The organism is Streptomyces sp. NPDC050625 (genome assembly GCF_040654755.1).
Classification (GTDB): Bacteria; Actinomycetota; Actinomycetes; order Streptomycetales; family Streptomycetaceae; genus Streptomyces.
The window spans coordinates 371023-427091 of record NZ_JBFAIQ010000001.1 but is presented as its reverse complement, the minus strand read 5'-3'; the positions used below and the strand labels follow the sequence as shown (position 1 = coordinate 427091).

Below are 56069 nucleotides of genomic sequence, written 5' to 3'. Positions count from 1 at the left end.
AGGCGACCATGCGGGCGACCGGTGAGGCGGTGCGCAGGCCGACCAGATGGCGCAGGAAGCGGAAGCCCTCCTGGGCGGTCGACTTGGACTCGCCGGCGAACCGGTCCTGGAAGACGAACGGCACCTCGGCGACCGCCCGCGGCCGGCTCCGCACGGCGAGCTCCAGCAGGATCTTGTAGCCCAGCGGCCTGAGCACCTCCGCCGTGACCGCGCTGCGCCGGATGGCGAAGAAGCCGCTCATCGGGTCGCTGATGCCGTGCAGCCTGCGCGGGAAGAGCGACTTGGTCAGCCAGGTCGCCCCGCGAGAGACGGCCACCCGGTAGCTGCCGGCGAGCCCGGCCCGGCTGCCGCCCTTGATGTACCGGGAGGCGACGACGAGCCCGGCGTTGGTCCGCTCGCCGGTGGCGACCAGCTCCGGTACCAGGGACGGCGGATGCTGGCAGTCGCCGTCCATCACGACGATCCACTCCGAGCCGGCCGCCTTCAGCCCCTCGACCACCGCCCCGCCGAGTCCGCCCACCGCCTCCTCGCGGTGCAGCACGGTCACCGGGAACGGGCAGTCCTGCGCGGCCTGCCGGATGACCTCGGGCGTGTCGTCGGTGGAGTCGTCCACGAAGACGACCTCGCAGGGCAGCCGGGCGGGCACCGACTCGGTGATCCGGTGCAGCAGCTGCCGGATGTTCGCGGACTCGTTGAAGGTCGGTACGACGATGGTGACGGCACCGGGCTCGGGCACCTCCGCGGCCCGCACCGCCGGATCACCCAGCTCACCGGGGACGGTGTACTCATGGCTGCTCATCGCGCGCCTCCCGCGGCTGCCGTCCGGATCTTCCGGATCTCGATGCGGTCGGGTCCGGTGCCGAAGGTGGCGACCGGGGTGGAGTGCCGGATGGCGGCCTTGACGTTGGGCAGGTCGCGGGCGTCGCGCCGGACCGTCGGCGAGGCGACCACGTAGTCGATGTCCTTCCAGCCGTGCGGCATGGTCTTGGTGACGGCCGGGTCGAGGTCGGCCTTGTAGAACCAGATGGCGCCGAGCCCCGGCTGGTAGCCGTGGTGGACCAGGTCCAGCCACAGCGCGTCGTCGACGAGGACCCGGGTGTGCCCCGGGTCGTGCACCTCGCTGCCGAGCCACTGGGAGGCCTGCCGGTAGGGGGCGTTGGCGTCGGCGGTGACGGCGGTGCGGTCGCCGTCGTACCAGTGCGGTACGACATAGGCGCCGGCGGCGACGGCGAGGACGGCGGCGAGCGCGTACCGGCCGGAGGTGACGTACCGGTTCTCGTTCTCGGAGCGCCGTCTGCGCAGCACGGCGTGAGCGACGGAGGCGGTGCCTCCGGCGAGGACCAGTGCGAGGAAGGGCAGGGCGCCGATGACGTACATGGCGGGCAGATAGCCGTTGGGCCGCATCGCCACCAGCGCCAGGATCGCCACGGTCAGCGCCGGTCCGGCGAGGGCTCGGGCGGTGACCGACCAGCGCCAGGTGACGAGGAGCAGCAGCGCCCCGGCCAGGCCGCCGAGCGGCAGCACACGGTCGTAGTACAGCCAGGAGTGCAGCACTCCGTACGAGCCGGAAGACGTGTCGAGGATGAAGCCCGAACCCGGCCTGGACATCTGGTACTTGATGCCGTCCCAGAGGGACACGTGTCCGCTGCCCGGCAGCAGCTCGCCCTTCAGGAGGGCGAACAGGGGATACGAGAAGCCGGCCAGGACACAGGCGGTGACCGCTCCGGTGAGGGCGAACTTACGGGTGTCGCGGTGGCTGTGGCGCCACATGGTGAGCAGCAGGGCGGGCAGGACGACGAGCATCGTCTCCTTGGTGAGCACACCCGCGGCGGCCGCGAGTCCCGCGCCGAAGTGGTGCCACAGGTGTCGGCTGGGCGAGGCGGCGAGGCAGAACGCCAGCAGCAGCCACATCACGGCGATGTTGTCGAGGAAGATCTCCCGCTGGAGCACGACGGCCAGCGGCGAGAGCCCGAAGAGCACCATGCCGAGCCCGGCGGCCCAGCGGGGCAGGGACAGCCGCCGCCCGAGGACGTAGACGAGGACCGCGCTGACGGCGCTGATCACCAGCATCGCGATGCGCATGCTGCCGACGGTCATCGAGCCCGGGCTGAGCGCGGACGGGATCCAGGTGAGCAGCGCTATCTGGATCCAGCCCAGCGGCGGATGGTCGTACCAGTACGTGTAGTGGGCCAGGCCCTTGCCCTGCTGCACCGCCCAGGCCTGGGCGAGATAGGTGCCCTCGTCGTCGCTGAGGGTCGGGTAGTCGGCGATGTTCCAGCCCTGGACGACGAGGATCGCCACCAGGAGCACACCGCACAGGAGCAGGTCGGAACGGGAGGAGCGGAGCCGGGCCGGCGGCGATGTCCGGCCGGTGCTCGAACGCTCCTTGGGCACAGGTCGGCGCTGCGCGGGGACCTTCGGGGCGGTCACCGCGGGAAGGGTGGAGGTCACGCAGGAACGTCCTCTCGGATCGTCTCGGCCGCGGTGAGGTGCGCGCCGACATGGCTGGTCAGCTCCCAGTCGTTACGGCCGCGCTGCTCACGCCAGACGGCGCGGATCGCGGCCCCCGCGAGGAGGACCTGGTAGAAGGGGCCGCCCACGATCAGCTTCACGTAGTGGACGAGGCGGACACGCAGTCCGTACTGCTTGCCGAAGTCGTGCAGCCCGACCACCTCGAAGACGAAGGTGACGGCGGCGGTGACCAGGGGCAGGAAGGTCAGGAAGGCGATCCCGACGGGGACGTCGAGGAAGAGCGCCACGGCGGCGTTGAGCGGGATGACGACTCCGGAGAACGCCTGCAGGAACGGCGTCATCAGCGTGTACCGGGCGAGCAACCGCTGCCCGAATCCCGGGAGTTGCTGCCAGTCCTTCTTCCGGTAGACCTGCAGGAAGCCCTGGTTCCAGCGGGTGCGCTGCTTCAGCAGCGACATCAGCGAGCCGGGGGTCTCCTCGCGGGTGACCATGTCGGAGTCGTAGGCGACGACGACCTTCTTGCCGACGCTGGACAGGCGGACGCCCAGGTCGCAGTCCTCGGCCAGGCAGTTGGGGTCCCAGCCGTCGGCCTCCCTGAGCACGTCCGTGCGGACGAAGACGGTGTTGCCGCCGAGCGGGATGAACCCCTTCTGCGCGTGCAGATGCAGCCGGGAGCGGAACCAGAAGAAGTACTCCAGGCAGTTGCGCAGGCTGTACCAGCTGGAGTGGAAGTTGATGAGCTGGACGCCGCCCTGGACGACATCGGCTCCCGTCGTCCGGAAGGCGTGGTCGACATGGGCCAGGAGCTCCGGGTGGACCTGGTCCTCGGCGTCGAAGACCCCGACGACGTCGCCGCGGCAGTGCGGCAGCGCCGTGTTCATGGCCTTGGGCTTGTTCTTCTTCTCGTGCGTGTCGACGACGACACGGACGCGCGGGTCGCGCTCGGCGGCCGCGTCGGCCACCGCCGTGGTCTCGGGGTCGTCGTGCCCCACGATCACGATGATCTCGAAGTCGGTGTGCGTGGACTCCAGCAGCCGCTGGATGGTGTGGTCGAGCACGGCCTGTTCGTGCCGCGCCGGCAGCAGCAACGAGAACGACACATGTTCGTCCCCGTCCGGTCTGCTGAACCGGGTGGAGGCGAGCACTTCGGGCGTACGCCACGCGTGCATCTGCCACCACAACGTGAAGGCCGCCATCCAGAACAGCGCGAGCGAGACGGCAGCAATGAAGACAGACGTGAGCAAAAAGATCCCCCCAGATCCCCAAAACCCCCCGGCGCGACATGGCACCCCCGCCCGTCGCGTCACGATGGAGAGATTATGTGTGATCTGTGAAGCGCGTGGGCCTTTTCAGTGAAGAGCGTGTTTCCTCACCATGCACGTCCTCGATGAGCAATTCGAACGCTAGTTACGTTTACGACGGTTGCCCTCATGCCGTTTCAGCTGTTCAACGCCGTGCGCAGCCGCTCCGGATCGGTCGTCGGGGCGTCGCAGGCGAAGTTACGGCAGACATACGCGGCCGGCGCGCCGCCGATCAGCGGACGGTCGGCGAGGAGCGGGAACTCGTCGCTCTCCGGTGCACCGAACGCGACCACCGCGCCGGGCGCGGTACCCAGAAGTGCCGTACGGTGCAGGGCCCTTGCCGCCTCGTCGTCGAGCGCCGGTCCCACGACCGCGATCTCCCGCGGGCCGTCGAGCAGTGCCTCGGCGACGGCGAGCCCCCAGCCGATGAACCGCGGCACGCGCGGCCCGAGCGCCTTCACCACGCCCAACGCCCTTTCCGCCGCGGTGCGATGGGGCTCGGAACCCGTCTGGGCGGCATAGCTCAGCAGGGCGCCCGCGGCGGCGGTCCAGCCGGAGGGGGTGGCGTTGTCGGTGGGGTCCTGCGGCCGGCGGATGAGCCGCTCGGCATCGGCGGCGGTGTCGTACAGGGCGCCGCTGTCCGGGTCGGTGAAGCGGGTGAGGACCTGGTCGAGGAGCAGTCCGGCGAACTCCAGCCACACCCCTTCCCCGGTCACCGCTGCCAGCGCGAGGAAGCCCTCGGCGACGTCGGCGTAGTCCTCCAGCACACCGGAGTTGGCACCGGCCCGGCCGTCCTTGCTGGTACGGACCAGCCGGGCATGGTCGTCCAGGTGCAGCCGTACGAGGAGATCGGCGGCGCCGACCGCGGCCTCGACCAGGTCGGGGCGGTCGAAGTAGGCGCCGGTCTCGGCGAGCGCGGCGACGGCCAGCCCGTTCCAGGCGGCCACGACCTTGTCGTCACGGCCGGGGGCGGGGCGCTCGGCGCGCGCCGCGAGCAGCCGCTCCCTGATGGACTCGATCTTCGCCGCGTCGAACATCCCCTCGTCCTGCGGGAGTTGCAGCACGGACTGCCCCTCCTCGAAGGTGCCCTCCTGCGTCACCCCGAAGTGGTGGGCGGCGAGTTCGGCGTCGTCCCCGAGGACCTCGCGGAGCTGGTCCGGCGTCCAGGCGTAGTACGCGCCCTCGACGTGCCTGCCCGTGCCGTCGTCGCTGTCGGCGTCCAGCGCCGAGGCGAACCCGCCCTCGCTCGTGCGCAGTTCGCGGACCATGAAGTCGGCGGTCTCCAGGGCGACACGGCGGGCGAGATCGGAGCCGGTGGACCGCCACAGATGGGCGTACACGCGGCACAGGAGCGCATTGTCATAGAGCATCTTCTCGAAGTGCGGCACCACCCAGTCGCGGTCGACGGAGTACCGTGCGAACCCGCCACCGAGCTGGTCGTAGATGCCACCGCGCGCCATCCGCTCGCAGGTGTCCTGCGCCATCTGCAACGCGCCCTCGGAGCCGGTCCGCGCATGGTGGCGCAGCAGGAACTCGACGACCATGGACGGCGGGAACTTCGGCGCGCCGCCGAATCCGCCGCGCTGCGGGTCGTACTCACGGGTGAGCCCGAGGAGCGCCTGAGCGAGCTCCCCCTCGCCGGGGACCTGCGCGGCCTGGTACTCGATCTCGCGTCCGGCCAGGTCCCGCACGATCTTCCCGGCAACCTCGGTGACCTCGTCACGCCGCTCGTCCCAGGCCTGCCGGACCCCCTCCAGCACCTGCCGGAAGGAGGGCATGCCATGGCGGGGAGCGGGCGGGAAATACGTGCCGAAGTAAAAGGGCTCGGCGTCCGGCGTGAGGAACACGGTCATGGGCCAGCCACCCTGCCCGGTGGCGGCCTGGACGGCCTCCATATAGACGGCGTCGACGTCGGGACGCTCCTCACGATCGACCTTGACGCTGACGAAGTGCTCGTTCATGAAGGCGGCGGTGACGTCGTCCTCGAAGCTTTCACTGGCGAGGACATGGCACCAGTGACAACTCGAATAGCCGACGCTGAGCAGCACCGGTACCTCGCGCTGCCGTGCCTCCTCGAATGCCTCTTCCGACCAAGGCCACCAGTCGACCGGATTGTCAGCGTGCTGGAGCAGGTACGGGGACGTTTCATGAGCCAATCGGTTCGGCATACCCCCCATCCTGCCCCACATGGTCCAGACCGTCGCAAGAAAGGCCGTCCATCAGCCGATCGCCGCGGTCGATGGGCTGTGATCCGGGAGACGCCAGAGGGGCTCTACTCGCGAGTAGTCCCAGGCGTGGTTCCCCTTCACGCCCGGTCGAACGACACAGCAGGTGATGATGGACGCGATATTCCTTCGCTTCTCATCCAGACCTGCCTCCCCGGACTGCCAGCGTCGGCGCACGGATTCCGGCAGGCGCAGGCCCGGCGGGGCTTCGGAGAACAGGATCCTTTCGAGGGCCTCATCGGCGAGCGGCCCGCTGATGCTGCAGTGTGCGCAGGAACCGCACGTGTAGACATAGGGGCTCTTCCTGCTTCTCCCCTTCTGAGCGCACAGCGCTCCACGACACGGCGTGCCGTCGGAGCGGGTGGCCCCACACCTGAGGAAGCCGCTGCCGAGATGACGCGGTGAGGCCCTTTGTCCGGTGAGTCTTGGCGTGCCACTGCCTCTGTGCAGATACAGGCTGCCTGGCGAGAAGGTCGCACACACCGCCTTCCACCGGTCCGGCGTCACAATGGGTTCCCACTGGCCCAGCACCGGCTGTCCCGTCTCCGGCATCAGCAGGAGAGCGCCCCTGTTCGCTCGATAGCCGCAGACCCTGGGTGCAGTCATGATCTGGGTGACCGTTTGGGCATTGGGTCTGCTGCCACGAGTCCCGGTGACGCCGGCATCACACCACTCGCGCGCGATGGCGCGGACAGCCTTTCCACCGATGCGATCATTGATCGCCTGCTCGGCCAGCGTCGACTCTTCGGGATGCAGCGTAATCCTGTCCCCGAGCCAGCCGAACGGGCGCGGTCCGCTGTGCGGCACCCCTTCCACTGCTCGAGCCCAGTGCCAGTTCGACACCCGCTGACTCCTGACCCGCGTTTCCGTCACCGCCGCCTCCAGCGATCGCACGGCCTCCAAGAGCCCTTCCTGCGAGTAGGGATCCCGGACGCCTCGCTGATCGACGTAGACACGTCCGGGCCGACTGGTCAGCGCGGCGAAGAATCGGGCGAGATCCTCAGGGCGCCGATACAGGCGGTCGTCCGCGACGCAGACGACCCCATCGAGCGCCTGCCCGTCCGCCTCATGGCCGCGCGTCAGGTCACCGAGGAGGCGGTCGAACCCAGGTCTGGCCACTCCCGGCTTCGAGGCGGTGCATCCGTTGTCGGTGTACACGGCGACCACCCGGCAGCCGTACTCATGAGCGATTCGTTCATTGATCCGCAACTGATGACGGACCCCGTGCCCGTCCCGCTGGCGGAAATCCTCCGACGTACGGGCATAGGACGCCACGCGAATCACTCCAGGTCCACACTGCGCCACAAGATCGTCCACAAGACCCCCATTCGACAACCAGAGCGACACCGACAAGAACGATCGAGTGGACTCAGGGTCACGGAAGTGGAGTCAGTGATCGTCGCCCTCTCGCGCTCCCGCCTCCCCCGAAGGACACTCGTAGGCAAAGGAGTTGCCGCCGGAGGGGGACGTGAGATGCGGGACAGCCATCGGACGGAGGCCGAGCGGCTGGTGGTGCGGGCCGTGGAGGAGGAGGTACGGCGCTCGGGCGGGCGCGTGGACGGGCAGGTGCTGCTGTCACGGGCGCGCGGTGCCCTGGACGACATGGCCCGGACCGCCGTGGAGGAGTACGAGGCCTATACCCGCGGCCTGGACGAGGCGGACGCCGGACGGCAGACCTTCGGACAGCGCTACGCCCGCGAGGGTGCCGGAACTCCCCTGCTGATAGCGGCCGTTGCCGCAGTCGCCGCCACCGTGGCCGACCTCGCCCTCGGCACCGGCGCGGGCACGGCGGTGGGCGCGGGCGTGGCCGTGGGCGTCGTCGGCGCGGCGGCCACCGTCGTGAAGGTGGCGGGCTCCCATCTGCCCGCCGCCCACCACCGCGCCGGAGCCGTCGGACAGCCGGGCGGCCCCGAGCAGCTGCGCCTGCAGTGGCTGACGGCGCTGGAGGTGCGCGGTATCCGCCCGTTCCTCGACCAGCAGCGGGTGCTCAGCGCCTCCACCGGCCCGAAGAAGACGGGCCCGCAGCTGCGCGGCTCGGACAAGAGCGCGGCGGCCCGCAGGCGTACGGTGCTGGAGCAGTCGTTCGGGCAACTCCCCGAACCGGCAGGGCCGTTCGCGGGACGGCGGCAGGAGCTGGCCCGGATCCGGCAGTGGGTGCGGGCGGCCAGGGCGGCCACGGAGACCCGGCCGACGGTGGTCGTGCTGCACGGGACGCCCGGCTCCGGCCGCACCACGCTCGCCGTCCGCGCCACGCACGACCTCAGGGACCACTTCCGCGGCGCCGTCGTCGTCGATCTGCGCGGCGACAGCCGCGAGGAGCCGCCGCTGCCCACCCGCGACGCCCTGCTGCATCTGCTCAACCGGTTCGGCGCGCCCCGCGAACAGCTCCTGTTCCGTGAGCGCTCCTCCCCTGACCAGCAGGTCAAGCGCCTGAGCGAGCTGTACCACCAGCATCTGACGGGCCTCGCGGTGACGATCGTGCTGGACGACGCCTCGGACCCCGAGCAGGTGTGCACCCTCGTCCCCGAACGCTCCGACAGCCTGGTCCTGGTCACCGCCCGGCAACCCCTCGACCTGCCCGCGGACCTCGCGGCCTGGGTGCACCACCTCCCGGTCGACTCGCTGGACGCGGTCGGCTCCGAGGAACTGCTGGGCGCGGCCGCCCAGGACATGTCGGGGCCCTACGACGCCGAATCGGCCGACCGGATCAGGGAGTTGTGCGGCGGGCTGCCGCTCGCGCTGCGCATCGCCGGTTCGTCCCTCGGCCCGCGCTCACCGCGCCGGCTGGCCACGGACCTGGCGGCCTACGGACCGGTGGAACCGGTCGAGCGCGCACTGTGGCTGCGCTACAGCGACCAGTCCGAGTCCGGGCGCCGGCTGCTGAGAAGACTCGCCCTCGCCGGTCGCGCCTCGCTCGGCGCGGCGGCGGCCGCCGCGCTGCTCGGCACGGACCAGGCGGAGGCGACCCGCCATCTGGTGGCGCTCGCGCAGGCGGGCCTGATCGACCATGTCCGCGGCAGCCGCTACCGGCTGCACGATCTGGTCCGCGTCTTCGCCCAGGCCCGTCTCCTGGACGAGGAGGATCCGGCCGAGCGCACTGCCGCGCAGGAGCGTCTGATCGTGAACTACGGGGAGCTCGCCGACTCCGTGCTCCGTCTGGTCGACGGCAATATGTCCACCCGCTCGGACCGCTTCGGCCCGCACGGCTTCACCTCCCTCGACGAGGCGCTGCGCTGGCTGGACGACGAGTCGAGCTTCATCACGGCGGCCCTGCGCCATGCGGAGGGCGTGAACCAGGCGGCCGTACTGAACCTGCTCGGCGCGCTGTGCGACTACTGCCTGCTGCGCGGCGACCTCTATCGCCTCGGCGAGATCAGCGAGCTGGCGCAGGCCGTCGACCAGGGCCTGCTGGTGCGCTCGGTGCAGTGGCGCACCGGCATCGCGGCCCGCCAGCTGGGCGAGCTGGACAAGGCCCGTGCCACCCTGGCCTCCGTCGTCGATCTCTACATGGAGGCGCATCACGACGCGGGCGCCGCCCGTGCCCTGTGTTCGCTCGGCATCACGCTGCACCACCAGGGCCAGCTCACGGAGGCGGCGGCGAAGCTGCAGGAGGCCCTGGATCTGCAGGCGCCGCCCGAGCTGGCGACGGACCGCGCCTGGACTATGCATGCGCTGGCCGCGGTCCAGCGCGACCGCGGCCGGCTGCCGGAGGCGCTGGACCTGCTCGGCAGGTCGCTGGTCCTGCACGGCGAGGGCGGATCCGTGCACGGCGAGGCATGGGCGCACTTCCAGCTGGGCCAGCTGGGGCTGCGGATGGGGGACGTGCCGCGCGCGGAGGAGGAACTGCGGGCCGCCCTCGAACGCTACGGCCGCACGCGCGACGCCCGCGGCGAGGCCTGGGCGCTCACCCAGCTGGCCCGCGCCCGGCTGGTGGCCGGCGACCCGTCCCCGGCGGTGGACGAGCTGCGCCGGGCGGCCGCCCGGCACCGCGACAACGAGGACGTGCGCGGTGAGGCCTGGACGGTCTACTACCTCGGCCAGGCCCTGGAGGAGACGGGCAACCTGGATCTGTCGGTCCGCGAGCTGGAACGCTCCCGCACGATGTTCTCCCGGATGCGCGACGTGTACGGCCTGGCCTGCGCCCGCCACCACTCGGCCCGGGTGACCCGGGACCAGCGCGCCGCCCAGACGGGCTCGCTGAGGAACTCGGGTTTCGCCAGGCAGCTGCTCGTCGACGCCCGTGCCGACTTCCAGCGCATCGGCGTGGCCCACGGCGAGGCCTGGACCTGTCTGGAGCTGGCCGTCGTGGACGCGGGCAACACCCGCACCCAGCAGGCCCTCGCCCTGTGCGACGAGGCGATCGGCCTGTTCACCGCGTACGGCGACCGGCGCGGCGAGGACTGGGCCCGCTTCCTGCGCTGCACCCTGCTGCCCTATGCCGCGCCCGGCGGTGTGGAGGTCGGTACGGCCGTCGCCCAGGAGGAGCTGGCCCAGCTCTCCCGCACCGGGCACCCGGCCCGCGACGGGAAGCTGGACGAGTACACCGCCGCGTACGCGCTGCTGCTGGAGCGCGGAGTGAACCTGGAGGCGGGCTGGCAGGCATGGCGGCTCGGCATGGTGCCGGACCGGCATGCCCGGGAGGTCATGGGGGTCCCGGCGCCGGCCAGGCAGTGACCCAGGCCGGCCCCGCGTCTCCGGCCGGCCTCGCGCCTGGGGTCAGCCCCGCGCCTCGGGTCAGCCCCGCTGCGCCTTCGGGTCGGCCACGGATGTCCCGGACTCCGCCTTCGGGTCCTGGGCCTCCTTGAAGTCGACCTTCCCCATGTGCTTGTTCATGGACTTCATCAGGCCCCACACGGCCACGGCCATCACCGCGAAGACGATGAAGCCGAGGACGCCGGGGGTGACCTTGTTCTCGTCGACCTCCTTGGCCAGGGGGACGAGGTGTGTCAGTGCCAGGCTCGCGCTCATGTCAGGCATTGTCGCGGATGCCCGCAAAGAGATCGCCCTCGGGGAGGGAGGTATCGACGAGAGACTTCGCGAGCTCGTACTCCTCGGTCGGCCAGACCTCCTTCTGGAGCTCCATCGGAACCCGGAACCAGCCGCCGTCGGGGTCGATCTGCGTGGCGTGGGCGATCAGCGCCTTGTCGCGGATCTCGAAGAAGTCGGCGCAGGGCACGTGCGTGGTGAGCGTGCGCTCCTTGCGCTCGAACTCCGCCCAGCGCTTGAGCCACTCCCCGTAGGGCGACTCCATGCCGCGGTCGAGCAGCGCGTTGTGCAGCGCCTCGGTGCGGGGGCGGTTGAAGCCCTGGTTGTAGTAGAGCTTGAGCGGCTGGTAGGCGGGGCCGAACTCGGACTCCGGGTACTTCTCGGTGTCCGCCGCGCCCTCGAACGCCACCATGGTGATCTTGTGGGTCATGATGTGGTCGGGGTGCGGGTAGCCGCCGTTCTCGTCGTAGGTGGTGACCACCTGGGGACGGAACGTGCGGATCTGCTTGACCAGCTCACCGGCCGCCTTGTCCACGTCCTCCAGGGCGAAGCAGCCCTCGGGCAGCGGGGGCAGCGGGTCGCCCTCGGGCAGGCCGGAGTCGACGAATCCGAGCCACTCCTGCCTGACGCCGAGGATCTCGCGGGCCTCGTCCATCTCCCTCTTGCGTACCTCGTGGATGTGCTCCTCGATGTACTTGTCGCCCTGCAGCTTGGGATTGAGGATGGAGCCGCGCTCCCCGCCCGTGCAGGTCACCACCAGCACGTCCACCCCCTCGGACACGTACTTCGCCATGGTGGCCGCGCCCTTGCTCGACTCGTCGTCGGGGTGCGCGTGAACGGCCATCAGTCGCAGCTGGTCAGTCAAGACTCAATCCTCAGTAAATTGGCGCCCGGTGTCTTCGGGTGCGGTCGGCGCTCCTATAGTGACCGAATCGGGGGGCGAATAATTCCGGGGTCCAGCCTCGGAGACCCCTTTCGGGGTGTATGTCCCGACCCGGCGAGAGGACGATCATGAGTACGGCGAGCACGCGGCTGCCCGAGGGCCGCTACGGCCGTCCCTCTGACGAGCGCTCCGACCGCCGCCTGAAGATCGCCGGGATCGCCCTCGGCGCGGCCCTGCTGGCGCTGGTCGGCTACTTCGCCTACCACTACGTCGCGCAGAACGAGATCAGCGCGCAGGTGATCGCCTTCAAGGCCTCGGACAGCGCGGTCGAGGTGCATCTGGAGGTCCACAAGGACGCCGGCGCCGACGGCTACTGCACCCTGCGCTCCCAGAGCGAGAACGGCACGGAGGTCGGCCGGGCGGACTTCCGCTTCACCGGTTCGGCCACAAGCATCGACAAGGTCGTGACGCTCCGTACAACGGCCCGGGGCACGACGGCCGAGCTGGTCGGCTGCCACGCCGGGTGACTTCAACCCGGCACATGGCCAGTGACCTGCGTTGATGTAATTCTGATGGCTTATGTCCTCCCCCTTCAGCCGTTGAATTGTTAGGCTCGTGGTTTCGCCCATCCGTGAAGGAACATTCTTCTGGGTAGGGCGATGCTTTGTATTCCCAGTACCTACGAGGAGCACCTGTGACCCAGACCAGCGAGAACGTCACCTGGCTGACCCAGGAGGCGTACAACCAGCTCAAGGCCGAGCTGGAGTACCTGTCTGGTCCTGCGCGCACGGAGATCGCCGCCAAGATCGCGGCCGCGCGCGAGGAGGGCGACCTGCGCGAGAACGGCGGGTACCACGCGGCCAAGGAGGAGCAGGGCAAGCAGGAGCTCCGTGTGCGCCAGCTGACCCAGCTTCTGGAGAACGCCAAGGTCGGCGAGGCTCCGAACTCCGCGGACGGTGCCGTGGCCCCCGGCATGGTCGTGACCATCGCCTTCGACGGCGACGAGGACGACACGATGACGTTCCTGCTCGCTTCGCGCGAGTACGCGAGCGCCGACATCGAGACGTACTCACCGCAGTCCCCGCTGGGTTCCGGCGTGATCGGCCACAAGGTCGGCGAGGACGCGGAGTACGAGCTGCCGAACGGCAAGCGGGCCTCGGTGCGGATCCTCAAGGCCGAGGCCTACTCGGGCTGATCCCGGCTGCCGGTTTCCCGGTGGGCCCCCGGCGTCCGCAAGGCGCCGGGGGCCTCGTCATGCGGTGGCCGAGCGGTACTTGCGGACCGCCAGGGTGCGGAAGACGACGATGATCAGGATCGAGTAGATCAGCGAGGCCCACACCGGGTGCTGCATGGGCCAGGCGTCCGAGTGGGACTGACCGGGGTTGGCGAACAGCACACGGCACGCCTGGACCGTGGCGCTGAACGGGTTCCACTCCGCGACATGGCGCAGCCACGGGGTCATGTTGCTGGTGTCCACGAACGCGTTGGATATGAAGGTCACCGGGAAGAGCCAGATCAGTCCGCCGGAGGTGGCCGCCTCCGGGGTGCGGACGGTCAGGCCGATCAGTGCGCCGATCCAGGTGAACGCGTACCCGAGCAGAAGCAGCAGCCCGAAGGCGCCGAGGATCCTCGCGACGTTGGTGTCCCCGAACGTGCTCGTGCGCCAGCCGACCAGCACGGCGACGACGGCGAGGACGAGCAGGGTCAGCGCCGTCTGGACCAGGTCGGCGAGCGTGCGCCCGGTCAATACCGCGCCGCGTGCCATGGGCAGGGAGCGGAAGCGGTCGATGAGGCCCTTGTGCATGTCGTCGGCGATGCCCGCGCCGGAGCTGGCGGTGGCGAACGTGACGGTCTGCGCGAAGATGCCCGCCATCAGGAAGTTCTTGTAGTCGACCGCGCTGGTGCTGGTGCCGATCTTCATGGATCCGCCGAACACATAGGTGAACAGCACCACGAACATGATCGGCTGTATGAGCCCGAAGATCACCATCTCCGGGATCCTGGACATGCGGATCAGATTGCGCTGGGCGACGATGAGCGAGTCCCGAAGGGACCTGCTGAACGGGTTGCCGGGGGCCGCGACCGGCGTCGCGTCGGTTACGGCACTCACTTCGCGGTCTCCTTGTTCTTCTTGCGGTCGCCGGGCTTCTTCGAGGCGCCGTTGCCCTCGTCGTTCTCCTCCGCCACATGTCCCGTCAGGGACAGGAAGACGTCGTCGAGGGTGGGGCGGCGCAGTCCGATGTCGTCTATCTCGATGCCGCGTGTGTCCAGCTCCCGGATGACCTCGGCGAGCAGCTTGGCGCCGCCGGTGACGGGGACGGTCAGCTTGCGCGTGTGCTCCTCGACCGTGGTCTCGCCCTTGCCGAAGCCGCCCAGGACCTCGGTGGCCGTCGCGATGTCCTCGCGGTCGTGCACGACGACCTCGACGCGCTCGCCGCCGGTGCGGGCCTTGAGCTGGTCGGAGGTGCCCTTGGCGATGACGCGGCCGTGGTCGACCACGGCGATGTCGTGGGCCAGGTGGTCGGCCTCTTCCAGATACTGGGTGGTGAGCAGCAGCGTCGTACCGCCGGAGACCAGCTGCTTGATGACCTCCCACAGCTGCTGGCGGTTGCGCGGGTCGAGGCCGGTGGTCGGCTCGTCCATGAACATGACGGGCGGCGACACCACGAGCGCGGCCGCGAGGTCGAGGCGGCGGCGCATGCCTCCGGAGTAGGTCTTGGCGGGGCGGTCGGCGGCGTCCGTGAGGTTGAACTGCTCCAGCAGTTCAACCGCGCGGGCCTTCGACGCCTTCGCGCCCATCTGGTACAGCCTGCCGACCATCTGCAGGTTCTCGCGGCCGGTGAGGTACTCGTCGACCGCAGCGAACTGGCCGGACAGGCCTATGGAGCGGCGGACGGCGTCGGGGTGCTTGAGGACGTCCACACCCGCGACCACGGCCTTGCCGCTGTCGGGGCGGAGCAGGGTCGTCAGACAGCGGACGGCCGTCGTCTTGCCAGCGCCGTTCGGCCCGAGCAGACCGAGGACCGTGCCCTCGGGCACATCGAGGTCGACGCCGTCCAGTGCCCTTACGTCGCCGAAGGTTTTCACCAGGCCTTCGGCGTAGATGGCGCCTGGCATATGAATCTCCACGTCTTTGGGGATGGGGCGAAAGAATGCGAGGTGACTGCGCAACAGACCATAACGCGATGTATCGCGTCACTCAATGGAATTTTCTCGTCATTGCCCGAACGGGTGACGGGCTCGACGTTGCCCGAGCAAGGTGAAGGATGAGTGTCGGCGAGGTCTCCGACCTCAATCGATGACCGTGTATCCCGCCTCGCGCAGGGCCTGGCCGACCTCGGCGCAGTGCGCCGGGCCCTTTGTCTCCAGGTGCAGCTCCACCTCCGCCTCGGTGAGCCCGAGCCGTGGATCGGTCCGTACATGACTCACGTCGAGGACGTTAGCGTCCACCACTGACAACACCCCGAGAAGCGTGGCGAGGGCGCCCGGCCGGTCCGTCAGCCGCAGCCGAACGGCCAGGTAGCGGCCCTGCGCGGCCATGCCGTGGCGCAGCACCCGCTGGAGCAGCACCGGATCGACGTTCCCGCCGGAGAGCACCGCGACCACCGGACCCGGGAAGGCGCCGGGGTCCGCCAGCAGCGCGGCGACCGGACTCGCGCCGGCCGGTTCGACGACCAGCTTGGCCCGCTCCAGGCACAGCAGCAGCGCGGCCGACAACTGGTCCTCGGTGACCGTGCGGACCTCGTCCACCAGCTCGGCGATGATCCCGAACGGCACCTCGCCCGGACACCCCACCTTGATCCCGTCGGCCATCGTCGCCGGGTTGTCGATCACCACCGGCCGCCCGGCCGCGAGCGAGGGCGGGTACGCGGCCGCGCCCGCCGCCTGCACGCCGACGATCCGCACGTCCGGCCGCAGCGTCTTCACCGCGACGGCGATGCCGGCCGCGAGCCCGCCGCCGCCGATGCCGACGACGATCGTGCCCACCTCCGGGCACTGCTCCAGGATCTCCAGGCCGACCGTGCCCTGCCCCGCGATGATGTCGGGATGATCGAAGGGGTGGATGAAGACGGCGCCCGTCTGCTCCGCGTACTCCCGCGCCGCGGCCAGCGTCTCGTCGACCACCTGACCGTACAGGCGCACCTCGGCGCCGTAGTCCCGGGTCGCGCTGATCTTCGGCAGCGGGGCGCCCCTCGGCATGAACACGGTGGCGTGCACGCCGAGCAGCGCGGAGGCCAGCGCCACACCCTGCGCGTGGTTCCCGGCGCTCGCGGCCACGACACCGGCGGCGCGCTCCTCGGGCAGCAGGCCGGCGATACGGACGTAGGCGCCCCTCAGCTTGAAGGAACCCGTCCGCTGGAGGTTCTCGCACTTGAGGTGGACCGGCGCGCCCACCAGCTGCGACAGATGCCTGCTGCCCTCCATCGCGGTCACCCGCGCCACGCCCGTGAGCATCTTCTGGGCGCCGCGCACGTCGTCGAGGGTGACGGGCCGCAAGGAGTCAGCCGTGCTGTAGCTCATGACACAAGTCTCGCAGTTCACAGCCGGGCGCAGCGGGTGTGACCAAGCTCCGAGACCGGTTTGCGCAGCCCCGGTACGACCCGCCCCCTGGCCGCGTACCCTGTCCCCCAACCCAGCACTCTTCATGAAGCGAGCCCCCGGCCATGCCCACAACACCTGAAATGTCGATGGACATGACGACCGTCGGTGACACCGGTCTCCTCGACACGCTGCAGCACGAGGTGGCGGTCTTCGCCCGGCGTGCCGAACAGACCCGGCTCGGCGGCGTCGGACAGGTGCGCAACTCCATGGACCGCGCCGCGTATCTGCTGCTGAACCGCCTCGACAAGGAAGGACCGATGGGGGTCAAGGCCCTCGCCGCGAGCATGGGGATCGACTCGTCGACGGTCACCCGGCAGGTGGCTCCCCTGGTCGACACCGGGCTCGTCAAGCGGACCTCGCACCCCGAGGACGGTCGGGCGGTGGTGCTGCAGCTGTCCCCGCGCGGGCTGTCCCGGCTGGAGGAAGTTCGTTCGTCCAGGCGTCAGTTGATGGCCGAGCTGACACACGACTGGGCGCCGGAGGAGCGCGAGACGTTCTGCACGCTCCTCACACGCTTCAACACCGCGCTCTCCGCGCGGATGGCGGTCCCGGGCGTGCCCGCGCCGGAGACTCCGTCGGCCTCCTGAGTCCCGGACTCTTGACCCCGGGCCGCCGCTGGCCTCATATGAGACCGGGTCCTGGTCGCACGCGGCTGCGCGTTCCGTACCGGCAGGGCCCCCTCAGGCGGGAGGCGCGGTGCGAGAACGGCAGGCGTCCCAAAGCGCCCGCCGGGCCCGGGAGTTCGAGGCATTCGTCGCGGGCGCGGCAGGGCGGCTGCTGCATGCCGCCACACTGCTGACCGCGGAGGCGCCGGACGACAACCCGCGCGCGCGGCGGCTGCTCACCCTGGCCCTCGCGCACACGTACGCGTGCTGGGACCGGCTGCGCGGCGAGGACCCTTACGACCGCGCCCGCCAGCACCTCGCCACGCGCTTCGCGCGCGGGGCCTGGCACCAGTACGGCGGTCTCGGCCGCGGCCGCCCGCATCCCGGAAGCACCCTGGCCGTCCTCAGCCCCCAGGAGCGTCTGATCCTCGTCCTGCGGTTGTACGAGGGGGTCGCCGAGGAGCAGGTGGCGGCGCTGCTCGGACTCCCGCCGGAACGGGTCCACGCGATCTGCGACCGGGCGACGGCCACTCTGCTGCATCCGCGCCGGGGGCAGCCGTCTGTCGTGATGGGCGCGAAGGTGGCACCGTCGTGAGGCGGCGGGACGAGGGGAGGCACAGGTGAACCGGCTGGAGCGGGAGGCCGCCGCGCGGCGGATCATGGAGCAGGTGCCGCCACCGGTGCCACCTGAGCTGTACGCGGAGGTCGTGCGTCGCGGGAGCCGCATGCTGCGCCGCAGGACCGCGGCCCGGCGTCTGATGTGGCTGCTGCTGTTCGCCGCGGCCGTGGCCTTCACCGTGTGGGCCGTGACGGCCCGGCCCTGGGTGGAGCCGCCGTCCCAGACGACTCCACCCGTCACGGGCTGGTGAACCGGCGCTGTCGCCGGTCCGGCGCCGGCTGCTAGCCCAGCGCCTGCTGCAGGTCTTCGAGCAGGTCGTCGACGTTCTCGATGCCCACGGAGAGGCGGACGAGGTCGGCCGGGACCTCCAGGGCCGAACCCGCCGCGGACGCGTGCGTCATACGGCCGGGGTGCTCGATGAGGGACTCGACGCCGCCGAGCGACTCCCCGAGGGTGAAGACCTTGGCACGGTTGCACACCTCGACGGCCGCCTCCTCGCCGCCCTCGACCTGGAAGGAGACCATGCCGCCGAACGCCTTCATCTGCTTGGCGGCGATCTCGTGACCCGGGTGCTCCGGCAGGCCGGGGTACAGGACCCGCGTCACGCGCGCGTGCCGGCTCAGCATGTCGGCGATCTTCGTGGCGTTCTGGCTGTGCCGGTCCATGCGCACCGCGAGCGTCTTCGTGCCGCGCAGCACCAGCCAGGAGTCGAAGGGCCCGGCGACCGCGCCCATCGCGTTCTGGTGATACGCCAGTTCCTCGCCCAGCGCCTGGTCGGACACGATCAGCGCACCGCCGACCACGTCCGAGTGACCGCCCATGTACTTGGTGAGCGAGTGCACCACCACGTCCGCGCCGAGCGAGAGCGGCTGCTGGAGGTAGGGCGTGGCGAAGGTGTTGTCGACGACGAGCTTCGCCCCCGCGTCATGGGCGATCTGGGCGACGGCGGCGATGTCGGTGATGCCGAGCAGCGGGTTGGAGGGGGTCTCCACCCACACGGCCTTGGTCTTCGGGGTGATGGCGGCCCGTACGGCTGCGGGATCGCTGGTGTCGGCGACGGACCATTCCACGCCCCACCGGGACACGACCTTCGCGAAGAGACGGAACGTGCCGCCGTACGCGTCGTTCGGGATGACCACGTGGTCGCCGGGGCTGAGCAGCGTACGCAACAGGGTGTCCTCGGCCGCCAGACCGGACGCGAACGCGAGGCCGCGACGGCCGCCCTCCAGCGCGGCGAGGTTCTCTTCCAGTGCGGTCCTGGTCGGATTGGCGCTACGGCTGTACTCGTAGCCACCGCGCAGGCCGCCTACGCCGTCCTGCTTGTAGGTCGAGACCTGGTAGATCGGCGGGACGACCGCGCCGGTGAGGGGATCGGCGGTGTTGCCCGCGTGGATCGCGAGGGTCTCGAAGTGCTGACTGATGTGCCTGTCGCTCATGTGCACCGAGCGTAGTGCGCCCGCGGCACTGCTGCCGGACAGCGGGTCGCACACGGCCGGAAGCAAGGGTTTTCCCCGTGCGTGACGGGGCACGCGGCGGGCCGGCCGGACGGTTTTCCACAGGCGGAGCGGGACGGGTTGGCCAATTGTCGGCGGCGTCTGGTTCGCTTGAGCCATGGAAATTCTCTGGGTCCTGATGGCGCTGCTCATGCTGAGCTTCGCACTGCTCCCGGTCCTGCGGCGCAGGCGCGGGATGATCGAGCGGGTCCACCCGGGCCACCCGGACGCCGCGGACCCGGCGAACTACGGCTTCGCGCGCGAGGAGGAGCTGGACATCCGCATGCCCGGCCCCGACCAGGACCTGCTCGACGTCCTGGACCTGGTGCAGCGCACCCAGGACTACCGGGCCGCCTCGCAGCTGCTGGCCGGCACCGAGACGGAGGGCGAGCTGCGCTGGCAGCGCGTGCAGGCCTTCGCGGGCGCGGCGGCGCTGGAGCTGCAGCAGCGGCCCGGCGGGGTCCATGAGACTCCGGGCGGGCAGTGGCTGCGTGTGTGGCGGGCCGAGCAGCCCAAGGACGCGGGCGGCGCGGCCGTGCACGCGGAGTTCCTGGTGCAGCAGGCGTGGCGCACGTCGACCCCGGGCACGGACGAGTTCCGGATCATCATGGAGGAGGCCCGGGACGCGTGCGGACAGGCCGCGCTGCTGGCTCCCGGCGACCCGGTCCCGCACATCGTCGAGCTGTCGGTGGCGCGCGGACTGGTGTACCCCCAGCCGGAGTTCGAGAAGCTGTGGCTGAAGATCCTGGACCGGGACCCGGCCCACATGGGCGCCCATCTCGCGGCCCTGCACTACTGGTGCGAGAAGTGGCACGGCTCGCGCGAGCTGGCGTACTCCTTCGCGGAGGCCGCAGCAGCCCGCGCACCCCAGGGCTCCCTGCTCGCCGCGATGCCGCTCTTCGCGGTCTTCGAGCACCTCCCCGAGGTGAACCTGGTCAGCAGCTTCTACCAGAGCGAGGTCGTGACCAAGGCCGTCCACGGCGCGCTCCACGCGGTGCACGCGGCCCGTCCCGACGACCCGATGACGGCGCACGTCCGCCATCTCCTGGTCTTCTTCCTGGTCCGCGCCGAGCGCTGGTCGGAGGCCATGAACCAGCTGATACACGTCGACGGCCACGTGGGCGCCCTCCCCTGGTCCCTGTCCCCCGACCCGGCCGCGGAGTTCGCCGTCTACCGAGCCCTGGCGGTGGCGGGCTACGAGGCCAACGGCGGCAGCCCGGCAACACTGCTCAGCTGACGGCCCCGAGCGGGCGGCCACGGCCGAGCGCGCTGGCGAACGGCTGGAGAAAATCAGTGGCCGCCCGAACCGGCCGACCCCACGCTGTACGGCATGCAACAACCGCAACGCGGGATCCGTGCGGCCTACGCAGAATCCACGATCACCGTCTACCAGGCGTACTCCCCGGACATCGGCCTGCCGGCCGCCCGCAAGGGCCGTTTCCCCTCCGCGTGGAAGCGCGACAGGATGACATGGATCATCAAGCAGCGTTCATAGACCGCAAGAGCCTGTGACTGGGCGGTGGGCCGGGGTCACCTTCAGCGCTGGCCTGTCGAGGCTGGATCATGGTCCGGTGATGAAGTGGATGAAGGAGACGCCCCCGGTCGGGCAGCCCGAGCGTGAGTCGGAACTCTCGGACTACCAGCGGGCGATGCGGGACCGGCTTCTCTCGGCTCCTGTGGTGCCCGCGCCCGAACCTTGGCGGCCCGTCTTCACCTACGAGTACGGGGTTCCTGTCGGCGGACTGCTCGGGGTCGGCTTCGCGACGAACCCCGATACGGGCCACGATCTGGTGATGGTTGTCTCGCACGACGGGCACGGTCTCTTCGACGCCGTCACCGGCGAGAAGATCGCCAGGGACCGCGACCCCGCTCTTGAGGACAGCACCCCCGACGCGGTCGCCGACCTGTCCTGCCCCGGACTGGGGCCGATCACCGGAAGCCGCGTACACATCGCCGGGCTCTTCGGTGGCGGTCTGCACACCACCACCGAAGACGGCTGGACCCTGGAAGTCGTCACCCCGGCCTGGCCGAACGAGCGGGTCCTGCTGTCAATGGACGGCGGGCTCCCCCACGCGGGTCCGCACGGAGAGGAGTGGTGGCACATCTTCCACTCGAACTACTCCACATGCCGTGCAGCCGGCTTCTCCCCCTCCGGCCAGACGATCGCCGTAGCGACAAGCAGCGACCTCTCCATGTGGACCCGCAGTACGGACGACCGTCACGCCGACGGCTGAGACACGCCCGAGTTCGGGTGGAAGAGCAGAAGGAGGCGGAGTTGAGTGCCACAGGCGTGTGGATCGTCGGCGCAGTGCCTGAACAGGAGGTACGGAGTTTGCGGAGCGCTCCGGTTCAGAACTCGGCGCCGGCACGGGTGCACTGTGACGTGCCTGGGGAACTGGCTTGGTGGCGAAGCAAGGCGCAGGCGTCCATGTTCCCTCCGTCGACGAGTTCTCCCGGCGATTGGCGCGCCGACGAGGACGCCCTCCGGCTCAGCGCGTTCTTCGACGCCTGCCGCGACGACTCTGATCACGCGCAGGAGTTGCGTGACACGGTCATGGATCAGTTTCCCCTCGATGCCGAGGAGGGCTTGTTCGTGGCCACGGCGCGCAAGGCCGACCCGTTCTCCGCCTTGGCTTACGCGCTGGGCCCCGATGCGACGCTGCGGCTGCCGGGACGGTTCGGGGACTTCCTTCTTGATGCCGAGCAAGTCCGCGATCAGCTGCCCGCGGTCTCGGAGACCCTCGTCCTGACCGGAATCCCACGGCGCGACGCGATCGAGCGAATCCACGCGTGGATGACCGGCTTGGGTGACGACCCCGACCACAACGCGGACGAACTTCTTGACGGCCCGCTACGCGTCCTCCGCCACGCCGCCCGCACGGGCCATGGGGCAGCCGGCCAAGTCCGCTGGTACTGACGTGGCCGAACACCGCATTCACCTCGACACGGTGCGCCCGCCGGAACGGGACAGACATCACGAATCCCCGTGCACAGGCTCCGCTACCTCGCGGGAAAGGTCTGTGAGCAATGCTTGACCTGGATCAAGCCGTCGTTCCTGTGGATGATGTACCGCTGTGGCTGGGGCGCCAAGGCGGGGCAGGAGACCGTTCTTGCCGTCGAGATCAGTCGTGACGGCTTCGATTGGGCGCTGTGCCACGCGTGTCTGTCGGGCTACGCCCGCGGGGTGCACCCCGACCGGGCCACCTGGCAGCGTCAGTTGAAGCGTGCGCCCGCTCGTGTGCAGTGGGATCCCGAGCGGGACCTGCGGCTACAGCCCCTGCCGTACCGGTCCCTGCAACTCGGCCTCTCCGGTGAGGCCGCACGACGCTACGCGGACGAGTGGACGGTCGCCGTCCGCGACGTGACCCCGCTCGCCCACGAGATACACGCCCTCGTCCGCGGTGGTGACCTGGACTCGGCCGCCCGGCTGCTGCCCCAGGAGCACCCCTATCCCGTTGGAGACGCATTTCTTGCCCACCTGCACGGATGACGGGCAGGGGCGGCTGCAGTCGCGGTGCCGGAGGATTGCGGTGATCCTGTCAGGGAGACGCGGCTGGCCTCGCACGGCCATTGTGCGTCGGTGACCGCGCTGTACAGGAAGGCGACGGCCATGACAGCGATGCCCAGCAAGACACAGCGAGGGCACGGGGGGTCCGAGAGCGGCAGAGCGATCGACAGTGCGTCCCTGGCCGCCGGGGCCATGATGATGCTCAGCGGACCGCTCAGCATTCTGATGGGCGTGTCGGGCATCGCGCAGGACAGCCTGCTCGTCTCCTCCTCCCAGTACGCCTACCGGTTCGATCTGACCGCCTGGGGCGTCATTCACCTCGTCGTCGGAGTGGCGCTGGTCGTCGCCGGCCTGGGAGTCCTGATGAACAAGAGCTGGGGCCGCGGGGCCGGTGCCGCGACGGCGGGGATCAGCCTGATCACCCAGTTCATGTTCGTTCCGTACTACCCGGTGTGGGCCATCTCCGTGATGACGCTCGACCTCCTGATCCTGTTCGCGCTGACGAGGTATCACATCGAGACCGGCGGCGGCCGGTGAGCGCAGGTCAGGAGAGCCAGTCCGTGTAACGGGTGGTGGCCAGGCGGGCGTTCTCGTCGGTGAGGACGTCGCCCTTGACCGCGGCGAACATGCCCGCCGTGGGGTCCGTGACGACGGTGCGGTTGTCACCCTTGTGGGCCAGGGTGATCCGGCCCAGCTCGTCCAGGGCGAAGACCTCGGGTCCTGCGATGTTGCGGATGCCGTTCAGCGGGGCGCCCGCGGCGACGTCCGACACGGCGGCGGCCACGTCCTTGGAGGCGATCGGCTGGATCGGCGTGGCGGGCAGCCGGACGGTGTCGCCGTCGCTGGTCCAGGACAGGACGGCGTCCATGAAGTCCATGAACTGCGTCGCCCGGACGATCGAGTAGGGGATCGGACCGGCCGCGAGGAGCCGCTCCTGGAGCGCCTTGGCCCGGTAGTAGTCCAGCTCCGGCACCTGGTCCACGCCGACGATCGAGAGGATGACGAAGTGGCCGACGCCGCCCTTGTGGGCCGCGGCCAGAAGGTTGTCCATCGAGGTCTGGAAGAAGGCCGGGGAGGCTTCGTCGAAGGTCGGGGAGTTCGTCAGATTGACGACCACGTCGGCTCCCGCCACCGCCTCGTCCAGTCCCCGGCCGCTGATGACGTCGACTCCAGTGGACTGTGAGTGCGGTACCGCCTCGTGCCCGGCTGCGTTCAGGTTCCTGACGACCTGCGACCCGATCAGCCCGGTACCGCCGATGACTGCGATCTTCATGACGTGCCTTTCGTCGGTGTCATGTTTCGTGTCATGTCCGCAATATCGCAGATGGGCCTCAGCGACCTCCGGATGCGTCCTCGGCAGGCGCGGCGCAGCCTGGAGACAGGGATGACCCTCAGCGCACTCCCGGGCCGGGTGAGGTGAGGTGACGGCCATGCCCGCATGGCATCTGCGCGACTATCACGACCGCGACCTCGACCAGGCGATCCGGATCTGGGAACAGAGCCGGCTGGCCGACGAGGACCCCGTGTTTCCGGTCTCCGAGGTGATGGCCGCGGCACAGAGCGGTCAGACGGCCGTGGTCGCGGTGGTCGGCGACGAGCTGGTCGGGATGGCCGTGGCGCAGACGGGCGGTACCCGAGGCTGGGTCCTGCTGGTGGCCCTCGCCTCCCGCTGGCGCGAGCGCGGCATCGGCAGCGCCCTCCTCTCCGAGCTGGAACGACGCCTGCGGGCACTCGGCGTGCGGCGCGTCAGCGCTCTGCTGCCCGCCGACGCCGCCGGGACGAAGGCCCTGGAGAACTCCGGGTACCGGCTCCGCGACGACCTGACCTACTACGAGAAGATCGAACCGGACGACACCGCCAACGCCGAGGTCCTGGCCACGCTGGGCGGCCGGATGCTGCCCAGCGGCCTCTGGGACGCCATGGCCGGCATGGAGCGGGAGAAGCAGGTCGTCGAGCGCCGTGTCGTACTTCCGCTGACGGAACCGGCGCTGGCCGACCGCTTCGCCGTCGCCCCGCCGAAGGCGGTCATCCTGTTCGGCCCGCCAGGCACGGGAAAGACCAGTTTCGCCAAAGCGGTGGCCTCCCGGCTCGGCTGGCCGTTCGTGGAGCTCTACCCGTCCCGGCTCGCGGCCGACACGGACGAGGGGCTGGCCGTGGCGTTGCGCCAGGCGTTCGCGGACCTGGCGGAACTGGACTCGGTCCTGCTCTTCATCGACGAGGTCGAGGAGATCGCCGGCGCGCGGTCCGGCAAGGCGGTCGATCCCGGCCACGGGGTGACCAACGAGCTGCTCAAACTCATCCCCGTCTTCCGTGAGCACGACACACGCCTGCTGACGTGCGCCACCAACTCGGTACGGTCCCTCGACGCGGCCTTTCTGCGGCCGGGCCGGTTCGACTACGTCATCCCCATCGGCCCCCCGGACCCCACCGCCCGCGCCGCGATCTGGACCCGCTATCTCCGGGCCGCCACCGACTCCGTGGACCTCACCCGGCTGGTAGAGGCCAGCGAGCTGTTCACCCCGGCCGACATCGAATACGCGGCCCGCAAGGGCGCGCAGACGGCGTTCGAACGCGAGGTCACGCAGCGCCGGGGCCTGCCGGCCACGACCGAGGACTATATGACCGCCATCGCGGACACCCGGCCGACGCTCACCGCACGGGCGATCGAGGAGTTCATGGAGGACATCGAGACCTACAGCCGCCTTTGAGGCCGAAGGGAGACGTCCAGAAGGGAGACGTCCGGAAGGGAGACGACTATCCGGTCGACGGTCGTCTCTCCCTCCTCGTACATTCGCCTCTCACCACACGAGAGGGACGGGGATGGGCAGCCGTACGTTTCTGATCGGCGGGGGATGGGACACCGCGGAGGTCTACGAGCCGTTCCTCGATGCGGCCGGGGACGCTCCGCGCATCGGGTGCGTGATCCTGGACGAGGGCGACGGCGCCGAGCAGTTCGCCCGGTACGAGGGGGCGTTGCGCAAGGCCGGGGACTGCACGCCCGTACCGCTGCTCGCGCCTCTGGGCGGGCGGTTCGGGCCGGAGGCGGTGGCGGGTGTCGACGGGGTGCTGGTGTGCGGCGGGCTGACGCCCGCGTATCAGGAGGCGTTCGCGCAGTGTCTCGAAGGACTGCCGCAGGCGCTCGCCGAGCGCGGTGTCCCGTACGCCGGGTTCTCGGCGGGCGCCGCCGTCGCCGCGCGACACGCCGTGGTCGGCGGGTGGCTCCTGGACGGGGTTCCGGTGTGCCCGGAGGACTCCGCGGAGGACCTGGAGGAGATCGCGGTACGGCCGGGGCTCGGGCTCGTGCCGTTCGGGGTGGACGTGCACGCCGCGCAGTGGGGGACGCTGCCGAGGCTCGTCGCCGCGGTCGCCCGCGGATACGTCCCGTACGGCGTCGCACTCGACGAGAACACGCTCGTCGAGGTGGGCGACGACGGGCACGCACGGGTCTCGGGGCTCGGCCGCGCCCACGTGGTGCGACCGGCGGACGGCAGCGACAGCAGCGACGGCAGCGACGGCAGCGACGGCCAGGACGTGCTCGTACGGTCCTACGGCGCCGGCGGGACGTTCCCCGTGCGCTGACTCAACTCCCGCTCCCGTAGGGGCGGGTGAGGATCTCCATCCGGTGGCCGGAGGGGTCGTCGAAGTACACCCCGCGGCCGCCGTCGTTGGTGTTGATCTCGCCGGCGCGGCTGTGGAACGGGTCCGCCCAGTAGGTGAGGCCCGCCTCCCCGATGCGGGCGAAGATGGCGTCGAAGTCGTCCTCGGAGACCAGGAAGGCGTAGTGCTGCGGGGTGATGGCGCCGGCGGTGTCCTTGTAGTCCAGCGTCACGCCGTTGGGTATTCCGACGGGGACGAACGGGCCGTAGTCCGCGCCCACTTCGAGGCCCAGGAGACCGGCGAGGAAGTCGGCCGAGACATGGCTGTCGTGCGCGGCGACGATGGTGTGGTTCAGCTGCACAGTCATCGTGTGCACCTCCTGCTGCCCAACATACTCCGACGCGAACTGAGGCAAGCCTTACTTTGATCGTCGAGCGCCGCCCGGGCCCGCCCCGCCGCCGGGGCCCGCCCCGCTGTCGGGACCGGCCCTGGCGGCGGGTGTGCTGCCGGGCAGCGCGGCTCAGATCGTCGCGGTGTCGATCACGAACCGGTAGCGGACGTCGCTCGCCACCACCCGGTCGTACGCCTCGTTGATCTTGTCGGCGCCGATCAGCTCGATCTCGGCGCCCAGGTCGTGCTCGGCGCAGAAGTCGAGCATCTCCTGGGTCTCCGGGATGCCGCCGATGCCGGAGCTGCTCAGGCTGCGGCGGTTGCCGAACACCGAGGACAGCATGATCTGGACCGGCTCCTCGGGGATGCCGAGGTTCACCATCGCGCCGTCCGTGCGCAGCAGCGAGAGGTAGGCACCGAAGTCCAGCGAAGCGGAGACCGTGTTCAGGACGATGTCGAAGGTGCCCTTCAGCTCCTCGAAGGTCTTCGGGTCACTGGTGGCGTAGTAGTGGTCGGCGCCCAGCTTCAGGCCGTCGTCCTTCTTGCGCAGGGACTGCGACAGGACGGTGACCTCCGCGCCGAGCGCGTGCGCGATCTTGACGCCCATGTGGCCGAGGCCGCCGAGGCCCACGACGGCGACCTTCTTGCCGGGGCCGGCGTTCCAGTGCTTCAGCGGGGAGTACGTGGTGATGCCGGCGCAGAGCAGCGGCGCGGCCACGTCCAGGGAGAGACCGTCGGGGATGCGGACGACGAAGGCCTGGTCGACGACGATCTTCTCGGCGTAGCCGCCGTAGGTGGGCTCGCCGTCCTTGCCGACCGCGTTGTACGTCCAGACGGGGCCGCCCTGGGAGCAGTACTGCTGCAGGCCGGCCCGGCAGTTGTCGCACTCGCGGCAGGAGTCGACCATGCAGCCGACGCCCACACGGTCGCCGACCTGGTACTTCGTGACACCGGAACCGACCTCGGAGACGACACCGGCGATCTCGTGGCCGGGCACCATCGGGAAGATCGCCGTGCCCCAGCCCTCACGGGCCTGGTGGATGTCGGAGTGACAGATGCCGGCGAACTTGATGTCGATCAGGACGTCGAACTCGCCGACCGGGCGCCGCTCGATCGTGGTCCGTTCCAGCGAGGCCTTCGCGGCGGGCGCGGCATACGCGGCAACAGTGGTCATGGCGTGGTTCTCCTCGCGGGGGGTGATGCACCCGGCTGCCTTCCCGCCGGGCATGGCTCCAGCCTGCCTCATGCCCCGGCGCTCACCCAGCCCACACCTTTGCGTACGTCCGCCGTGCGTACCACTGGCGGGGTCAGGCTCCTGTGCGTACGACCACGCGATGCGTCCGATACTGGCTGTATGGACCAACAGCCCGAGACTGCCGCCCCCGGTCACTCCCTGGACCGGCGCGCCGAGCTGAGCGAGTTCCTGCGCAGCAGGCGGGCCCGGCTGAAGCCGGAGGACGTGGGGCTGCCGGACTTCGGGCGGCACCGCCGGGTGCCCGGGCTGCGCCGCGAGGAGCTGGCGCAGCTGGCCGGGGTGTCCGTGGCGTACTACACGCGGCTGGAGCAGGGCAACGGGCGGAACGTGTCGGCGGAGGTGCTGGACTCGATCGCCCGGGCGCTGCGGCTGTCCGACGCCGAGCACGCCCATCTGACCCACCTCGCCAAGGGCAAGCAGCACAAGAAGAAGGCGTCGGCACGCGCCCAGCAGGTGCGGGTGGCGCTGCAGCAGCTGCTGGACGTGATGGACGCGGTACCGGCGTATGTCGTCGGGAGGCGCTCGGAGATCCTGGCGTGGAACCGGATGGCCGCCGCCCTCTTCGGGGACTGGGGGGAGCTGCCGGCGGCGGAGCGGAACTGGGCGCGGCTGGTGTTCCTGAAGCCGGAGTACCGCGAGCTGTTCGTCGACTGGGAGCAGAAGGCCATCGACATCGTGTGCGCGCTGCGGATGGACGCCGGCTGCTATCCCGACGATCCCCGGCTGTCGGCGCTGGTCGGCGAGCTGTCCGTGAAGAGCCCGGACTTCCGGCGCCTGTGGGCGACGCATGACGTCAAGGAGAAGAACCACGGCGTCAAGCGGCTGCACCATCCGCTGGTCGGCGAGCTGTCGCTGAACTTCGAGTCGTTCCGTATGACGGGCGACAGTGACCAGTCCCTGGTCACCTATCACGCGGAGCCGGGCTCCCCGTCGGCGGAGGCCCTGCGGCTGCTCGCCAGCTGGGGCACGGACGCGACGAGGGCCGTACCGTCGGCCTGACGGCGTCCCGCGCTCAGTCCTCCACCCCGAGGTCCTTGCGCATGGCCCTGCGCATCGCGGTCAGCAGCGGTTCCGCCTCCTTCAGGTCGAGCAGGGCCCGCTGCGGGGTCTCACCCTCGCCGGCCAGGTTCCGGTCCAGTCGTTTCGCCGTCGCGTCGATTCCGGCGAGGACCCGGTTCACGGCACGTGAGGCGTCCAGGATGCGTTCGGGTACCACCATCTGCGCCTCTGCGTAGCGGTCCCGGTACTCGCGCCGGGTCTCCTCCAGCTGGTCGCGGTCCTGGTCCGTGTAGACGCCGTCGCGGATGCGGTGCAGGGCGTCCTTGAGGAGGGTGTGGAACTGCCGGGAGGCACGGTTCATGGCGATGTAGGCCGTGCGCCGCTCCTCGAAGCGCAGCCTGCGTTCCGCGCGTTCGGCGTCCTCGGCACGCCGCCGGGCACCGAGCCGATGGCTGAGGACGGGCGCGAGGAGGGTGCCGAGGACACCGAACACGGCGGTGATCATCGCGGTTATGGCTACGGTCACGGGGTGACCCTATGACACCCCGTCATCGGACGAACACGGACGGCCCGCCGGAAGCTGCACTCCCGGCGGGCCGCTCGCTCATGCCCTGCTCAGCCGCTACGGCTCACTTGGCGTAGTAGGCGTTGTAGATCGAGATCGTCGACTTGTTGCCCTTCTTGTCGGCGATCTTGGCGTGGAACGAGATGGCCTTGCCCTTGGCCGGGTTCTTGACGGTGATCTTGCCGTTGCGGACCTCGACCTTCTTCCAGGTCTGGCCGTAGTCGTACGACACGTACACCGACAGCGACTTCAGGTTGCTGCCCGCGGCCGCGCCCTCCACGGTGACCGGGAAGGTGACCGTCTTGTCGGCCTCGACACGGCTGTCAAGGCCGGTCTTGGCGTTGAAGCGGAGGGTGGAGGCCGGGAGCTTGGCGACGCTGCCACCGGTCGGCTTCTTCGAGTGGAAGGTCCAGCTCGCGTCGATCCGCGTGGAGGCGGCCGCGACCTTGACCGTGCGCTTGACCGAGGTGGTCAGCTTGTACTCGGCGTCACCGGACGGAACCTTGAAGGGATCCTCGCCGAACATCGGGTCCTTGGTGGAGCCCACCTTGGTGCCGTTGCGGTACAGGGTGGTGGTCACCGAGGTGAAGTCCGACGAACCGGCGTGCTTGTTGGCGTCGGCGAACAGCGGCAGCATGCCGTAGATGGTGTTGCCGTCCCGGAACAGACCGTAGTCCGCGTTGAGGTGCGGGCCGAAGACCGCCGTGTTGAAGGTCTTCTCGTAGGTCTTGCCGGCCGCGAAGGCCTGCGGCGCGCCCAGCGTGTAGTACGCGTCGGTGATCGGGAAGCCGTCCGGGTCGACCCCGGAGGTCTGCTCGAAGTCCATGCCCCACTTCACGCCGCCCAGAGTGGACAGGTGCAGCGTACGGGTGCTGGGGATGGCCTGCGGAACGCCGATGGAGGAGCCACCGGAGCTCTGCGGCAGCCAGCCGACGGCGTTGACCGAGCCCTTCTTGCCGCCGGCGGCGGCGCCCAGGTTGGCCTTCACCGTGGCCAGGTCGCCGGCCTTGTAGTGCTTGGTGTAGCCGGTGGCGAGCTGCTTGACCTTGGCGCCGGCCACGGTGTCGTACTGCTCGTTGTCACCCTTGATCCAGTGCCCGTCCCACTGCTGGTACAGGGAACCGTCGGTGATCTGCGGGCCGAGACCCGCGGTGTGGAAGTTCTCGTACGTGTCGAGGAACCAGCCGTAGCCGTACGAGCCGTCGCCCACCGTGACGTCGAACTCCGGGGAGGCGAACGCCGACTTGGCGGCCGCGTCGGGGACGGTGATGTCCACCGGCTTGGCCTTGCGCGCGTCGATGGTGATCGTCTGGCTCTTGCCGACGGTCAGCTTCGGTTGCGCGATCCAGTCGATGCCCTTGGTGCCGTCCACCGGGTCCACGAACAGCGCCGAGTTCAGGATGTACGTGCCCTTGGGCGCGCGCACCTTCACCGTGCCGGAGGGGTCGTACGGCGTGAGGTCCCGGCCGCCCGCCAGGCCCGCGACACCCGCCAGGTCGACGTCGTAGTACTTGGCCGGCTTGCCGTCACGCCCGATGAACTTCAGCGTGACGTCGTACGACTCCACCTCGCGCTGCACCGCGGCGGCCGTGCGGACGCTCTGGCCGCCGCCGGTCGCGGTCACGTACGCGGAGTAGGCGCCGTCGAGGGTGCCGCCCAGCTTGGTGTTGACGGTGAGGTCGACCGAGGCCTTGCCGCCCGCCGGGACGGTCACCTTGGTCTTGGCGAGCTTGAAGAAGCCCGCGGGAGCCGCCTGGCCCTTGGGGTTGGTGGCGGTGGCGGCCAGGTCGAGCGTGACGTCCTTGGTGCTCAGGTTGCGGTACGTCAGCCGCTTGGTGACCGGCTTGTCGTCGGTGTGCGGCCACTGCTGCACACCGAAGCTCACCGAGACCGGGTCGGCGATCACGGACTGCTTGATCGCCTTGTCGACCGCGATACGGCCCGAACCCTGCTGGAACGGCGTGTACTTGCCGCCCTTGGCGGAGCCGGTCAGGGCGCCCTTCAGCTCGGCGTAGCCCCAGTCGGGGTGCTCCTGCTTCAGGATCGCGGCGGCGCCCGCGACGTGCGGGGTCGCCATCGAGGTGCCCGAGATGGTCAGGTAGCCGGGCGGGTTCTCGCCGACCTCCTGGTCGATGACGCTGCCCGGGGCCGCGGCGGCGGTGATGTCGACGCCGGGCGCGGTCACGTCCGGCTTGATGGCGCCGTCGCCGGTGCGCGGGCCGGTCGAGGAGAAGTCGGCCAGCTTGTCGCTCTTGTCGACGGCACCGACGGTGAGCGCGGCGTCCGCGCTGCCCGGCGAACCGATCGACTCGGGGCCCTCGTTGCCCGCGGCGATCGCGAACAGGATGCCCTTCTCGGTGGAGAGCTTGTTGACCTCGGCCTCGAGCGGGTCGATCTCGGGCGTGTCGTAGCCGCCCAGGCTGAGGTTGATGACGGAGGCGCCCTGCTGGGCCGCCCACTCCATGCCGGCGAGGATGCCGGAGTCGTCACCGGAGCCGGTGTCGTCCAGGACCTTGCCGTTGAGGATCTTCGCGTCGGGCGCGACACCCTTGTACTTGCCGCCCGACTTGGCGCCGGTGCCCGCCGCGATGGACGCGACGTGCGTGCCGTGGCCGAAGTGGTCGGTGGCGTCCGCGGCGGCCGAGAAGTTCTTGGACTCGATCACCTGGTCCTTGAGGTCCGGGTGGGTCGCGTCGACACCCGTGTCCAGGACGGCGATCTTGACGCCCTTGCCCGTGTAGCCGGCCGCCCAGGCCTTGGGGGCGCCGATCTGCGGCACGGACTTGTCGAGGCTGGCCTTGCGCACACCGTCGAGCCAGACGTGGGCGATGCCGGAGGCGGTCCTGTTGCCGTTGGTGACCGCGTCCCAGAGCTCGGGCGTCTCCTTGGCCGGCGTCTGCATCGCGTCCGCGTTCAGGGTCTTCAGGCTGCGGCGCAGCGTGCCCGCGTCACGCACGTCGGCCTTGGCGGCGGTGGCGGCACCGCTGTAGCCGACGATGACCTTCAGACCGTGCTTGAGGGACTTGCGGGTGGCGGCCTTGTTCAGTTCGGTGACGTCGAACAGCCGCTGGTCCAGCTTGCCGGAGGCGACCAGGCCGGCCGCGTCGGCGGGGATGACGAGGGTGTGTCCGTCGACCTTGCGGAGCTGGAAGGGTATGTGCTCGCGCCCCTTGGCCTTCTCCAGGCCGACGACCCGGCCCTTGGTGTCGACGGCGACCCGGTCGCCGGTGATCAGGGTGATGCGGTGCTTTGACGTGAGCGAGGCAGCGGACGATGTCCGCTGCTCAGGCTTCGCCGACGCCGGGCTGGTCATGCCTGCGGCGAGGGCGACGGCTGCGGCAGTGGCGACGGTGGCCGCAGCCGCTCTTTTCACTTGTCTGCGCAAAACTCCCCCTGGAGATGGAGTACCGGGCTGGCGAATTCCCCGTTCACCCGGCCGGGGGCAGTCTCGTACGCATGCACGTCACCCCCCGGAGCACGAAGTATGCCGGGGGGTGATCTGACGGCTCAATAGATGAGAGGAGGGTGTGAAAGCGCTACCGGGAACTGTTACGCGCCGAGTGGAACACCGTTACGAAACCGCGAAGTTGAGCACGTGCGATCGGTGTTATACGCCGTGTGCCCGGTCGCCTACGCGCCCGCGTTCTCCTTCACGGTGATCTTCCCCTTGCGGATGGTCGCCAGGCGCGGGGCCTTCTTCGCGATCACGGAGTCGTGGGTGACCATGATGAGGGTCAGCCCCAACTCCTTCCACATGCGTTCCAGAACCTCCATGATCTCGTCACGCATGCCCTCGTCGAGGTTGCCGGTCGGCTCGTCGGCGAGCAGCACCTTCGGCTTCTTGACCAGGGCGCGGGCGATGGCCACACGCTGCTGCTGTCCTCCGGACAGCTCCGAGGGCAGATGGCCCAGCCGTTCGCCGAGGCCGACCGACTTCAGCGCCTCGGCCGCCTGTTCGCGGCGGTCCTTCGCCTTCACGCCGAGCGGTACGAGGGCGGTCTCGACGTTCTCCTGGGCGGTGAGCGTGGGGATGAGGTTGAAGGACTGGAAGACGAAGCCGATGTTCTCGCTGCGGACCCTTGTCAGGCGGGCCTCGGGGAGCTTGGCCAGGTCAGTGCCGTCCAGGACCACTTCGCCGGAAGTGGGGCGGTCGAGACCGCCGAGCATTTGGAGCAACGTGGATTTGCCGCCGCCTGTGGGGCCTTGGATGACCAGGCGGTCACCGTCTCCGATGGTCAGGTCTATGCCGTCCAGGGCGTGGATGGTGTCTTTGCCTCGGGTGTAGCGCTTGGTGACGTTTCTGAGGTCGTACATGGTGGCTCCTGGGAGGGGTCTGGGGTGGTGCGCATCGTGGTTGGGTGCCGGTGAGTGGGGGCTGGTCGCGCCCGCGCGGCGGAGCCGCATAGCGATACAGCCCCGCGCCCCTTAGTGGGATCGTTCAGCCGCGCCTTCAAGTGGCCGCTACTCCACCCGCCGCAACGCATCTGCCGGGCGCAGCCTTGAAGCTCGCCAGCCTCCGAACGCCCCCGCGATCAGGCCGCCCGCCACTGCGAGGCCCACCGCCAGGAGGATCGTCGTCACGCTGACCGGTGCCGTGAGCGCGACCTCCAGGGACTTCGCCGCCTGTCGGCCGGGGCCGCCGAAGCCGCCGCCCGGACCGGCCGGTCCGCCGCCCGTGCCGCCGCCGAGCTGGGCCTGCAGGCTGGGGCTGATCGCGGTGACGACGTACGCGCCCGCCAGGCCGAGCGCGATGCCGAGGGCGCCGCCGACCAGACCGTTGACGACCGCCTCGCCGACCACCTGCCGGGTCACCCGGCCCGACTTCCAGCCCAGCGCCTTCAGCGTGCCGAACTCACGGACGCGCCGGGAGACGGCGGAGGAGGTGAGCAGACCGGCGACCAGGAAGGCCGCGATCAGCACCGCGACGGACAGCCACTTGCCGACGTTGGTGGCGAGGCTGGACGCGGTGGACAGGGAGCCGGAGACCGTCTTGGCGAGGTCGGCGGAGGTGGTGACCGTCGTACCGGAGACGTTCTTCTGGATGGCGCTCTTGACGGTGTCGATCTGCTGCGAGTCGGCGGCCTTGACGTAGATCGTGGTGATCTTGTTCTTCTCGCCGGCCAGCGTCTGCGCCTGCTGGAGCGGGATGTAGAGGTTGGCGGCCGAGTCACCGCTGTCGGCGGTGGCGATGCCGATCACCTTGTACTTGACGCCCTTGATGGTGACCGTGGAGCCGACCTTGTACTTCTTCGTCTTGGCGTAGGCCGAGTCGGCGACGACGACCTTGGCGTTCGTCTCGGTCGTCCTGAAGGTGCGGCCGCTGGTGATCTTGGACGAGGTGAGCGGGCCCAGTGCCGTCCTGGTGACGTCGGTGCCGTAGACCGAGTACTGGTTGATGTCGAAGTCGGCGCCGCCGCCCCGCACCTCGCCCTGCGGCTGGCCGGTGCCCTGGCCGGGGCCGCCCTGCCGGCTGCCGCCGGAGTCCGGGTTCTGCTGGAACCGACCGCGGGTGAACTCGCCGCTGACCTTCACCACGTTGAGGCTCAGGCCGCCGACGGCGGAGGAGACGCCCTTCTGGTCCGCGACCTTGGTGACGGTCGAGGAGGCGAGCGTGGTGAAGCCCTGCACCATGACCCGGTCGCTGCTCTGCGACTTGGAGTCGCCGTTGTTCTGCGCGTCGAACTGGAAGCGCGGCCGCTGTGCGTTCCCGGTGGACGCCGACGCCGCCTTGGTGACGGTCATGTCGGTACCGAGGCCGTAGAGCGACTGGAGGACCTTGTCCTGTGCCTTCCCCATGCCGTTGGACACGGAGTTGACCACGATGACCAGCGCTATGCCCAGCGCGAGGCCGGAGGCGACGACGAGGGCCGCCTTTCTGCGGCGGCGCAGTTCGCGCCTCAGGTAGGTGAAGAACATGGCCGCAAGCTAGGGACGCACCCTGATGACTCGATAAGGCGGCAATAAAAGAACGATGAGAAGGCTGTGGCCGACCCCAGAAAGGGCCCAGAAAGGCCCAGGAGCGGTCCGGCAAGGCCTAGGAGAGGCCCAGGAAGGGCCCAGGAGAGGCCGCGATGCCGCCCCCGGCTCCGGGGGCGGCATCGGTCAAGCTGTGGGAGGGCTGTGTCAGACGGCCGAGCCGGCCTTCCACTGCGCCCAGTCCATGTTCCAGCCGTTGAGCCCGTTGTCCGGGGCCACGGTCTTGTCGCCGGTGTTCTTGACGACGACCACGTCACCGAGGATCGAGTGGCCGTACATCCACGCGGCGGGCGTGTTCGGGTCGTTCGCGCCCTTGGTGTCGGACAGGCCCACACAGCCGTGGCTGGTGTTGACGCTGCCGAAGATGGACTTCGCGCCCCAGTAGTTGCCGTGCAGGAAGGTGCCGGAGCTGGTCAGGCGGATGGCGTGCGGCACGTCCTTGATGTCGTACTCGCCCTTGCCGTCGTCGTCGGTGAAGCCCACGGTCGCGCCGTTCATGCGCGTCTCCTTGAACTTCTCCTGCATGACCATGATGCCCTGGTACGTCTTGTTCTCGGGCGAACCGGCCGAGATCGGGATGGTCTTGATGGTCTTGCCGTCCTGCGTGACCTTCATCTGCTTGGTCTGCGCGTCGACGTAGGAGACCTGGTTGCGGCCGATGTGGAAGGTGACCGTCTTCTGCTGGACGCCGTAGACGCCGTTCGCGCCCTGGACGCCGTCGAGCGCGAGCTTCAGCGTGACGGTGGAGTTCTCCTGCCAGTACGCCTCGGGGCGGAAGTCGATGCGGTTGGCGTTGAACCAGTGGCCGACGACCTCTTGGCCGCTGCTGGAGGTGACCGTGATGCCCTTCTGGACCGCGGCCTTGTTGGTGATCGCCTTGTCGAAGTTGATCGACACGGGCATGCCCACGCCGACGGTGGAGCCGTCCTCCGGCGTGAAGTTGCCTATGAAGCTGTTGGCCGGGGAGACCGTGGTGAAGGAGGCGTTCTCGTGGGCGACGAGGCCCGCGGCGTCCTTGGCCTCGGCGGCGACCTTGTAGCTGGTGGAACGCTCCAGCTGGGTGGTCGGCTTCCAGCTCTTCTTGTCGGCGGACAGCGCGCCGGCCACGGCCTTGCCGTCGGCGGTCGTCATGGTGACGCTGGTGAGCGTGCCCTTGGTGACCGTGACGGCGGCGGAGTTGTTGATGGAGGCGTCGTTCGAGCCGTCCTTGGGCGTGATCGTGATCTGGGCCGCGGAGGACTTCTTGGCTGCCGCCTCGTCCGCCTTCGCCTGCGAGGTGTCGCCGCCGGAGCCGGAGGCCTTGTCGTCGCCACCGGAACATGCCGTGAGCACCAGAACACCGCCGAGCAGTGCGGACGCGGCCATCAGGCCCCTGCGCCGCTTACTGTCCGTCATCACACGCTTCTCCATCGTTTCCGAGTCCGCGAAACACCGAGCCCCCGCTCAAGAATCTTCAACGCTACGGCCGACTCGCCCCGTTCCACACACACAGGGTGTGTGGTCCACACCACGTCCGCCGGGGCGGGGGGTGGTGCGGAGTCGGTCCGTGCGCCCCCTGAGACGACAAAACCCCGGACGGCGGTTGCCGTCCGGGGTCACGCATTCCCCGGAACGCTCAGCCGATGCCCTCTTCCTCGTCTTCCTCGACATCATCGTCGTCGAGGTCCCAGTCCGGTGAGTCGGGGTCGTACTCGATCCGCTCGCTGGACCAGGAGGCCTGCTGGAGTTCGACCCCGGGCACCTCGTTGACCAGGTCGAACGGATCCACCAGATATGCGATGGCCTCGGCGGTGTCTTCCGTCACAGCCCCTTCGGCGTGCGCCCGCTCCTCGTCCGGCATCTCGGTGTCACCGGCGAGGCGCTGCAGTGCCCGCTTCGTCACTGCGTCCGCGTCCTCGATTTCGAGGACCAGCTCCACCCGAAGGCGTACAAAACGTGATGTCTCTGGAGTGCTCATGCCCGGAGCGTACGGCCGAAACCTCCCGTGACTTTCCCGTGACCCGCAACTTTCACTAACATCGCCCCACACGGCCAATTCGCCAGCGTCACAAGGGGGATCGATATTCCGTGTCATCGGCTCGCCGCTCACTGCTGACCGCCACCGCCGCGGGGACCCTGCTGGGCGCCCTGTGGTTCGTCCCGTCCGCCAATGCGTCGCAGGACGCCCCGGAGAGAGCGGCGACTTCGGCGACGCAGGTCACTCAGCAGGCCAGGGCGATGTCGGAGGCGACCGCGGAGACCGCGGCGGACGCCGCGGAGGGCACGCAACTGGCCGACACGGGAAGCCCGGACACGACGCCCTATGTCGTCGGCGGAACGCTCTTCCTCGCCGTGGGTGCGGGTTTCGTGGTGTATTCGGTACGCCGTGAGCGCATGGGTTTTTAAATTACTTGACGTTTCTTTGACTTAAGGCTCATAGTCCGCTCATGAAGAGATCATCGGGCGTGCGGCTGTGCGCCACCGCCGCAGTGAGCGTGCTGTCGCTCGCCCTCATCACGGGCTGCTCCGACGGGGGTTCCAAGGACTCCGGAGGGTCCGGGAGTGCCAAGGGTTCGGACTCGGCCGCGAAGGCGCTGAGCGCCGCGGAGTTGAAGAAGCTGATCCTCGCTCAGGGCGAGGTGGACGGGTACAAGGTCACCCCCGCGAAGACGGACACCGTCAGGAACACGGCCAAGTCCGACAACGCCACGTGCGAGCCGCTGCTCGACTCCCTGAGCGGCCGCGGGCCGGGCGACGCGGTGACGCAGACCGGCCGCACGGTCATGGAGGACAAGAAGGACCCCACGGACGACGCGACGTCCATGGACGACATGGCCGACGGCAAGTTCGAGGACGCGATCAACAAGTCCCTGGACCGCGACGTCACCATCCTCGGCCTGGCCTCGTACGACGGGGACGGCGCCGAGAAGGCGCTCAAGTCGGTCTCCGAGGCGGTCAAGGGCTGCTCGGGCGGCTTCACCGCGACCGTGGGCAGCGACAAGCAGAAGTACACCAAGATCGCCGAGGAGAAGTCCTCGGGCACGGGCGACGAGTCGGTGGCGTTCGCCGCGACCGCCGACATGGAGGACGGGGACGCCGCTCCGGTCCACGTCGAGGTCGTGCGCCACAAGAACAACCTCGTGACGTACTACACGATGAACATCGGCGCGATGATGTCCAAGAAGGCCTACACGGTGCCGCCCGCGGTCACCAAGGCCCAGGCGGCCAAGCTCAAGTGACGTAGCGAGACGCGAGAGGGGCCCGTCCGAGGACAGGGCCCCTCTTTTCTTGCCTGTTCCGCCGTTTACTGCAGCGGTCCGGTGACCTTCTCCGCGGCGGCGACGAGCCCGCCGCCCCGCACGAACGCGTCGGCGGCCGCGAGGTCGGGGGCCAGGAACCGGTCCGGGCCGGGGCCCTCGACACCGGCCGCGCGTACGGCCTCGATGACCGACTGCGACGCCGGGGCCGGGGTGAGTCCCTCGCGCAGCTCGATGGCGCGGGTGGCGGCGTACAGCTCGACGGCGATGATCCGGGTCAGGTTGTCGACGGCGCTGCGCAACTTGCGCGCGGCCGACCAGCCCATGGAGACATGGTCCTCCTGCATGGCGGAGGACGGGATCGAGTCCGCGGAGGCGGGTACGGCGAGCCGCTTCATCTCACTGACCAGGGCGGCCTGGGTGTACTGGGCGATCATGAGCCCGGAGTCGACACCCGCGTCGTCCGCGAGGAACGGCGGCAGGCCGTGGCTGCGGTTCTTGTCGAGCAGCCGGTCGGTACGGCGCTCGGCGATGGAGCCGAGGTCGGCGGCGGCGATGGCGAGGAAGTCCAGGACGTAGGCCACCGGGGCGCCGTGGAAGTTGCCGTTGGACTCGACGCGGCCGTCGGGCAGCACGACCGGGTTGTCGACGGCGGAGGCCAGCTCGCGCTCGGCGACCAGCCGGGCGTGCGCGAGGGTGTCCCGGCCGGCGCCCGCGACCTGCGGGGCGCAGCGCACGGAGTACGCGTCCTGGACGCGGGGCGCGTCGTCCTGGTGGTGCCCGGTGAGCTGCGAACCCCTGAGCACCGCCAGCATGTTGGCGGCGGAGGCGCCCTGGCCCGGATGCGGGCGGATGGCGTGCAGCTCGGGGGCGAGCACCTTGTCCGTGCCGAGCAGCGCCTCCAGGCTGAGGGCGGCGGTGATGTCGGCGGACTTGTAGAGCATCTCGAGGTCGTCGAGTGCCATGAACAGCATGCCGAGCATGCCGTCGGTGCCGTTGAGAAGGGCGAGGCCCTCCTTCTCGCGCAGCTCGACCGGGGCGATGCCGTGCTCGGCGAGGAGTTCACCGGCGGGGCGGACGGTCCCGTCGGGTCCCTCGGCGTCGCCCTCGCCCATGAGCGTGAGGGCGCAGTGGGAGAGGGGGGCCAGGTCGCCGGAGCAGCCGAGGGAGCCGTACTCGTGCACGACCGGGGTGATGCCGGCGTTGAGCACGTCGGCCATGGTCTGGGCGACCTCGGGCCGCACGCCCGTGTGTCCCGAGCAGACGGTCTTGAGGCGCAGGAACATCAGGGCCCGTACGACCTCCCGCTCGACGCGCGGGCCCAGGCCGGCGGCGTGCGAGCGGACGATGTTGCGCTGCAGCTGGGCGCGCAGTTCCTGGCTGATGTGCCGGGTCGCCAGGGCACCGAAGCCGGTGCTGACGCCGTAGACCGGTTCGGGCTTGGCCGCCAGCGCGTCCACGATCTCGCGGGCCGCCGCGAGGGCCGCCACCGCCTCCCCGGAGAGCTCGACCCGGGCACCGCCGCGCGCCACGGCGAGAACGTCGGACGCCGTGAGACCGGACGTCCCCACCACCACAGTGTGCATATCCATATTCAGGAGCGTACGCATTGAATGCACCGATGTCACTAGTGGAGGACGGGGTTGCCCCTTACCCGGTTCACATCATGGCCGTCACCTGGTTCACATCACGGCCGGCGTCCACGGAAGGCGCGCCGCTCGGCCCGCTCCGGGGGCGGGGTGTCCGCGAGCCGTACGACCGGGTCGTCCGGGCCCTCACGGCCGGCCACGACCGGCTTGTCGGCACGGACCGCCTTGGCGCGGTACTGGGCCGCGTCCGCGAGCCGGAAGAGACGGCGCGCGGAGCGGACCGGCCCGATGGGCTCGTCCGTGGAGGCGACCCCGCACGCCACCCCCTCGCCCAGCTCCAACTCCGCGGCGCGACGGCACAGTTCGTCGGCCGCCTTGACCACGTCGTCCGCGGGCGGACCGATCGCCAGGAGGCAGAACTCGTCGCCGCCGAGCCGCGCCGCGAGGGTCCCGGGCAGCATCGCGCCGCACAGGGACAGCACCGAGCCGAAGCGCTCCAGGAGACGGTCCCCGACCGCGTGCCCCCGTGTGTCGTTGACGCGCTTGAGCCCGTTCAGATCGCAGACGACGAGGCTCACCACGACCCCCTCCCTGCGGTGCAGTTCGATGGCCTCGTCGAGGCGTACATCGACGGCGCGCCGGTTGGCCAGACCGGTGAGCGCGTCCGTGTACGCCAGCCGCCGGGCCTCCTCCAGCCGCTCGGTCTGTGCGATCCCGGCCGCGACCACGGACGCCAGCACGGTGGCGAAGTCGGCGTCGCCCCGGTCGAAGACGGGGGCGCCCACCTGGCGGGCCACGTACAGCTCGCCCCAGGCCCGGCCGTGCAGCACGACCGGGGCGACCACACAGCAGCCCCGGCCGCGGCGGCGCAGGGCGGCGACGCGCTGATGGAAGTAGCCGGGGCGACCGGCGGCGGGACCCTCGGCGGTCTCCACCCAGGCGTTCGGCCCGCCGCCGCCCGCCCACCGCTCATGCAGGAACTCGGTGATCTCGGGGAACTGGTGCACCGGGTAGGACTCGGTCTCCGGGAACTCCTCCTCGTCCGGGGCCCGCTCCCCCACGTTCACGAGGACCTTCAGCCGGCCGAGGTCCCGCTCCCACACCGACAGCGCGGCAAAGCTCCCGTCGAGCGCGCGGCACGCGCCGAGCGCCGCGGCGCGCCATGACTCGCGAGGGGTGTGCGCCGCCGCCATCCCCTGCGCCAGCGCCACGACCGCCGCGAGCCGCTTGTCCTCACCCATCACTCCAGGTTAGGGATTTTCTGGACGAACAGGGACATCGGCGAGGCGATCGGGGTGAGGCGATCAGCGATCGGGGTGGGGCGATCAGGTGGAGAGGCCGACCTCGCCCACCCGGCCCGGCCGGCTCACTCCCCCGGCCACTGCGGCTTCCGCTTCTCGTTGAACGCCGCCACACCCTCCGCCCGGTCGCCGGAGAAGGCCACCGCGCGCCAGGCCGCGTCCTCGACCTCCAGGCCGGTGCGCAGATCCAGCCCGTGCCCGAGGCGCAGCGCCCGCTTCGCCGCCCGCAGGCCGACCGGGGAGTTGCCGGCGATCCGCTCGGCCAGGGCCAGCGCCTCGTCCCGGTCGCGGCCCTCCTCCACCAACTGGTCCACCAGACCGAGCTCGTGCGCCTCGGCCGCCTCCACGCGCCGCGCCGAGAAGATCAGCTCGGCCGCCCGCGCGGCCCCGACCCGCCGCGGCAGCAGCTGCGTACCGCCGCCGCCCGGAATCACGCCGACGGACACCTCGGGCAGCCCCACCACGGCCGTAGGGTCGGCCACGATCAGGTCGCAGGACAGCGCGAGCTCGAAGCCGCCGCCCAGCGCGAAGCCGTGCACCGCGGCGATCGTCGGCATCGGCAGCTCCAGCACCCCGGTGTACGCACCGCGCGTCAGCGGCCGCTGCCGCACCATGTCCGCGTCGGTGAAGGAGTTCCGCTCCTTGAGGTCGGCCCCGACGCAGAACGCCCGCTCGTGCGTCGACGTCAGGACGACCACCCGCGCGTCCTTGTCGGCGGCGAGCGCCGCGCACGCGCTCCCGATGGACCGGGCCATTCCGGTGGAGACGGCGTTCATCGCCTTGGGCCGGTCGAGTACGAGCTCCGCGACCTGCCCGTGCCGCCGCACCAGCACGAACTCCCCGAACCGCTCCTCGCTCATGACACCCTCCGGTCGACGTGTTAACGCAGGTTAACTTCCTGTGCCCCGATCATCGCAGCCGAGCCCGGCCGAAAAAAGTTCCGGCCCGGTTGTCCCCGTTCGAGTGACAACTCGCCCGACTACCGCCACACCGCCCACGGAAGCGCATAACGTGCGCTCCGCCACGGCGCATCGGGGGGCGCGCAGCGGGGAGGGATCGCGATGGCGGACACAAGGACAACGAGTACGCGAACGACAACGCGTACGGGAACGACGACGGGCACGGCACCACAGTGCACCGAAGCGGCGGGTGCCCGTGCGGAAACGTCCAGGACCGCGGCCACGGCCCTCGCCGTGACCGTTCCGCGTCGCGGCCGCCACCGCAGGCCCCGCCCGCGCAAGGCCCTGCTCGCCGCCGGGGGGCTCGCCGTGGCCGCCGGTGTCCTCAGCCTCGTCCGCCTGTCACCGGACTCCGGGGTCGGCGGACCGGGCGCCGCCGAGGCGGAACCGCGCCTGGATCAGGGCGGCGCCACCGACCGGTCTCCGTCGAACACGGCCGCGTCCGTGGGGAACGCACCGACGGCCCCGCCCTCGGCGACCTCCGTCATGGGCGGGGTGAGCGCCACGCCCAGCTCGCCGACCGCCTCGTCCCTCCCGACGGACATCCCCTCGACGATCCCGACCGCCGTCCCGCGGACGACGCAGGGCCCGACGGCTCCGCGCACCACTCCGGCACCGGCCACGACGCCCCCGGCCGCCCCACGTCCCGACTCCACACCGGCGCCGACACCGACACCGAGCCACTCCCAGACCGCTCCGGCCCCGCAGCCCAGTCACGACGGAGGCCTGTGCGTGCCGATCATCGGACTGTGCGTGGACCCGCTGCGGGCCCCGCACGACGACGACAGGGAGGACGACTAGGCCACGACTGGGGCCACGACCAGGGCCACGACCAGGGCCACGACTAGGCCTCGCCGTCGCGCCGGGTGAGCAGCCACGGCTCGACCACGCCGAGGCCGCGGACCGGGCGCTGCCACATCGGCTGCAGGGCGAAGCGGTACGTCGGCGGCTCCTCGCCCTCCTTCTCCGCGGCGGCCGCGGCCTCGGCCGCGTCCGCCTCCGAGGCGGGTGCCTCCCCGGTGCGGATGATCTCCTCGGCGAAGGCGCTGTCGACGAGGACCGCGTCGCGCGGCGCTATCGACGTCAGCCGGGAGGCGAGGTTCACCGTCGTACCGAAGACATCGCCCATACGGGTCGTCACCGTGCCGAACGCCATGCCGACGCGCAGCTCGGGCATCGTCTCGTCGTTGGCCATGGTCTCCACCAGGCGCAGGGCGATGTCCGCGGCCGTACCGGCGTCGTCGGCGGCGTAGAGGACCTCGTCGCCCAGGGTCTTGATGAGCCGGCCGCCGCGCGCGGCCACCAGGTCGGCGGCGGTGGTCTCGAAGGCCTCGACGAGCTCGCCGAGTTCCTCCTCCTCCATACGGCGGGTCAGTCGTGTGAACCCGACGAGGTCGGCGAAGCCGACGGCGAGCCGCCGGTCGACCATCTCCTCGTCGTCGGCCCCCTGCACGACCCGGCCGGCGGAGGCGGCGAGCTGGCGGCGCCAGACGTAGACCAGGAACTCCTCCAGCTCGGGCAGCAGCAGCTCGACGATCGGGTACGTCACCTCGGTGCGCGTCATGCCCGGCTCGGGCGGCTCGGTCAGCCCCTCCAGGAAGGAGTCGATCTGCCACTCGGCCAGTCGCGCGGTGGTCTGCCCGGTGGACCGGGCCACCTGCACCGCCATCGCCTCGCTGAGCAGCCCCGCCTCGACGAGACCGGCGAGCCGGCGCAGGGCGAGCACGTCGGCCTCGGTGAGGGCCTTGGCCTGCCCGATGTCGGCGAAGCCCATGGCCCGCCAGAAGCGGGAGGCCAGCTCCATGGAGACACCGGCGCTGCGGGCCGCCTGGAACGGTGTGTAACGGCGCTCCGCGCCCAGGATGAGCGTTTCGAGGCGCAGGGCGAGCGGGTCTTCGCCGGCGGCGGCGGCGTAGGGTTCCTCCCCCTCGAGCGGAGTCGAGTGCGGGGGAAGGTCCACCCGGCCGTCCGCGCCCGCGCCGGAGCCCGAATCGTCGACGGTCACGCCTGCTGCCCTTCCGATCTGCCGCGGTCACGTATCGACCGGCCTCAACTCTACGGCAGGTGTGCGCCAGCTCACTCCGTAAGGCCGGGGCCGACCGTGAGGTGTCCGGTGCTGGTCGCGTCACCCGGCGCCGGTGCCGGACCGCCCCGGGGGCCGCGCCGTGCTCACGCGGGCCGCAGGTGCACGATGTCTCCCGCGCCGACCGGCTCCTGGACGCCGTTCTCCGTGGCGAGGACCAGCCGTCCGTCGCCGTCGATCGCCACGGCCTCGCCGACGATCGACCGGTCGCCCGGAAGCTCCGCCCGCACGACCTTTCCCAGCGTCGCGCAGCCCGCCGCGTACGTCTCCTGGAGGCCGCTGGCGACCGGGTCGCCCCCCGCCTCGCGCCAGCGGCCGTACCAGTCCTCCAGGGACCGCAGCAGGGCCCGCAGCAGCGGATCCCGGTCCGTGCTCACGGCCCCGGCCAGCGCCAGCGAACCGGCCTGCGGCACCGGAAGCTCCTCGGCGCGCAGCGAGACGTTGATGCCGACGCCGACGACCACTCCGGCGTCCCCGGCCCGCTCCGCCAGGATCCCGCCGGTCTTGCGCTCCTCGTCACCCACGGTCACCAGGATGTCGTTGGGCCATTTGAGTGAAGTGTCCACCCCCGCCGCCCGCGCGAGCCCCGTCGCCACGGCCACCCCGGTGAGCAGCGGCAGCCAGCCCCAGCGGGCCACCGGCACCTCGGCGGGGTCGAGCAGCACCGAGAAGAACAGGCCGGAGCGGGGCGGTGCCGTCCACTGGCGGTCCAGGCGGCCCCGGCCCGCCGTCTGTTCCTCGGCGACGAGCACCGCGCCCTCGGCGGCCTTCCCGGCCTCCGCGCGTGCCACCAGCTCGCTGTTGGTGGAGCCGATGCGCTGCACCACCTCCACGCCGGTCCACAGGCCCCCCTCCCGCACCAGACCCCGCCGCAGCGCGGCAGTGTTGAGGGGCGGGCGGTCCAGATCGGACCACCGGTTGTCGTTCGCGTCTGAAGCATCTCGCGGCGTCATGCAAGCCACCCTAGGTGTGGGAAACGCCGCACTGCCGATTGATAGGCCCCCTACTACTCTACGGATGAGTAACCGTCCCCCCTTTTGAGCAGGCAGGGAGCCGCATCCCGATGTCCGAGCCGGAAGAGATCGACATTCACACGACCGCGGGCAAGCTGGCGGACCTCCAGCGCCGTATCCAGGAAGCGACGCACGCCGGCTCGGAACGCGCCGTCGAGAAGCAGCACGCCAAGGGCAAGTTGACGGCCCGTGAGCGGATCGACCTGCTGCTCGACGAAGGGTCGTTCGTCGAGCTCGACGAGTTCGCGCGCCACCGGTCCACCAACTTCGGCCTGGAGAAGAACCGCCCGTACGGCGACGGTGTCGTCACCGGGTACGGGACCGTCGACGGCCGTCCCGTCGCCGTCTTCTCGCAGGACTTCACCGTCTTCGGCGGCGCGCTCGGCGAGGTGTACGGCCAGAAGATCGTCAAGGTCATGGACTTCGCGCTGAAGACCGGCTGCCCGGTCATCGGCATCAACGACTCCGGCGGCGCCCGGATCCAGGAGGGTGTGGCCTCCCTCGGCGCCTACGGCGAGATCTTCCGCCGCAACACCCACGCGTCGGGCGTCATCCCGCAGATCAGCCTGATCGTGGGCCCCTGCGCGGGCGGCGCGGTCTACTCCCCCGCCATCACCGACTTCACGGTCATGGTCGACCAGACCTCGCACATGTTCATCACCGGCCCGGACGTCATCAAGACGGTCACCGGCGAGGACGTCGGCTTCGAGGAGCTGGGCGGCGCCCGCACCCACAACTCCGTCTCGGGCGTGGCGCATTACATGGCGGGCGACGAGAAGGACGCCATCGAGTACGTCAAGCAGCTGCTGTCGTACCTGCCGTCCAACAATCTCAGCGAGCCCCCGGTGTTCCCGGAGGAGGCGGACCTCGCCCTCACCGACGAGGACCGCGAGCTGGACACCATCGTCCCGGACAGCGCGAACCAGCCGTACGACATGCACACGGTGATCGAGCACATCCTGGACGACGGCGAGTTCTTCGAGACGCAGCCGCTGTTCGCGCCGAACATCCTCACCGGCTACGGCCGGGTGGAGGGGCATCCCGTCGGCGTCGTCGCCAACCAGCCGATGCAGTTCGCCGGCTGTCTGGACATCCAGGCGAGCGAGAAGGCGGCCCGCTTCGTACGGACCTGCGACGCCTTCAACATCCCGGTCCTCACGTTCGTGGACGTGCCCGGCTTCCTGCCCGGCGTCGACCAGGAGCACGACGGCATCATCCGGCGCGGCGCCAAGCTGATCTACGCGTACGCGGAGGCGACCGTCCCGCTGATCACGGTCATCACCCGCAAGGCCTTCGGCGGCGCCTACGACGTCATGGGCTCCAAGCACCTGGGTGCCGACATCAACCTCGCCTGGCCGACCGCGCAGATCGCCGTCATGGGCGCGCAGGGCGCGGTCAACATCCTGCACCGGCGGACCATCGCGGAAGCGGAGGCCGCCGGAGAGCTGGAGGCGACCCGCGCCCGTCTGATCCAGGAGTACGAGGACGCCCTCCTCAACCCCTACATCGCGGCCGAGCGCGGCTACATCGACTCGGTGATCATGCCGTCGGACACCCGCGGCCACGTGGTACGCGGCCTGCGTCAGCTGCGTACCAAGCGGGAATCCCTGCCTCCGAAGAAGCACGGCAACATCCCCCTCTAGGCCTTCGTCGATCGATTGGGAGACATCATGACGATCAAGGTCATACGGGGCAATCCGACCCCCGAGGAGCTGGCCGCCGCACTGGCGGTGGTCCGCGCCCGCGCCGCGGCGGCAGCAGCAACGCCGCCCGGCGCGGCCGGCCCGAGGGACTCCTGGTCGGACCCGGCCCGCATCGCGGGCCACCGCGTCCCGCAGCCGGGCCCGGCGTCCTGGACCCGTACTTATTGGCCGAGCTAGCGACAATTTCCAGGGGCGCGGGGAACCGCGCACCTCGCTGCAACACCGGTGCCGATTTGAGTACCCGTACTCAAGCCGACCAGCCCCGCCAAGCCCCACGCTAGTGGCATGCTGTGGTCAGACCCGGAGAACGAGCCGCCCAAAGAACTGCGCGACATGCAGGACATGCTGCGGCGGCTCGGTCTTCTCCTCGCCTTGGCCATGCTGCTCGGGATGATCGTGCTCGGCCTGAGGTAGCGCGGCGGCACCGCTAACCTGACGGCATGACTGCCAATCCGCGCAGGCGAGTCGTGCTCGCCTCCAAGTCGCCCGCCCGGCTCGGACTGCTCAGGCAGGCCGGGCTCGAACCCGAGGTGATCGTCAGCGGGGTCGACGAGGACGCGATCACCGCGCCCACGCCCGCCGAGCTGGCGCTCGCCCTCGCCGAGGCGAAGGCCTCCGTCGTGGCGGCGAAGCCGGAGGTGCAGGGCGCCCTGGTGATCGGCTGCGACTCGGTGCTGGAGCTGGACGGCCAGGCGCTGGGCAAGCCCGCGGACGCCGAGGAGGCCATCGCCCGCTGGAAGGCGATGCGGGGGCGGGCCGGGACCCTCCAGACGGGGCACTGCATCTGGGACACGGCGAACAAGCGGTACGTGTCCGGGACCGCGTCCACCGTCGTGCACTTCGGCGAGCCGACGGACGCGGAGATCGCCGCCTACGTCGCCTCCGGAGAGCCGCTCTACGTCGCCGGGGCGTTCACCCTGGACGGCCGCTCGGCGCCCTTCATCAGGGGCATCGACGGCGACCACGGCAATGTGATCGGCATCAGCCTGCCCCTCGTCCGGCAGCTGCTGGCCGAACTGGGCATCGGCATCACGGAGTTGTGGGCACCGGCGGAGTGACCGCAGCGGCAGGGGCGCCGGGGGCGACCAGGGCCGGGACGTCGTCCTGAGGCTCCTCCGCCTCGCCCTTCGGCCCCTCGGGCTCGCCCTTCGGCTCCTGCGGGTCCTTCAGCCCCTCCGGGGTCTCCTCCTTGGCCTCCGGCGTGTCGCCGCCCTCGGGAGCGCCGCCGGGCGCCGTCTCGGCCGCGCCGTCCTGACGGTCGTACGTCATCAGGAGCAGCACGATCAGCGCCAGGACGACCATCATGAACAGGAACGCGGTCCAGCCCACCAGCCCCCAGGTGAACGCGCCGAGCAGCCCGTGCACCACGGCGATGCTGATGAGCAGGACGCGGCCGAAGCCGGCCGGGGCGCGGTTGCGTATCGCCACGAGCAGGGCGACCAGGGCGCACAGCGCGAAGTAGAGGCCGAAGACCACACCGCCGATCTTCGAGGACATCGACATCATGTCCGGGTCGAGGCCGGCCAGCGACATCTCCTGCCGGTCGACGACCACCCCCAGGAACCAGTTCAGTGCCGCGATGCCGAGTCCTTCGGCGAAGAGGACGACCGCCACGACCCACGCCACCGGTCTGCGCACCACCGGTCCCACCCACTTTCGACCGCAGCCCGAGTCCGGCTGCTGTTACCTGAAGTACGTTCGAGACATCGCGAACGCTACTAACGGGTAAACCCGGGGACAAGGGTTCTGTCACGGGCAAAGAATCATTGGGCCATTCGTAGGGACTCGACAAAGAAACCGAGTGGGCCGCGGCACGCTCTCACAGAGACCTTGACCACACGGCAGGGCTAGGGTTTTCCGGAAGGAGCCTGCGTACCGAGGTGCGACAAGGGCTTTCGCGGGTCGAGCGAGCCTCGAATCACGCTCCGTGTGGGCAAGCTCACCATTGGGGACGGGTCGAAGTGCCGTGTCGGCAGTCCCTAAACTCGGCTTGTTTCAAGGAGGGAGCCTCAATCGTGCGCAAGGTGCTCATCGCCAACCGTGGCGAAATCGCTGTCCGCGTGGCCCGGGCCTGCCGGGACGCCGGGATCGCGAGCGTGGCCGTCTACGCCGACCCGGACCGGGACGCTCTGCATGTCCGCGCCGCGGATGAGGCGTTCGCCCTGGGCGGTGACACTCCGGCCACCAGCTACCTGGACATCGAGAAGGTCCTGAACGCCGCCCGTGAGTCCGGCGCGGACGCCATCCATCCCGGATACGGCTTCCTCTCCGAGAACGCCGAGTTCGCGCAGGCGGTCCTGGACGCGGGTCTGATCTGGATCGGCCCGCCGCCGCAGGCCATCCGTGATCTGGGCGACAAGGTGGCGGCCCGGCACATCGCGCAGCGCGCCGGTGCCCCGCTCGTGGCCGGCACCCCGGACCCGGTGGCCGGTGCCGAGGAGGTCGTGGCCTTCGCCGAGGAGCACGGCCTGCCCATCGCGATCAAGGCCGCGTTCGGCGGCGGTGGCCGTGGTCTGAAGGTCGCCCGGACCCTGGAGGAAGTGCCGGAGCTGTACGAGTCGGCGGTGCGCGAGGCGGTCGCCGCCTTCGGCCGCGGCGAGTGCTTCGTGGAACGCTACCTGGACAAGCCCCGGCACGTGGAGACCCAGTGCCTGGCCGACAGCCACGGCAACGTGGTCGTGGTCTCGACCCGTGACTGCTCGCTGCAGCGCCGTCACCAGAAGCTGGTCGAAGAGGCCCCGGCGCCGTTCCTGTCCAAAGCCCAGGTCGCCGAGCTGTACTCGGCCTCGAAGGCCATCTTGAAGGAGGCCGGCTACGTCGGCGCCGGCACGGTGGAGTTCCTGGTCGGCAACGACGGCACGATCTCCTTCCTGGAGGTCAACACCCGTCTGCAGGTCGAGCACCCGGTCACCGAGGAGGTCACCGGCATCGACCTGGTCCGTGAGATGTTCCGCATCGCGGACGGCGAGGCGCTGGGCTACGACGACCCGCCGCTGCGCGGGCATTCCTTCGAGTTCCGGATCAACGGCGAGGACCCGGGCCGCAACTTCCTGCCGGCGCCCGGCACGGTCACCCGCTTCGACACCCCCTCGGGCCCGGGCGTCCGGCTGGACGCGGGCGTGGAGTCCGGCTCGGTCATCGGCCCGGCCTGGGACTCGCTGCTCGCCAAGCTGATCGTCACCGGCCGCACCCGTCAGGAGGCCCTGCAGCGGGCCTCCCGCGCCCTGGAGGAGTTCCAGGTCGAGGGCATGGCCACGGCGATCCCGTTCCACCGCGCGGTGGTCAGGGACCCGGCGTTCGCACCCGAGCTGGACGGCTCCCAGGAGCCGTTCAAGGTCCACACCCGCTGGATCGAGACCGAGTTCGTCAACGAGATCAAGCCGTTCGCGGCCCCCGCCGACATCGAGGCGGAGGAGGACACCGGCCGTGAGACGGTCGTCGTCGAGGTCGGCGGCAAGCGTCTCGAAGTCTCGCTGCCCGCGTCGCTCGGCATGACCCTGGCCCGCACGGGTCTGGCGGCGGGCGCCAAGCCGAAGCGCCGCGCGGCCAAGAAGTCGGGCCCGGTCGCCTCCGGCGACACCCTCGCCTCCCCGATGCAGGGCACGATCGTCAAGATCGCCGTCGAGGAGGGCCAGGAGGTCCAGGAGGGCGACCTGGTCGTCGTCCTCGAGGCCATGAAGATGGAGCAGCCGCTGAACGCGCACAAGGCCGGCACCATCAAGGGCCTGAGCGCCGAGGTCGGCGCGTCCGTCACCTCCGGTGCGGCGATCTGCGAGATCAAGGACTGATCTCCAGGTACGTGCGTCAAGACGCCCGGCGGACCGACTGCTTCGGTCCGCCGGGCGTCTCGCTTTTCTGCCGGCGGCGCCTATGGGGGCCTTCGGAGTTGGGCGTAGGGGTCTTCGAAGTCGGGCGATGGTCCAAGGCTGTCGGGCGATGGTCCAAGGCCGTCGATCGGCAGATCTGGGCCAGAACCCACGGCGCCTGCCAGGCCACACCAGGGCCGCCGGTGGCCCAGAACTGCCACTTGCCGACCGTAGGCCACCGCCCGACTTCGACGACCCCTTGTGGGAGGGTGCCCGCACGCCCTCGATGGCATGCTGGAGGCAGCCGGGGGCGCGAGGGAGAGCAGATGGAAGGCACGGTGGGCACGACCGCGGAGCAGGCCGCAGGGGCCCGGGACACGGCGGTGCCGCCCGTGGCCCCGCGTGCCATGCGCGCCGACGCCCGCCGCAACTACGAGCGGCTGCTCACCGAGGCCCGTGCCGCATTCGCCGAGCACGGCACGGACGCGTCGTTGGAGGACGTGGCCCGCCGGGCGGGCGTGGGAATCGGCACGCTGTACCGGCACTTCCCGAACCGGCAGGCGTTGATGAGCGCGGTCTTCGAGGACGCGGTGAGCGAACTCCTCGCCCGCTCACGCGAACTGCTCGACGCCCCCGAGCCGTGCTCGGCACTGGTGACCTGGCTGCGCGAGATGGTCACGCACGCGGGTGAGTACCGCGGTCTGGCACGGGCGCTGATGTCGGTGTCCACCGACTCCGGTTCCGCACTGGCCCGCTGCAGCACCCCGATCCACGAGGCGGGCGGAGCCCTGCTGACCCGCGCCCAGCAGTCGGGCGCCGTACGCCCCGACATCTCCATCGGCGACCTCCTCCAGCTGACCCACGCAATAGCGCTGGCGGCGGAGGAGTCACCGGGAGACCCGGACCTGGCGGACCGCTTGCTACGGCTGACGCTGAGGGGCCTGAAGGGATAGCGGCGATCCTCTCAGCACCGCAAGAGCAGCCAACCTCAGGGGCGCGGGCCTGTGACATTGTGCGGCTCCGCCGCGTGGGCGCGACAAGCCCCGAACAACCCGCACCCGCACGACAACAGGAGCCCTTACGGCGAAGAGGCGACCCTCAACGCCGCCGCAGATCCGCAACCCGGGCCCGCTCAGCCCCCGCCGCCTGCTCCCCAAGCACCGCGGCCGACCGCAGCGCAGCGGCCCGCCGAGGCCCCGGCAGGGCCACGTCCCGACGCTGGTGACGCGCCGGGACCTGATCACCCCCCGGGCTTCCCGACGCCCCGGCCACGGCGATCTGCACCCCCTGATCGGCAAGGGCCTGCAGTTCGGTGGCCGCACGGTCGTCGTGGGCGGGGGGCTCGTCGGTCACCAGCCGGGTGATCACATCCGTGGGCACCGTCTGGAACATCGTGTCCGTGCCGAGCTTGGTGTGATCGGCGAGGACGACGACCTCCGCGGCGGCCTGGACGAGCGCGCGGTCGACGGACGCCGACAGCATGTTGGACGTGGACAGCCCGCGCTCGGCGGTCAGACCGCTCCCGGAGAGGAAGGCCTTGGAGACCCTGAGCCCCTGGAGGGACTGCTCGGCGCCGGAGCCGACGAGGGCGTAGTTGGAGCCGCGCAGGGTGCCGCCGGTCATCACGACCTCCACGCGGTTGGCGTGCGCCAGCGCCTGGGCCACCAGCAGGGAGTTGGTGACGACGGTCAGACCGGGCACCCGGGCGAGCCGGCGGGCCAGTTCCTGGGTGGTGGTCCCCGCCCCGACCACGATGGCCTCGCCCTCTTCGACGAGACCCGCGGCGAGATCGGCGATGGCCGTCTTCTCGGCGGTCGCGAGATGTGACTTCTGCGGAAAGCCGGACTCCCGCGTGAACCCGCCCGGCAATACCGCACCGCCGTGCCGGCGGTCGAGGAGTCCTTCTGCCTCCAGTGCGCGCACGTCCCGCCGTACGGTCACTTCGGAGGTCTGGACGACGCGGGCGAGCTCACGGAGCGACACGGCCCCGTTCGCTCGCACCATTTCGAGGATCAATTGGCGACGTTCTGCAGCGAACACGAAACTGACAGTAACCCCAACGACCGTCTGCTTTCAGCAGTTTGCGCCGAATAACAGAAGTTGTTCGTACGGCAGGACCGGAAGTGGTATAGGGCCTATCCGCCCCGACTATGCCGTACGCATGCGCGACAACTCCCCGTGACCAGCGGGGAGTCGGTTTCGGCCGTCAGACCTCGCCCGTCGCCTTTCGGGTGTGGAGCTGACGGGCCACCTCGGCGATCGACCCCGAAAGGGAGGGGTACACGGTGAAGGCGTTCGCGATCTGTTCGACCGTCAGATTGTTGTCGACGGCGATCGAGATGGGGTGGATCAGTTCCGAGGCGCGGGGCGACACGACCACACCGCCGACCACGATGCCGGTGCCCGGACGGCAGAAGATCTTCACGAAGCCGTCGCGGATGCCCTGCATCTTGGCGCGCGGGTTGCGCAGCAGCGGGAGCTTCACGACGCGCGCGTCGATCTTGCCCGCGTCGACGTCGGCCTGGCTGTAACCGACGGTGGCGATCTCCGGGTCGGTGAAGACGTTGGAGGAGACGGTCTTGAGGTTGAGCGGGGTCACCGCGTCGCCGAGGAAGTGGTAGATGGCGATACGTCCCTGCATGGCGGCGACGGAGGCGAGGGCGAAGACGCCCGTCACGTCACCGGCCGCGTACACGCCCGGGGCGGTGGTGCGGGAGACCTTGTCGGTCCAGATGTGCCCGGAGTCGCGGAGCCTGACGCCCGCCTCCTCCAGGCCGAGGCCGGCGCTGTTGGGGATGGCGCCGACGGCCATGAGGCAGTGCGAGCCGGTGATCACGCGGCCGTCGGCGAGGGTGACCTCCACCTTGTCGCCGACGCGCTTGGCGGACTGGGCACGGGAGCGGGCCATGACGTTCATCCCGCGGCGGCGGAAGACGTCCTCCAGGACGGCGGCGGCGTCCGGGTCCTCGCCGGGCAGCACGCGGTCGCGGGAGGAGACGAGGGTGACCTTGGAGCCGAGGGCCTGGTAGGCACCGGCGAACTCGGCGCCCGTGACACCGGAACCGACCACGATGAGCTCCTCGGGGAGCTCGGTGAGGTCGTAGACCTGGGTCCAGTTGAGGATGCGCTCGCCGTCGGGCTGGGCGTCGGGCAGCTCACGCGGGTGGCCACCGGTCGCGATCAGTACGGCGTCGGCGGTGAGGGTCTCCTCGGTGCCGTCGGCGGCGGTGACGACGACCTTGCGGGAGCCGTCGAGGGCCTGCATGCCCTCCAGCCGGCCGCGGCCGCGCATCACCCGGGCGCCGGCGCGGGTGACGGAGGCGGTGATGTCGTGGGACTGGGCGAGGGCGAGCCGCTTCACACGGCGGTTGACCTTGCCGAGGTCCACGCCGACCACCCGGGCCGCCTGCTCCAGCGGCGGGGTGTCGTCGGCGACGATGATGCCGAGTTCCTCGTACGACGAGTCGAAGGTGGTCATCACCTCGGCCGTAGCGATAAGGGTCTTCGACGGTACGCAGTCGGTCAGTACCGACGCTCCGCCCAGACCGTCGCAGTCGACGACGGTCACCTCCGCACCGAGCTGCGCGGCCACCAGCGCCGCTTCGTATCCGCCGGGTCCGCCACCGATGATCACGATCCGAGTCACGTACCCCATTGTCCCGCACGCCTCAAGGTGCTACTGCCCGGGGCGGTGGTTGGTGCGCGTTCTGTTACGTCCGGGGCAAAGGAGGCTGGAGTTTCCGCTGCCGTACCCTCGATCCATGTCGCTCTACGCCGCGTACGCCGGCAATCTCGACGCGCGGCTGATGACCCGCCGCGCCCCCCACTCACCGCTGCGCGCCACCGGCTGGCTGAACGGCTGGCGGCTGACCTTCGGGGGCGAGCAGCTCGGCTGGGAGGGCGCGCTCGCGACGATCGTCGAGGAGCCCGGGTCCCAGGTCTTCGTCGGCCTGTACGACATCGCCGAGATGGACGAGGAGTCCCTGGACCGCTGGGAGGGCGTCGGGCTCGGCATCTACCGTCGCGTACGGGTGCGGGTGCACACGCTGGACGGGGAGGAGCCGGCGTGGGCCTACGCGCTGAACGGATACGAGGGCGGGCTGCCGTCCGCCCGCTACCTGGGTGAGATCGCCGACGCGGCGGAGTCGGCGGGCGCGCCGCACGACTATGTGATGGAGCTTCGCAAGCGCCCTTGTTGAGGCTCCGGTCCGACTCCGGCATGGCTCCGGCACCCCTTGGGCCACTTTTGTCCCAACCATTGTTGGAAACGACAAGACAACGATCGCCATCCCGTGAGCTCTGTCATCTACGCGCGTAGGCCGGAACCGGCTACCCTCGTCCGCGTGAACGCATCTCTTCTTCCGGACGACATCCAGGGCGACCCCTATGCCGCCGCCGACGCGGCCGCCGCGCGCCTGCGTGAGCTCACGGGCGCCGAGACCCACGACGTCGCCCTCGTGATGGGCTCCGGCTGGGCTCCGGCCGTCGACGCCCTGGGCGCTCCCGACGCCGAGTTCCAGGTCACCGAGCTGCCCGGCTTCCCGCCGCCGGCGGTGGAGGGGCACGGGGGCAAGGTCCGCTCGTACTCCATCGGGGACAAGCGCGCGCTGGTCTTCCTCGGCCGCACGCACTACTACGAGGGCCGGGGCGTGGCCGCCGTGGCGCACGGCGTACGCACGGCCGTCGCCGCCGGCTGCAAGACCGTGGTGCTGACCAACGGGTGCGGTGGTCTGCGCGAGGGCATGCGGCCCGGTCAGCCCGTGCTGATCAGCGACCACATCAACCTGACGGCGACCTCGCCGATCGTCGGGGCGAACTTCGTCGACCTGACGGACCTCTACTCGCCGCGGCTGCGGGCGCTGTGCAAGGAGGTGGACCCGTCCCTGGAGGAGGGCGTCTACGC

General features: G+C 70.3%; 53 protein-coding genes and 1 pseudogene (2 of these 54 only partly in view). 26 read left to right on the top strand and 28 right to left on the bottom strand.

The features are described 5' to 3' along the window. The 5 genes from AB0I54_RS02020 to AB0I54_RS02000 form a co-directional block, all read right to left on the bottom strand. Nucleotides 1-799, bottom strand: the 5' portion of a protein-coding gene (locus AB0I54_RS02020) for a glycosyltransferase family 2 protein (protein WP_363293903.1). Its footprint begins 398 nt before the window's first position; 799 of the gene's 1197 nt are visible here — the first part of the coding sequence; its start codon is at nt 797-799; its stop codon lies off the left edge, out of view. Then, nucleotides 796-2451: a glycosyltransferase family 39 protein gene (locus AB0I54_RS02015; RefSeq protein ID WP_363293902.1), complete on the bottom strand. Its 1656-nt coding sequence runs from the start codon at nt 2449-2451 to the stop codon at nt 796-798. Before AB0I54_RS02015 ends, AB0I54_RS02020 begins: the two co-directional genes overlap by 4 nt. Beyond that, on the bottom strand, nt 2448-3716 hold the full coding sequence (locus AB0I54_RS02010; RefSeq protein WP_363293901.1) for a glycosyltransferase: 1269 nt from the start codon (nt 3714-3716) through the stop codon (nt 2448-2450). Before AB0I54_RS02010 ends, AB0I54_RS02015 begins: the two co-directional genes overlap by 4 nt. A 194-nt stretch (nt 3717-3910) precedes the next feature. After that, on the bottom strand, nt 3911-5941 hold the full coding sequence (locus AB0I54_RS02005; RefSeq protein ID WP_363293900.1) for a thioredoxin domain-containing protein: 2031 nt from the start codon (nt 5939-5941) through the stop codon (nt 3911-3913). A 51-nt stretch (nt 5942-5992) separates the two neighbouring features. Continuing rightward, on the bottom strand, nt 5993-7273 hold the full coding sequence (locus AB0I54_RS02000; protein WP_363293899.1) for a recombinase family protein: 1281 nt from the start codon (nt 7271-7273) through the stop codon (nt 5993-5995). 198 nt (nt 7274-7471) lie between these two features. Between AB0I54_RS02000 and AB0I54_RS01995 the strand changes: the two genes are divergently transcribed. Beyond that, entirely contained in the window at nt 7472-10672 is a 3201-nt protein-coding gene (locus tag AB0I54_RS01995) for a tetratricopeptide repeat protein (protein WP_363293898.1), read from the top strand. A gap of 60 nt (nt 10673-10732) precedes the next feature. On the opposite strand, the gene AB0I54_RS01990 is transcribed toward AB0I54_RS01995, so the two are convergent. Further along, on the bottom strand, nt 10733-10966 hold the full coding sequence (locus AB0I54_RS01990; protein ID WP_363293897.1) for a hypothetical protein: 234 nt from the start codon (nt 10964-10966) through the stop codon (nt 10733-10735). Nucleotide 10967: 1 nt separating this feature from the next. Continuing rightward, nucleotides 10968-11849, bottom strand: coding sequence for a mycothiol conjugate amidase Mca (gene mca, locus AB0I54_RS01985; protein ID WP_363293895.1), 882 nt, complete (start codon nt 11847-11849; stop codon nt 10968-10970). Between the two features lie 146 nt (nt 11850-11995). Here mca and AB0I54_RS01980 point away from each other — a divergent pair, with 146 nt between their 5' ends. Continuing rightward, a complete protein-coding gene (locus AB0I54_RS01980; RefSeq protein ID WP_363293894.1) occupies nt 11996-12394 on the top strand; it encodes a DUF4307 domain-containing protein in 399 nt (132 codons plus the stop codon). 167 nt (nt 12395-12561) lie between these two features. Then, nucleotides 12562-13062, top strand: a complete 501-nt coding sequence (greA, locus tag AB0I54_RS01975; RefSeq protein WP_363293893.1) for a transcription elongation factor GreA — start codon at nt 12562-12564, stop codon at nt 13060-13062. A 57-nt stretch (nt 13063-13119) separates the two neighbouring features. Here the strand turns inward: greA and AB0I54_RS01970 are convergent, their stop codons facing one another. The 3 genes from AB0I54_RS01970 to ilvA all read right to left on the bottom strand — a co-directional run bounded on the left by AB0I54_RS01970 (nt 13120) and on the right by ilvA (nt 16388). Further along, nucleotides 13120-13977: an ABC transporter permease gene (locus AB0I54_RS01970; protein ID WP_363293892.1), complete on the bottom strand. Its 858-nt coding sequence runs from the start codon at nt 13975-13977 to the stop codon at nt 13120-13122. Beyond that, nucleotides 13974-14984 (bottom strand): ATP-binding cassette domain-containing protein, encoded by a 1011-nt coding sequence (locus AB0I54_RS01965; protein WP_363293891.1) that lies wholly within the window; start codon nt 14982-14984, stop codon nt 13974-13976. Before AB0I54_RS01965 ends, AB0I54_RS01970 begins: the two co-directional genes overlap by 4 nt. Nucleotides 14985-15158: 174 nt before the next feature. Next, a complete protein-coding gene (gene ilvA, locus AB0I54_RS01960; protein ID WP_363293890.1) occupies nt 15159-16388 on the bottom strand; it encodes a threonine ammonia-lyase in 1230 nt (409 codons plus the stop codon). Between the two features lie 161 nt (nt 16389-16549). Here ilvA and AB0I54_RS01955 point away from each other — a divergent pair, with 161 nt between their 5' ends. The 3 genes from AB0I54_RS01955 (at nt 16550) to AB0I54_RS01945 (ending at nt 17943) form a co-directional block, all read left to right on the top strand. Further along, nucleotides 16550-17056 (top strand): MarR family transcriptional regulator, encoded by a 507-nt coding sequence (locus tag AB0I54_RS01955; RefSeq protein WP_363293889.1) that lies wholly within the window; start codon nt 16550-16552, stop codon nt 17054-17056. A 109-nt stretch (nt 17057-17165) separates the two neighbouring features. Then, nucleotides 17166-17669: a sigma factor-like helix-turn-helix DNA-binding protein gene (locus AB0I54_RS01950; RefSeq protein ID WP_363293888.1), complete on the top strand. Its 504-nt coding sequence runs from the start codon at nt 17166-17168 to the stop codon at nt 17667-17669. Between the two features lie 25 nt (nt 17670-17694). Beyond that, nucleotides 17695-17943, top strand: a complete 249-nt coding sequence (locus AB0I54_RS01945) for a hypothetical protein (RefSeq protein ID WP_363293887.1) — start codon at nt 17695-17697, stop codon at nt 17941-17943. A gap of 31 nt (nt 17944-17974) precedes the next feature. Here AB0I54_RS01945 and AB0I54_RS01940 read toward each other — a convergent pair whose 3' ends face one another. Further along, nucleotides 17975-19129 (bottom strand): cystathionine gamma-synthase, encoded by a 1155-nt coding sequence (locus AB0I54_RS01940; RefSeq protein WP_363293886.1) that lies wholly within the window; start codon nt 19127-19129, stop codon nt 17975-17977. Nucleotides 19130-19304: 175 nt separating this feature from the next. Between AB0I54_RS01940 and AB0I54_RS01935 the strand changes: the two genes are divergently transcribed. The 6 genes and pseudogenes from AB0I54_RS01935 (at nt 19305) to AB0I54_RS01910 (ending at nt 23231) form a co-directional block, all read left to right on the top strand. Continuing rightward, the gene (locus AB0I54_RS01935; RefSeq protein WP_363293885.1) at nt 19305-20423 is read left to right on the top strand and encodes a hypothetical protein; all 1119 of its coding nucleotides are present in this window, start codon (nt 19305-19307) and stop codon (nt 20421-20423) included. A 93-nt stretch (nt 20424-20516) separates the two neighbouring features. Next, a pseudogene (locus tag AB0I54_RS01930) lies at nt 20517-20663 on the top strand (DUF4291 family protein); the annotation flags it as partial. 97 nt (nt 20664-20760) lie between these two features. Next, nucleotides 20761-21420, top strand: a complete 660-nt coding sequence (locus AB0I54_RS01925) for a hypothetical protein (protein WP_363293884.1) — start codon at nt 20761-20763, stop codon at nt 21418-21420. 17 nt (nt 21421-21437) lie between these two features. Continuing rightward, entirely contained in the window at nt 21438-22103 is a 666-nt protein-coding gene (locus AB0I54_RS01920; protein ID WP_363293883.1) for a hypothetical protein, read from the top strand. Nucleotides 22104-22166: 63 nt separating this feature from the next. Further along, complete coding sequence (locus AB0I54_RS01915) at nt 22167-22676, top strand: DUF4291 domain-containing protein (RefSeq protein WP_363294354.1); 510 nt, start codon at nt 22167-22169, stop codon at nt 22674-22676. A gap of 120 nt (nt 22677-22796) precedes the next feature. Further along, on the top strand, nt 22797-23231 hold the full coding sequence (locus AB0I54_RS01910) for a hypothetical protein (protein ID WP_363293882.1): 435 nt from the start codon (nt 22797-22799) through the stop codon (nt 23229-23231). Between the two features lie 7 nt (nt 23232-23238). Here the strand turns inward: AB0I54_RS01910 and AB0I54_RS01905 are convergent, their stop codons facing one another. Continuing rightward, nucleotides 23239-23967: an NAD(P)H-binding protein gene (locus tag AB0I54_RS01905; RefSeq protein WP_363293881.1), complete on the bottom strand. Its 729-nt coding sequence runs from the start codon at nt 23965-23967 to the stop codon at nt 23239-23241. A gap of 157 nt (nt 23968-24124) precedes the next feature. Between AB0I54_RS01905 and AB0I54_RS01900 the strand changes: the two genes are divergently transcribed. Together AB0I54_RS01900 and AB0I54_RS01895 are read left to right on the top strand one after the other, a co-directional pair. Beyond that, the gene (locus AB0I54_RS01900) at nt 24125-25402 is read left to right on the top strand and encodes a GNAT family N-acetyltransferase (protein WP_363293880.1); all 1278 of its coding nucleotides are present in this window, start codon (nt 24125-24127) and stop codon (nt 25400-25402) included. Nucleotides 25403-25514: 112 nt separating this feature from the next. Next, entirely contained in the window at nt 25515-26273 is a 759-nt protein-coding gene (locus AB0I54_RS01895; protein ID WP_363293879.1) for a hypothetical protein, read from the top strand. A gap of 1 nt (nt 26274) precedes the next feature. Here the strand turns inward: AB0I54_RS01895 and AB0I54_RS01890 are convergent, their stop codons facing one another. Next, nucleotides 26275-26658 (bottom strand): VOC family protein, encoded by a 384-nt coding sequence (locus AB0I54_RS01890; RefSeq protein WP_363293878.1) that lies wholly within the window; start codon nt 26656-26658, stop codon nt 26275-26277. 153 nt (nt 26659-26811) lie between these two features. After that, nucleotides 26812-27855, bottom strand: a complete 1044-nt coding sequence (locus AB0I54_RS01885) for an NAD(P)-dependent alcohol dehydrogenase (RefSeq protein ID WP_363293877.1) — start codon at nt 27853-27855, stop codon at nt 26812-26814. A 180-nt stretch (nt 27856-28035) separates the two neighbouring features. On the opposite strand from AB0I54_RS01885, the gene AB0I54_RS01880 reads away from it, so the two are divergent. Beyond that, a complete protein-coding gene (locus tag AB0I54_RS01880) occupies nt 28036-28935 on the top strand; it encodes a helix-turn-helix transcriptional regulator (RefSeq protein WP_363293876.1) in 900 nt (299 codons plus the stop codon). Between the two features lie 13 nt (nt 28936-28948). On the opposite strand, the gene AB0I54_RS01875 is transcribed toward AB0I54_RS01880, so the two are convergent. The 6 genes from AB0I54_RS01875 to AB0I54_RS01850 form a co-directional block, all read right to left on the bottom strand. Further along, nucleotides 28949-29461 carry a hypothetical protein gene (locus AB0I54_RS01875; protein WP_363293875.1) on the bottom strand — a complete coding sequence of 171 codons (513 nt, stop codon included), beginning with the start codon at nt 29459-29461 and terminating at the stop codon, nt 28949-28951. Between the two features lie 103 nt (nt 29462-29564). Then, nucleotides 29565-32873 carry a S8 family peptidase gene (locus tag AB0I54_RS01870; RefSeq protein WP_363293874.1) on the bottom strand — a complete coding sequence of 1103 codons (3309 nt, stop codon included), beginning with the start codon at nt 32871-32873 and terminating at the stop codon, nt 29565-29567. A gap of 257 nt (nt 32874-33130) precedes the next feature. Next, entirely contained in the window at nt 33131-33814 is a 684-nt protein-coding gene (locus AB0I54_RS01865) for an ABC transporter ATP-binding protein (RefSeq protein WP_363293873.1), read from the bottom strand. A 147-nt stretch (nt 33815-33961) separates the two neighbouring features. After that, nucleotides 33962-35416 (bottom strand): FtsX-like permease family protein, encoded by a 1455-nt coding sequence (locus AB0I54_RS01860; RefSeq protein ID WP_363293872.1) that lies wholly within the window; start codon nt 35414-35416, stop codon nt 33962-33964. A gap of 207 nt (nt 35417-35623) precedes the next feature. Then, nucleotides 35624-36886, bottom strand: coding sequence for an Ig-like domain-containing protein (locus tag AB0I54_RS01855; RefSeq protein ID WP_363293871.1), 1263 nt, complete (start codon nt 36884-36886; stop codon nt 35624-35626). 205 nt (nt 36887-37091) lie between these two features. Then, the gene (locus AB0I54_RS01850) at nt 37092-37433 is read right to left on the bottom strand and encodes a hypothetical protein (RefSeq protein ID WP_363293870.1); all 342 of its coding nucleotides are present in this window, start codon (nt 37431-37433) and stop codon (nt 37092-37094) included. A 110-nt stretch (nt 37434-37543) separates the two neighbouring features. Between AB0I54_RS01850 and AB0I54_RS01845 the strand changes: the two genes are divergently transcribed. Both AB0I54_RS01845 and AB0I54_RS01840 read left to right on the top strand, forming a co-directional pair. Next, complete coding sequence (locus AB0I54_RS01845) at nt 37544-37861, top strand: LAETG motif-containing sortase-dependent surface protein (RefSeq protein WP_363293869.1); 318 nt, start codon at nt 37544-37546, stop codon at nt 37859-37861. Nucleotides 37862-37902: 41 nt separating this feature from the next. Next, a complete protein-coding gene (locus tag AB0I54_RS01840; protein ID WP_363293868.1) occupies nt 37903-38694 on the top strand; it encodes a hypothetical protein in 792 nt (263 codons plus the stop codon). Nucleotides 38695-38759: 65 nt separating this feature from the next. On the opposite strand, the gene hutH is transcribed toward AB0I54_RS01840, so the two are convergent. From hutH to AB0I54_RS01825, 3 genes are all read right to left on the bottom strand, one after another. Then, the gene (hutH, locus tag AB0I54_RS01835) at nt 38760-40298 is read right to left on the bottom strand and encodes a histidine ammonia-lyase (protein ID WP_363294353.1); all 1539 of its coding nucleotides are present in this window, start codon (nt 40296-40298) and stop codon (nt 38760-38762) included. A 101-nt stretch (nt 40299-40399) separates the two neighbouring features. Next, the gene (locus AB0I54_RS01830; protein WP_363293867.1) at nt 40400-41542 is read right to left on the bottom strand and encodes a sensor domain-containing diguanylate cyclase; all 1143 of its coding nucleotides are present in this window, start codon (nt 41540-41542) and stop codon (nt 40400-40402) included. Nucleotides 41543-41667: 125 nt separating this feature from the next. Beyond that, entirely contained in the window at nt 41668-42462 is a 795-nt protein-coding gene (locus tag AB0I54_RS01825; protein ID WP_363293866.1) for an enoyl-CoA hydratase-related protein, read from the bottom strand. Nucleotides 42463-42795: 333 nt separating this feature from the next. On the opposite strand from AB0I54_RS01825, the gene AB0I54_RS01820 reads away from it, so the two are divergent. Next, nucleotides 42796-43362 carry a hypothetical protein gene (locus tag AB0I54_RS01820; RefSeq protein ID WP_363293865.1) on the top strand — a complete coding sequence of 189 codons (567 nt, stop codon included), beginning with the start codon at nt 42796-42798 and terminating at the stop codon, nt 43360-43362. Nucleotides 43363-43405: 43 nt separating this feature from the next. Here the strand turns inward: AB0I54_RS01820 and AB0I54_RS01815 are convergent, their stop codons facing one another. After that, nucleotides 43406-44566: an adenylate/guanylate cyclase domain-containing protein gene (locus AB0I54_RS01815; protein ID WP_363293864.1), complete on the bottom strand. Its 1161-nt coding sequence runs from the start codon at nt 44564-44566 to the stop codon at nt 43406-43408. Nucleotides 44567-44730: 164 nt separating this feature from the next. Beyond that, nucleotides 44731-45597, bottom strand: a complete 867-nt coding sequence (locus AB0I54_RS01810; protein WP_363293863.1) for a biotin--[acetyl-CoA-carboxylase] ligase — start codon at nt 45595-45597, stop codon at nt 44731-44733. Between the two features lie 110 nt (nt 45598-45707). On the opposite strand from AB0I54_RS01810, the gene AB0I54_RS01805 reads away from it, so the two are divergent. From AB0I54_RS01805 to AB0I54_RS01790, 4 genes are all read left to right on the top strand, one after another. Further along, complete coding sequence (locus tag AB0I54_RS01805) at nt 45708-47300, top strand: acyl-CoA carboxylase subunit beta (RefSeq protein WP_363293862.1); 1593 nt, start codon at nt 45708-45710, stop codon at nt 47298-47300. Nucleotides 47301-47327: 27 nt separating this feature from the next. Continuing rightward, nucleotides 47328-47537: an acyl-CoA carboxylase epsilon subunit gene (locus AB0I54_RS01800; protein ID WP_363293861.1), complete on the top strand. Its 210-nt coding sequence runs from the start codon at nt 47328-47330 to the stop codon at nt 47535-47537. A gap of 108 nt (nt 47538-47645) precedes the next feature. Beyond that, a complete protein-coding gene (locus AB0I54_RS01795) occupies nt 47646-47774 on the top strand; it encodes a hypothetical protein (RefSeq protein ID WP_263211992.1) in 129 nt (42 codons plus the stop codon). A 26-nt stretch (nt 47775-47800) separates the two neighbouring features. Then, nucleotides 47801-48418 (top strand): nucleoside triphosphate pyrophosphatase, encoded by a 618-nt coding sequence (locus tag AB0I54_RS01790; protein ID WP_363293860.1) that lies wholly within the window; start codon nt 47801-47803, stop codon nt 48416-48418. Here AB0I54_RS01790 and AB0I54_RS01785 read toward each other — a convergent pair. Next, nucleotides 48390-49001, bottom strand: coding sequence for a hypothetical protein (locus AB0I54_RS01785; protein WP_363293859.1), 612 nt, complete (start codon nt 48999-49001; stop codon nt 48390-48392). The genes AB0I54_RS01790 and AB0I54_RS01785 overlap by 29 nt on opposite strands. Before the next feature lie 374 nt (nt 49002-49375). Between AB0I54_RS01785 and AB0I54_RS01780 the strand changes: the two genes are divergently transcribed. Continuing rightward, nucleotides 49376-51148, top strand: a complete 1773-nt coding sequence (locus AB0I54_RS01780; protein WP_363293858.1) for a biotin carboxylase N-terminal domain-containing protein — start codon at nt 49376-49378, stop codon at nt 51146-51148. A 425-nt stretch (nt 51149-51573) separates the two neighbouring features. Further along, nucleotides 51574-52119 carry a helix-turn-helix domain-containing protein gene (locus AB0I54_RS01775; RefSeq protein ID WP_363294352.1) on the top strand — a complete coding sequence of 182 codons (546 nt, stop codon included), beginning with the start codon at nt 51574-51576 and terminating at the stop codon, nt 52117-52119. Nucleotides 52120-52264: 145 nt separating this feature from the next. On the opposite strand, the gene AB0I54_RS01770 is transcribed toward AB0I54_RS01775, so the two are convergent. Together AB0I54_RS01770 and AB0I54_RS01765 are read right to left on the bottom strand one after the other, a co-directional pair. Then, the gene (locus tag AB0I54_RS01770) at nt 52265-53206 is read right to left on the bottom strand and encodes a DeoR/GlpR family DNA-binding transcription regulator (RefSeq protein ID WP_363293857.1); all 942 of its coding nucleotides are present in this window, start codon (nt 53204-53206) and stop codon (nt 52265-52267) included. 166 nt (nt 53207-53372) lie between these two features. Further along, entirely contained in the window at nt 53373-54821 is a 1449-nt protein-coding gene (locus tag AB0I54_RS01765) for an NAD(P)H-quinone dehydrogenase (RefSeq protein ID WP_363293856.1), read from the bottom strand. 106 nt (nt 54822-54927) lie between these two features. Here AB0I54_RS01765 and AB0I54_RS01760 point away from each other — a divergent pair, with 106 nt between their 5' ends. Further along, a complete protein-coding gene (locus tag AB0I54_RS01760) occupies nt 54928-55365 on the top strand; it encodes a gamma-glutamylcyclotransferase (protein ID WP_363293855.1) in 438 nt (145 codons plus the stop codon). Between the two features lie 144 nt (nt 55366-55509). After that, nucleotides 55510-56069, top strand: partial view of a purine-nucleoside phosphorylase gene (locus AB0I54_RS01755; RefSeq protein WP_263211980.1) — the 5' portion only. Its footprint extends 265 nt past the window's final position; only the first 560 of its 825 coding nucleotides appear in the window; the start codon lies at nt 55510-55512; its stop codon lies off the right edge, out of view.

What these genes read in the sequence shown, in the direction of transcription:
- AB0I54_RS01955 (WP_363293889.1), top strand. Translation starts at nt 16,550, where the DNA reads ATGTCGATGGACATGACGACCGTCGGTGACACCGGTCTCCTCGACACG.
- AB0I54_RS01790 (WP_363293860.1), top strand. Translation starts at nt 47,801, where the DNA reads ATGACTGCCAATCCGCGCAGGCGAGTCGTGCTCGCCTCCAAGTCGCCC.
- AB0I54_RS01810 (WP_363293863.1), bottom strand. Translation starts at nt 45,597, where the DNA reads ATGACGCCGCGAGATGCTTCAGACGCGAACGACAACCGGTGGTCCGAT.
- AB0I54_RS01965 (WP_363293891.1), bottom strand. Translation starts at nt 14,984, where the DNA reads ATGCCAGGCGCCATCTACGCCGAAGGCCTGGTGAAAACCTTCGGCGAC.
- AB0I54_RS01910 (WP_363293882.1), top strand. Translation starts at nt 22,797, where the DNA reads ATGACAGCGATGCCCAGCAAGACACAGCGAGGGCACGGGGGGTCCGAG.
- AB0I54_RS01925 (WP_363293884.1), top strand. Translation starts at nt 20,761, where the DNA reads ATGAAGTGGATGAAGGAGACGCCCCCGGTCGGGCAGCCCGAGCGTGAG.
- AB0I54_RS01935 (WP_363293885.1), top strand. Translation starts at nt 19,305, where the DNA reads ATGGAAATTCTCTGGGTCCTGATGGCGCTGCTCATGCTGAGCTTCGCA.
- AB0I54_RS01855 (WP_363293871.1), bottom strand. Translation starts at nt 36,886, where the DNA reads ATGGAGAAGCGTGTGATGACGGACAGTAAGCGGCGCAGGGGCCTGATG.
- hutH (WP_363294353.1), bottom strand. Translation starts at nt 40,298, where the DNA reads ATGCACACTGTGGTGGTGGGGACGTCCGGTCTCACGGCGTCCGACGTT.
- AB0I54_RS01795 (WP_263211992.1), top strand. Translation starts at nt 47,646, where the DNA reads ATGCTGTGGTCAGACCCGGAGAACGAGCCGCCCAAAGAACTGCGCGAC.
- AB0I54_RS01885 (WP_363293877.1), bottom strand. Translation starts at nt 27,855, where the DNA reads ATGACCACTGTTGCCGCGTATGCCGCGCCCGCCGCGAAGGCCTCGCTG.
- AB0I54_RS01990 (WP_363293897.1), bottom strand. Translation starts at nt 10,966, where the DNA reads ATGAGCGCGAGCCTGGCACTGACACACCTCGTCCCCCTGGCCAAGGAG.
- AB0I54_RS01890 (WP_363293878.1), bottom strand. Translation starts at nt 26,658, where the DNA reads ATGACTGTGCAGCTGAACCACACCATCGTCGCCGCGCACGACAGCCAT.
- AB0I54_RS01865 (WP_363293873.1), bottom strand. Translation starts at nt 33,814, where the DNA reads ATGTACGACCTCAGAAACGTCACCAAGCGCTACACCCGAGGCAAAGAC.
- AB0I54_RS01805 (WP_363293862.1), top strand. Translation starts at nt 45,708, where the DNA reads ATGTCCGAGCCGGAAGAGATCGACATTCACACGACCGCGGGCAAGCTG.
- AB0I54_RS01860 (WP_363293872.1), bottom strand. Translation starts at nt 35,416, where the DNA reads ATGTTCTTCACCTACCTGAGGCGCGAACTGCGCCGCCGCAGAAAGGCG.
- AB0I54_RS02005 (WP_363293900.1), bottom strand. Translation starts at nt 5,941, where the DNA reads ATGCCGAACCGATTGGCTCATGAAACGTCCCCGTACCTGCTCCAGCAC.
- AB0I54_RS01800 (WP_363293861.1), top strand. Translation starts at nt 47,328, where the DNA reads ATGACGATCAAGGTCATACGGGGCAATCCGACCCCCGAGGAGCTGGCC.
- AB0I54_RS01775 (WP_363294352.1), top strand. Translation starts at nt 51,574, where the DNA reads ATGCGCGCCGACGCCCGCCGCAACTACGAGCGGCTGCTCACCGAGGCC.
- ilvA (WP_363293890.1), bottom strand. Translation starts at nt 16,388, where the DNA reads ATGAGCTACAGCACGGCTGACTCCTTGCGGCCCGTCACCCTCGACGAC.
- AB0I54_RS01765 (WP_363293856.1), bottom strand. Translation starts at nt 54,821, where the DNA reads ATGGGGTACGTGACTCGGATCGTGATCATCGGTGGCGGACCCGGCGGA.
- AB0I54_RS01880 (WP_363293876.1), top strand. Translation starts at nt 28,036, where the DNA reads ATGGACCAACAGCCCGAGACTGCCGCCCCCGGTCACTCCCTGGACCGG.
- AB0I54_RS01895 (WP_363293879.1), top strand. Translation starts at nt 25,515, where the DNA reads ATGGGCAGCCGTACGTTTCTGATCGGCGGGGGATGGGACACCGCGGAG.
- AB0I54_RS01760 (WP_363293855.1), top strand. Translation starts at nt 54,928, where the DNA reads ATGTCGCTCTACGCCGCGTACGCCGGCAATCTCGACGCGCGGCTGATG.
- AB0I54_RS01940 (WP_363293886.1), bottom strand. Translation starts at nt 19,129, where the DNA reads ATGAGCGACAGGCACATCAGTCAGCACTTCGAGACCCTCGCGATCCAC.
- AB0I54_RS01995 (WP_363293898.1), top strand. Translation starts at nt 7,472, where the DNA reads ATGCGGGACAGCCATCGGACGGAGGCCGAGCGGCTGGTGGTGCGGGCC.
- AB0I54_RS01840 (WP_363293868.1), top strand. Translation starts at nt 37,903, where the DNA reads ATGAAGAGATCATCGGGCGTGCGGCTGTGCGCCACCGCCGCAGTGAGC.
- AB0I54_RS01830 (WP_363293867.1), bottom strand. Translation starts at nt 41,542, where the DNA reads ATGGGTGAGGACAAGCGGCTCGCGGCGGTCGTGGCGCTGGCGCAGGGG.
- AB0I54_RS01905 (WP_363293881.1), bottom strand. Translation starts at nt 23,967, where the DNA reads ATGAAGATCGCAGTCATCGGCGGTACCGGGCTGATCGGGTCGCAGGTC.
- AB0I54_RS01900 (WP_363293880.1), top strand. Translation starts at nt 24,125, where the DNA reads ATGCCCGCATGGCATCTGCGCGACTATCACGACCGCGACCTCGACCAG.
- AB0I54_RS01825 (WP_363293866.1), bottom strand. Translation starts at nt 42,462, where the DNA reads ATGAGCGAGGAGCGGTTCGGGGAGTTCGTGCTGGTGCGGCGGCACGGG.
- AB0I54_RS01980 (WP_363293894.1), top strand. Translation starts at nt 11,996, where the DNA reads ATGAGTACGGCGAGCACGCGGCTGCCCGAGGGCCGCTACGGCCGTCCC.
- AB0I54_RS01850 (WP_363293870.1), bottom strand. Translation starts at nt 37,433, where the DNA reads ATGAGCACTCCAGAGACATCACGTTTTGTACGCCTTCGGGTGGAGCTG.